Source organism: Brucella haematophila, from assembly GCF_005938105.1.
In the GTDB taxonomy this organism is placed as follows: domain Bacteria; phylum Pseudomonadota; class Alphaproteobacteria; order Rhizobiales; family Rhizobiaceae; genus Brucella; species Brucella haematophila.
Map to the genome: position 1 here is coordinate 1 of NZ_VCPE01000001.1, position 57,109 is coordinate 57,109.

Genomic DNA, 57,109 nt, shown 5'->3' on the forward strand with positions numbered 1-57,109 from the left:
CACAAAGTTTATCGCGGGGTGGAGCAGCCCGGTAGCTCGTCAGGCTCATAACCTGAAGGCCGCAGGTTCAAATCCTGCCCCCGCAACCAAAACTTCCCAATCTCCACCATATCTGACTGGCAGAAAAGCTTCGCTTATCCACGCCAGACCGTCACTGCTCCCCACGGCTCATAACCTGAAGGGTGAGGAGGATAAGGAATTGATCCAGTCAACCAATTCCACGACGAACGGGACAAATCCTGCCCCCGCAACCAAAACCATCTGAATACAACAAAAAACCCCGCACAAAAATGCGGGGCTTTCGGCGTTCTAGGCGTAGAGTGAAAGAACGGAGGGGAGGGCGCTAGGTTGGGCGGAGATCCAGGCCCCAGCCTCGTGCCACACAGAATGTCCGTCGCCAAGTGCCGCATGTTCGAACGGTCGCAGTCTGGATCTGCAACAGGTACAGCCGACGTCAGATGACGCATATGAGTATGCTGCGGGTTCTGAAAGACCTACGCGCGCGTGCCGATCTCAACAAACGACCTGCATACATAACCGCAACACAGTGGCTCATATGCTCAACAACCACCATGTCATGGCTGATGAAAAGATAAGCTCAAAGACGTCGATGAACGAATTGCTGGTTGGGACTGATGGCGCGCAGCGCTGACAGAGAGCAGAAAGGCGAAGCTGGTGCTTCGCCTTTTTCTATTTGTGACCGTTGACACGATGGATCTTGTGATCGACCGCTCCCTTCGGATGGCACGAAGCCTCTGGTTCGGGCATCTGTCCGGGGAGACATCGCAGCCATCCTCCGGGGAGATTGCTAGGCCGTTGGGCTGTTAGTTTTCAAAGCTGGAAGGCGAAGCGTCGCCGAAGCGATGGGCTGAGCCATCCTGATAAACCGGGGTCGACTGGCGAATGGTCGCGGTCGCCGTGTAATCGACATTGCCTTTCGTGCTAAAGATCGGGCCGGAGTTTGGCTGCTGGAATGCCTTTTCCTGAGCAATCTGAGAATCTGGCATGCCGACGTAAGGATTTTCGGCATAAGCAGCACCGGCGCTAAGAGCGACAGCAAGGGCGGCAAGAGCGAGCTTTTTCATTTTTCCATCTCCATTGGCGCATTCCTGTTGGTGGGAATGCTATGGGTTTAAAGTGGAGCGGCGTATGATTTCGTCGTTCCGATACCAATAAAATGGGTGACAGTGGCAAAAAGTTCCAGTCACGAAAACGTGGAGAGGATCACAGCTTCGTGCTAGCTTGTTGATGAAAACGTTGTCAACGACACGAAAAAAGAAAATAAAAACATATATTAGATCATTCCATGATCGTTCACGAACATGTTGCAGGCTTTAATCTGTTCATTAATGGCGAACAGTCTGTTCGGGCTTATTGTGCACTAATCTTGAACAATGGGGCGATTGTTTGCGTTTCTGTATAAGCGGGATGCGAGATGGTCAAAACAGTCCTGGTTGCAAGAAAGCGGCAAAAACAAAAAGCCGCATCACAGATGCGGCTTTCGTTAAAGACAGGCACGGACTTAGTTTACCAAATCTCGGCCTTTGGTTTCCGGCGTGGTGATCATCACATAGATCGCGGGTATAGCCATCAACGTCGCGTAGATCGCAACGGCGAAGGGCGTACCGAAAATCTCGAGTAGCCACGTGCCAATGATCGGGGCAAGCGCTCCACCCAACACCGTGGCGACGGAATAGGATGTCGACATGGCCGTGTAGCGAACGCGCGCCGGGAAGAGTTCGGTGAAATAGGCCGACATGCCGCCCACGATAATGCCGTGGAAGGAGAGCGTCAGCACTGTTGCCCAGGTGAGCGTCGCGGTGTCTGCGCCCGGGGGCAGGCTGAAGAGCCAGAACCCTGCGCCGATACCACCCACGAGACCCACCAGCGTAACCGCCTTGCGTCCGATACGGTCTGCTGTGGCACCGGCCGCGAGTATGACCGCGACCTCGGCAATGGAGCCAATGAACAGGGCGCCGAGGGCAGCTTCACGCGGGACTTTCAGGAACACCGTCGCCAGTACGACGAAGAATGTGGAGAAGAGGTAGAAGAGCGCGCTTTCGCCAGCCTTCACGAACAGGACACGCAGCATGTTTGTGCCCTGGGTCGTAATCGCTTCGCGCAACGGGGCTTTGACTGCTTCAGTCTTCTGTTCCTGAAGATGGATGAAGGCAGGCGATTCCTCGACCTTGCGCCGGACCCAAAGACCGAGACCGATCAGCAGAATGGAGGCGATGAAGGGAATGCGCCAGGCCCATTCCACAAAAGCGTCCGATCCGAAATGCCCGATGACCGCACCGATAACGGCGGTGGCGATCACATTGCCTGCCGGTCCTCCGATCATGGGGAAGCCGGTCCAGAGACCGCGCTGCTTGGCGGGAAGGCTTTCGGCAATCAGCACCAAGGCGCCGGTGGATTCGCCACCGATGGCAAAACCTTGCAGCAGGCGCATCAGGAGAAGCAGAAGGGGAGCGAACACGCCAATCTGCTGATAGGTGGGGAGCAGCCCCATGGCGACAGTCGCGCCGCCCATCAGGAAAAGACTGATAACGAGTGCGCGCTTGCGCCCGATCCTGTCACCCAAAACACCGAAGAACCAGCCGCCAGCAGGACGGGCAATAAAGCCCACAGCCTGCGTGGATAGGGCCGCGATCAGGCCGGTGATCGGATCGACGACAGGGAAAAACGCAGTGTTGAAAACAAGTGCGGCGCAAAATGCGAAAACCGCAAAGTCATACCACTCGATAATCGTGCCCGTGCTGGCCGCGAAAAGAAGCCGTATCGATGATTTTTGCGTCTGCGCGGCATCCATTGTGCCCGCCGGTGCTGATGTGCTCATGGGTGCTCCTCCGCTGCACAGCATTTGAAATGCCGGTTCCTCACTACCGGCTCCTTATAATCGTATCATTTGCAACGATGTCAAGTTCATTGCAATAGCAACGTTACATATGCAATGAACTTGTAGCGATCAGCCTATGGGGATTACAATATGCATGAGGGGTGAGGATCAGTTCAAAAGGTTGTTCGAATGGACAGGATAGCAGCGGTGCACGGGTACTATTCACTGGAGCGCGGTCTTATCGGTCCGCGTTTCGCTCCGACCAGATATTGCTCTTGAAAAAGCCTTTGAAATTGTCCGTTCATTCCGGGAAAATGATTGAAATGCAAAGACTTTGTGAGGGGCATGCAATGGGCATGGAGACGTTCTTTCCCTATCGGCTCGCGATTGTCGCGGAAGCGTTCTCCCGGCAGCTGGTTGCTGTTTATGGCCACGAATATGGGCTGATGCGAGAAGAATGGCGTCTGTTGTTTCTGCTTGCGGAAGCAGGTTCCATCGATTCCGTGCGGCTTGCCCAGCGCACCTCTCTCGACAAGGTGCAGGTCAGCCGGGCGGCCAGCCGTCTGGAAGAGAAAGGCCTGATTATCCGGACCATATCCGAAGAAGACCGGCGTTTGCGGCATTATGCGGTCACGGATGCGGGGCAAGCCCTGTTTCAAAAGGTCTTTGGCGAAGTCGATGCAAAAGCCAACGCCATATTGGGCGCAATGTCCGAGCAGGACCGACAAGCTCTGGAAACCGGTATCGCCGCGCTGCACGAAGCCGTCAAGCAGGTGACTGAATCCGAGTAAGGCTGGCGATTATCGTGAAGGGTGCGCATTGGAAAGGCGCGTCAGCCCGTCGAGAAAATGTTTGGTGTCCGGGCCAAGCTCTTTGAGTATTTCCGCCTGAAACTCGTCAGCGATTTTGCCAAGGCGATGCATCAGCTCTTCCCCTTGGGGTGTGAGCGCGAGTACAATCAATCGACGGTCAACATTGTTGTCCGATTTATGCAGCAGTCCAGCACTTTCAAGGCGCGTTGCTGCCCGGCTGACAATCGACTTGTCCAGATTGACGCGGGTATTGATGTCCCGGATGCTGACTTCGCCACTTCGATAGAGATGCGCCAATACGCGCCATTCGGGGATGGTTAGTCCCGCTTCAGCGGCATAGCGTTTTGCAAATCGCTCGCTGATCCGCGCGGCCACCACACTCAGTCGATAGGGCAGGAAACTGTCGAGTTCGAATGCCATGCACGTCTCCTTTTTTCAGGAAAGGAGCAGAGTTTCATTGCAAATACAACGGAAAAACACGCTCCACGCAAGAAGCATTGACTTCGTTGCATTCGCAACGTTATTATCGTTGTCAGTGCAACGAATTTGCCGGGAGGATTAATCATGACCACTCACGCGATCCCGCAGGGCATGGTCCGCGCATCGGTAACGACTGGAACGGTTGAGGGCTACATGCCCGGTTTCGGCAACGACTTTGAAACCGAGGCGCTGCCGGGTGCATTGCCGCAAGGTCAGAATTCACCACAGAAATGCAATTACGGGCTTTATGCCGAGCAACTGTCCGGCACCGCTTTCACTGCGCCGCGCGGTCAGAACGAGCGGACCTGGTGTTATCGCATGCGCCCGTCGGTCCATCATACCGGCCGATTTCAGCTGATCGATGTGCCGTACTGGAAGACCGCGCCCAATCTGCCGGTCGGCGATCCGCAGCGGCGCAATATTACCAGTCTCGGCCAGTATCGCTGGGACCCGATCCCGCTGCCGGGGCCGGATGAGGATCTGACGTGGATCACCGGCATGCGCACCATGACCACGGCGGGCGATGTGAATATCCAGATCGGCATGGCAAGCCATGTCTATCTGATCACCCGTTCGATGCAGGACGAGTATTTTTACTCCGCCGATAGCGAATTGCTGGTCGTGCCGCAGGAAGGACGGCTGCGCTTTTGCACGGAGCTTGGCATCATCGATCTTGAGCCGAAGGAAATTGCCATTATTCCGCGCGGTCTCGTTTATCGCGTCGAGGTGCTTGAGGGACCGTGTCGCGGCTTCGTCTGCGAGAATTATGGTCAGAAATTCGATATGCCGGGCCGTGGTCCTATTGGCGCGAACTGCCTTGCCAATCCGCGCGATTTCAAATCCCCCGTTGCGGCCTATGAAGACAAACAGGCGCGCTCGCGTGTTGTCATCAAATGGTGCGGCCAGTTTCATGAGAGCTGGATTGACCATTCACCGCTCGATATCGTGGCGTGGCACGGCAATTACTGCGCCTATAAATATGACCTGCGCACCTATTCACCGGTTGGCGCCATTCTGTTCGACCATCCCGATCCGTCGATCTTCACGGTGCTGACGGCGCCGTCGGGTCAGGAAGGAACGGCCAATATCGACTTCGTGCTGTTCCGCGAACGCTGGCTGGTGGCGGAACATTCCTTCCGTCCGCCGTGGTATCACAAGAACATTATGTCCGAGCTGATGGGCAATATTTATGGCGTCTACGATGCCAAGCCGCAGGGTTTTGCGCCAGGTGGCATCAGCCTGCACAATTGCATGTTACCGCACGGTCCAGACCGCGATGCATTTGAAGGCGCTTCAAATGCGGAACTGCGTCCCGAAAAACTCGACAATACGATGAGCTTCATGTTCGAGACGCGCTTCCCGCAGCATCTGACGGAATTCGCCGCGCGCGAGGCTCCGATGCAGCAGGAATATATCGAAGTGTGGGACCACCTCGAAAAGAAGTTCGACGGCACGCCCGGCGTGAAGTGATGTCAATCAACCGGGTGTCATGGGCTTTATGCGCGGGCACTCCTAGAATTTGATCTGAAACGAGGAGACGGACATTGGCTTTGATCCGGTCCTGGGTAGAGAGCGCCAATCACGCGGATTGCCCCTTTCCCCTGAACAATCTGCCCTATGGTGTGTTTTCGGTAGGCGGAAACGCGCCGCGTTGCGGCGTCGCGATTGGCGATATGATACTCGATCTCGGTAAATGCGAAGCGGCTGGCGTCATTGATGCCGGCGGTACTTTTGCTCAACCGCAGCTCAATGGTTTCATGGCATTGGGCCGCGCCAAATGGGACGAAGTGCGGGCAACACTGATGGAGCTGTTGCGCGACGGCGGCGATACGAGCCTGCCGCTCGTGCCGATGGCTGATGCCCGGATGCATCTGCCGATCCGCGTAACGGAGTTTACTGATTTTTACGCTTCCAAAAACCATGCCTTCAATGTGGGGGTGTTGTTTCGCGGGCCGGAAAATGCGCTGCCTCCGCAATGGACCCATATGCCGATCGGCTATAATGGACGCGCCTCTTCCGTTGTGGTGAGCGGCACGCCGATCCGTCGTCCGATGGGCCAAACCAGAGGTGAACAGGGGCCGGTGTGGGACCGCTGCAAGAGGCTTGATCTGGAGCTGGAGCTTGGAGCCATTGTCGGCATCGACAGTGCGATGGGCGAACGCATCAGCGTCGAGCAGGCGGAGGATATGATCTTCGGCTATGTGCTGCTCAATGACTGGTCGGCACGCGATGTTCAGGCTTGGGAGTACCAGCCGCTGGGGCCTTTCCAGTCGAAGGCTCTGGGGACGACAATCGGCGCATGGGTCGTGACGCAGGCCGCACTGGAACCGTTCCGCAGTGCAGGCGCAGAGCGTGTCAATCCGCTTTTGCCTTATCTGCATGAAGACCGGCCCGGCTTCTACGATCTTGCTATCGGCTGGACCATGAACGGCCAGCAGATGGCTGAGACGAACTACAATGTCATGTATTATTCGAGCGCGCAGCAGCTCGCACATCATACCGAAACCGGTTGTCCGATGCGGGTTGGCGATCTGCTTGGTTCCGGCACGATTTCCGGGCCAAGCCTCGATCAGACCGGCGCTCTTCTGGAAATGACGCAGAACGGCAAGAACCCCGTTACGGTGAATGGCGAAAGCCGCACATTCATCGAGGATGGCGACGAGGTTGGCCTGTTTGCGGAAGCCAGAGGCGATGGCTACCGCATCGGTTTTGGACCCTGTATCGGCCAAATTCTTCCGGCGCAGCCATGACGGTGACTTTATATGATTACTGGCGCTCCTCCTCGGCCTATCGCGTGCGTCTTGCGCTGGCCTTGAAGGGGATTGCCTATGAGCGTGTGCCGGTGGACCTGACGGCAGGTGCGCAGTTGTCGCCCGAGCATCTGGCGCTGCATCCGCAGGGGCTTGTGCCCGTTCTGAAAATCGACGGGCTGGTGCTGGTCCAGTCGCTGGCGATTATCGAATATCTGGACGAAACGCGGCCTGATCCGGCCTTGCTGCCGCGCGATGCAGCGGGAAGGGCGCATGTCCGTGCATTGGCTGAAGCCATTGCCTGCGAAATCCATCCGGTTTCCAACTTGCGGGTTTTGGCACAGGTAGAAGCGTTGGCGGGCAAGGAAGCCCGCGCGGCATGGAACAGTGACAATATCCGCCGTGGTCTGGAAGCGTTTGAAAAGCTGCTGGACCATCCGGGTTTTGAAGGTCGCTTCTGCCATAGTGACACGCCCGGCATGGCCGATTGCGTGCTTGTTCCACAGCTTTACAATGCCAGCCGCTGGGGCGTCGAATGGCAGCATCTTCCGCGTATTGCGGCAGTGGCAAAGGCATGTGCGGCGCTACCAGCCTTTGCGGCTGCGGCTCCAGAACAGTTCCAGCCAGCATAGACAGCTTGAACAGACAGGCAGATAAATCCCGGCACATGTGCCGGGATTTTTGCTTTGGGCATCAGCTCCTTGCTGCCGTGACATTGATCGTGACGGCAATGGTCTTGGACACCCAATCCGCCGCCGGGTCGGAGAACATGCCGAGATTAAGCGCTGCCCGATCAAGCTCGATGCTGCCTTCCACTGCTGCAATGTCGCCTTCGGGCTTGTAGGTGAAAGGCAGGACGACCGGCACGGCCTTGTTCTTGATCGTCAGGATAGCGTCCGCTTCATAATGTTCGCCGCCAAGGGATCGGAAGCTCTTGGTCTCGAAATGCGCATCGGGGAAACGACGGGCATTGAACCATTCGCCGTTCTTGAGCGAACTTTCCTGCGTGGCGTCGCCGGTTGTCGCCGAGCCGGTATTGACTGTGATGACGGCTTTCGAACCGGCGAGATTGTCCGGATCGAAGCGAATATCGCCGCTCCACTGGCTGAACTGACCGGCAAAGTGCTTGCCTGCATGTGTGCCGGTAAAGCGGATGGCAGACGCAGCCGGATCAATGGCCCAGGCCGTGGCATTGGCTTCGGCGCTTGTTGTGGCGGCCGGTGCGGGAGATGCAGGCGCTTGCGGCGCTACGTTGACGGGTTCCGCTTCCGCGACGGTAAGCTGCGCAGGCGCTTCGGTGGTCGGCAGATGCATGGCATAACCGGCAAGCCCGATCATGACGACGAATGCGATTCCGAGACCACGCGGCAGCATGGCTCTGCCCGGGAGCACCGCGTCGCCATGGTCCTTGCTGCGCAGGAAGGGCAGCATCTGGGCCAGCACGCCGTCGCGGTCGATCAGCTGGTGCTTCAGCGCGGCGGCAACATGCAGGACAATGAGAGCGGCACCCCCATAGGCCATATAGGCATGGGCACCCATGGCACCAAAGGCAACATCGCGCATACCGTCCATGGCCGGAATAGCCGGAACGTCGAACAGGCCGAACCACGACGTCGCTACCATCAACGGTCGATCCGTACTGATAGCCCAGCCGGTTGAGACATAGGCCCAGCCGGTCAGCGGAATGGCCAGCAGCAGGGCATAAAAGGCAATGTGGGTCGCGCGCGCCAGCATGCGCTCCCAGCCCTTCATGTCGGAGGGCAGTGCCGGAACCGGATGGGTCAGACGCCAGATCACGCGGAACAGCGTCAGGGCCAAAATGGCAAAGCCGATGGACTTGTGAAGCTGGAACAACTGATAGGCTATCTGCTGCGTGTCGGGATTGTTGATAGCCCTCACCATCCACCAGCCCATCGGGATCATGGAGATGACGAGAATGGCTATGGCCCAATGCAGCAGGATAGCCACGGTGCTGTAGCGTTTGGCCGTGGCCTGTCTGCTGCTATTGGATGTTGAGGGCGATGATAGGTTGGGAGCTTGGGGATGAGTGTTCATTGTCATCCTGACGGGATCGAGGCCGAATGCCGCCAATGCGGTTTCGGACAAGGATTTCGTGATTGAAATGGCGGAACCCACCGGCACGGCTTGGGAGGAGACGCGACCGGTGGGGCATTCGATTTAATCAATCAGGCGCGGGCTTAGCTTGCTTCCTGAATGAACTCACCGTCGAAACGGATGGTGACGTCCGGACCCACGGGGCCGAGCGCCTGACCGAATTCGGTGCGGTTGAAGGTTCCTTCTGCGGCTAAGCCGAGTGCAGGAACGCCAGCATAGGGATGGCTGTCGATTGCGCCGATGAGCGTCGCCTTCAGCGTCACGGGCTTGGTCACGCCCAGAAATGTCAGGTCGCCGACAATGTCAGCCGTCGTGTCGCCAGTCGACGTGACCTTGGTCGACTTGAATGTGATTGTCGGATGAGCGTCACTGTTCAGGAAGTTCGGCGAGCGGCTGACATCTTCGTCCCATGTTGCAAAACCGGAATCGGCATGCGTGGCCTTGTAGTCCGCCGGATAGGCGGTGGCGACGGAGGTGGGATCGATGGTCACTTCGATCGAGGAATTTTCGATCTTGGCCGGGTCGAGCTTCAAGGTTGCTTCGAACTTGTCGAAGCGGGCCGTATAGTTGGAAATCTGGTTATGCTTCAAAGACCACAGCAGGGCCGCATGTGTCGGATCAAGCTTGTAGGTGCCAGCTGGCGCTGTTGCTTCGGTTGCCGCCGCCTCACTTGCCGTCGTTTGTGCGAAGGACACACCTGATGTTGCGCCGAGCATTCCCAGAGCGATGACTGCAGAGAAAATGCGCTGCCCGTTCATTTTCATAACCAAAATTCCTTTCTGTGTTGATTGGCTTTCGGATTATGGAAAAACGAGGCACACACGTTGAAATGAATTAATGTTGAGAAATATCCTCTTGAAATTACTAGCTATCGAAACGGTTCATTTGATGGGTATCTCGATGCGTCGATCACAGCATAATATTAGAAAATTATTTTATAGAACTCCGTCATATGGTATCGATTTCTAAATCACGCGGCGCCGTTTTTCGTGGTTAAAACGAAAAAGCACTTTTATCGAATTTTGTTTTGGAGCCGGTTCCCACTCTTTCGCCTGTGATGGCGAAGCAGTGCTTTTATCCAACCAGCGATGCGCTGAGCAAAAGCGCGCCGGTGAGTGCGATAAAGAGCGCGGCGCAGACTTCAATTGCTGCCTTCAACCGGCCTGACATGGCATTGCTGCCTGCAAAGCGCAGCGCGGCATTCTTGGCGGTGACGGCCAGTGTAGCAAGCACCGCCACGGTAATAAATGTCCCGAAGGCCATGGCGAAGACCGAAAGCAGCCCGCCCATCATCAAGCCGTTGAGCAGCGCAAAGGTCAGCACGATCAGCGCGCCGGAACATGGACGAAGGCCGACCGAGAAAATGGCCGACCAGGCGGTCGTCCAGTTGAAATCGTCGCCAAGCGTCGATGGATCGGCGATATGGGCATTGCCGCAGGCAGCGCAGACATCGCTTTCACCAATAAAGACATGGTCTGTTGCGACTGCTGCCGTAGCAGCGGGCTTGTAGTTGAGTTTGACCGCGCTGCCGCCAGCCGCAGCGCGTGTCGTCTGCGAGATGCTGCCTTGCCAGGCCGGGCCGCTTGCCATGGCCGGTTGTGGTGCGCCCGCAAAAAGGGCTGCAGCGGGGCTAGATTCCGGGGCGGCATCTTTGGACTTGCGGAACAGAAGCGGCAGCTTGCGAGCCAGGAGCCACAAGCCGAAGAACAGCACCAGCGCAAAGCTGGCGATCTCCATATAGCGGGCAGTCTGGTTCATCGAAATGCCGGTGCCGCGCAGCACCAGCCATGCAAGACCGACCACGACAATCGCCATAATGGCCTGTAGCAGCGATGAGATGAAGGACAGGAAAATGCCACGCCGCAGCGCCGTTTCGTTGGCGATCATATAGGAGGAGATCACCGCTTTACCGTGACCCGGGCCAGCTGCGTGGAAGATGCCGTAGATGAAGGAAAGACCGATCAGAATGGAAGCCTGCCACGGGTCTTCGCGCATGGCTTTCAGCGCGGTGGTCATGGCGAGATAGAACGAGCGCTGCTGCTCGTTCATCCAGAGGATGATATGCGCAAACGGTCCGGTTGGCGTCATGGCCACTTCATTCGCACCGATGCCGAGAGATGATTGTGCAAGCGCCTGCGCAGCCATGATCATCAGGCAAGAGGTGAGTATGAGCGTCGCCGTTCTCTTCATCTGCTCGTCTATCCTTTCGCTGCGCACTCGATTTCAAGACGTGTGGCAAAAATCTTCGACATATTGGTGCCTGCCGGATCGTTGAAGAAGGCCTCGGTCAGCGTCGCCTGATTTTGCGCGAGAGCCTGATCAGGATCGGGTCGCACCACGGTCGATTGACAGCCCTTGGGCATTCCCTTGACGACCAGATCCTTGTCGCTCACATAATCGATGGCGGTATAAAATGTCGGGTCATAGATGCCGAAACTGACCTTGTGGCCGGGTTGCACCTTGAGCGGCTTGGCAGGCTTGCTCGTGAAGACGATCAACAGGCGATTGTCGGTAAAATCGGCGGCAAGATCATTGGGCCTTGCCATTGCGACATCCTTGCCGTCCTCCAGAACGCTCTGGAAATATTTGAACTCCGCAATGGATTCATTGATGACATGGCCGAGATCGATCAGCTCTTTATGGTCGAGTTTGAGATCGCCATTCTTGTCGAATTCCATCAGCACGGTTGACGAAAAGACATCATCGAAGCGCCAGACATGGGCGAGCTGTTGAACCGTTCCGTCCGGCGCTATGGTGAGTTCCAGACGCGCTTCGGCAAAGACATGCGGGTGGGCAAGTGCCGCCGTCGGCACAAGGCCAGCCGCCATAACTGCAGCTGCGGTGGTCCGGGCGAACCGGCCTTTGAACCGTGATGACGAAACCTGCATGAAATCTTCCGTAAGTATTGCCTAATGCTCAAAGCCGAAGACGGCGAAAGTGGGACGCTTAGCCCAAAAACGACGATAGTTTTATGAAGTCTGGGGCTTCGTGGATGTGTTCTGCTCGCGGTCCTTGAACCACTGGGTCAGGAAATCCACAAGCGCACGGATTTTCGCCGGCAGATAGCGGCGATGCGGATAGACCGCATATATGCCGCCATCCTTGACGATGAACTCGTCCAGACAGGCGACCAGCCTGCCGCGCTCGATTTCCTCTTCGGCGATGAAGGCGGGCAGCATGCAGAAGCCGAGGCCTGCCAGCGCTGCATTCTTGGTGGCAACCGGGCTGTTGACCTCGATGGGGCCATTGACCGGCACAGTCATCATCGAGCCGTCCGTGTTGCGGAAGTGCCAATTGTTGCGCGAGCGGGCATTGGTATCAATGATGCAGGGCCTGTCGGTCAGGTCTTCCGGTCGTTCTGGTTTGCCGACGCGGCCGATGAGTTCCGGTGCGCCGCACAGAATGGAATGGAAGGGCGAAAGCCTCTTTGCAATAAGCGAAGAATCCTGCAAGCGCGTGATGCGGATGGCGAGGTCAAAGCCTTCTTCGACCAGATCGACGAAACGGTCGTCCAGCCGCACGTCGAGCACGATCTCAGGATGGGCAAGGCAGAAATCGATCAGCGACTGGCCAATCACCGCATCGGCAAAGGTGCGTGGGGCAGACAGTTTTATGCGCCCGCGCGCATCGGAGCTGGTTTCGCTGACAGCATCCTGAAGGGCATCAATCTCGCGGATGATTTCCACAGCGCGGTGATAATAGGTGTGGCCCGCCTCGGTCAGCGAGAACTGGCGCGTGGTGCGGTTGAGAAGGCGCGCGCCCAGCTCGTCCTCCAGTTCGCGCACATATTTGGACAGAAGGGCCTTGGAGCGCCCGATTTTTCGCGCTGCGGCGGAAAATCCTTCCGCCTCGACCACGTCGATAAAGGCGCGCATACGTGTCAGCGTGTCCATCTGTTCTAGCCCCGCGTTTCAAGAATGGTTTTGCCAAGCGCGATCAGCGCCCGATCGCTGGCACGTGGTCCGATGAGAGAAATGCCGAAGGGCGCGCCGTCAACGTGACCCAGCGGTAATGTGATCTGTGGCAGGCCTGAGAGCACCGAAAGACAGAGCAGACGCAAGGCCTGTTCCCGATAGGCCTGCAAATCTTCAAATGGCAGGTTGGCCAGCGGTGCAGCGCCCGGAACGGTGGGGAGTGCGAGCACGGCATGATCGCCGATGATCGCCTCAAGCTCCTGCGTGAAACGCGCCCGCCGTGTCCGCTGTTGCGCCAGTGTGTCAGGCGTGATCTGCGATCCGAAAACGAAGCGGTCGGCAACGCCCGGTCCGAGCTGACGCTCGCCGGACGATATCCATGCGCCGTGGGTCGCCCATGCTTCGGCCCCCTGTATCTGCCGGAAGGCGAGATAAAGCTCGTCGATCGACAAGGTCGGCTGGCTTGCCGCCTTCAGGCCGGAGAAATGCGGGCGGATCGCCCCGAACATGGCGCGATAGGCGTCGGTCTCGTCCTGTCCGAGCAGCAGTTGCTCAAGAACCGGCATATAAAGCAATTGGGTCAGCTGAAACGACTGGCTGTCTTCACCCAGCAGGACCGCGCCCACCTTTTCATAAAGCGCGATGTCGCGTGCAAACCAGCCGATTGTATCAAGCGACGGCGCTAGCGGCATGATGCCTTCAAGCGGAATGCGGCCATGGGTGGTGCGCAGGCCGACAAGGCCGCAGAAGCTAGCAGGTGCGCGGATGGAGCCGCCCGTATCGGAGCCGAGCGCAATATCCGCGATCCCGGCGGCGACCGCTGCCGCCGAACCGGATGACGATCCGCCGGTCACGCGATCCGGCGCGGCTGGATTGATCGGGTGAGGGTAATGCGAGTTTTGCCCCATCAGCGAAAAGGCAAGTTCGTCCGTCTGTGCCTTGCCGATGACTTCGGCGCCAGCCGCCAGAAGCTTTTCAACCACGGGCGCGGATTTTTCAGCGGGTACTGATTCGGCCAGAATCTGCGGATTGCCGCATCCGGTGACCATTCCGGTCAGATCATAAATGTCCTTGACCGCCAGCCGCTCACCGACAAGCGGGCCATTTTCCGCGTGGGGAAGGGGATTTTCGGGCTTCGCGATGATCGCATTGAAGGGATCGAAGGTGGTCATTGTTCACCGCTTGAGGCAGAAATCTGCCATTATGCTGAATAGAAAGTGAAAATTTCCGGTGGAATGTTTCACTATTGCTGAACAATGGCAAGCAGGCAGAACCGCTGAAACAGCGGAAAAATAAATTCGTTTCGACAAACATTTGTCATTGAATGGTCACGGCTTTGCGCTTATATCGCCCTTGCCCAAAGTCGCACGTGCCTGTGGGTGTCCGCCGATCCTCGAATGGTGAGGAATTCGGTACGGTACCTGGACCTAACCGCTCCAGTCGATCTGTTGGCCAACCGCCAGATCGAGGACATCTTGAAGCAACGACGGTGCGGGCCTTTCTAGTGTCTTTCGGCTGTCCAAAAGCCGAAATTACTGAAGAGGCACACCTTCATTGCCGGTAGTGCGGATGCGGTTCTCCAATTCCAATCCAAGGCAGACAAAGCGGAGTAACGCGGGTTTAGCGTTGTTCCATCGCCGCATGTTCTTTCGTGTGATATCAGCGCCTCCAAAGGCTGACTTCGCGGCGAGGGTCTCATGCACCTTTGTCTCTTAGAGAAATTCCATTCCCTCAAGACAGGGGTGGTCCTCTAAGTATTTGTTTTTATGTGCAGTTTGCAGAAAAGGCAGCAACTTTTCGCGATTGTGCACCAAAAACGGCCCGGTTAGGGTCGCCGCAGGAGAACGACCATGGCTACACAGCGCATCATTGATTTCCTCAATACCCGTCGTCCGGACGGTCCCTGCCTCGTCGTCGATACCGATGTCGTTCGCGAGAACTATCACAGCTTTGAAAAGGCATTGCCCTATTCCCGCATTTTCTATGCGGTGAAGGCCAATCCTGCGCCGGAAATCCTGCGCCTGCTCGCTTCGCTCGGTTCCTGCTTCGATACGGCCTCGGTTGCCGAAATCGAAATGGCGCTGGAAGCCGGTGCAACGCCGAGCCGTATTTCCTACGGCAACACCATCAAGAAGGAGCGCGATATTGCGCGCGCTTTCGAGCTGGGCATCCGTCTTTATGCAGTCGACTCCGTGGAAGAAGTCGAGAAGGTCGCGCGCGCCGCTCCTGGCAGCCGCGTCTTCTGCCGCGTTCTGACCGACGGTGAAGGCGCCGAATGGCCGCTGTCGCGCAAGTTCGGCTGCGTGCCTGCAATGGCCGTCGACGTGCTGCGCCATGCCAAGGTGTTCGGCCTCGACTCTTATGGCGTATCGTTCCATGTCGGCTCGCAGCAGACGGACCTTTCCGCCTGGGACCGCGCGCTTGGCGATGCGGCATCGGTGTTCCGCACCCTTGCCGATGAAGGCATCGTGCTGCGCATGGTCAATATGGGCGGCGGTTTCCCGACCCGTTACCTCAAGGACGTGCCGACCGCTCAGGCCTACGGCATGGCGATCTTCGACGCGCTGTCCAAGCATTTCGGCAACCGTATCCCGGAAACCATCATTGAACCGGGCCGCGGCATGGTCGGCAATGCAGGCGTGATCAAGACCGAAGTGGTTCTGGTCTCCCGCAAGGCGGACAACGACAATGTGCGCTGGGTCTATCTCGACATTGGCAAGTTCGGCGGTCTCGCCGAAACCATGGACGAGGCGATCCGCTATCAGATCGTGACCCCGCATGACGGTAGCGAAACCGAGCCTTGCGTGCTGGCTGGCCCGACCTGCGACAGTGCGGATGTTCTTTACGAAAAGACGCCGTATCCGCTGCCGGTCTCGCTGACCATCGGTGACGAAATCCTCATCGAAGGCACGGGCGCCTACACCACCACCTATTCGGCGGTGGCGTTCAACGGCTTCGAACCGCTCCGATCCTACGTCATCTGATCTTTCAGGTTCGGTATGATCCCGAAAAGTGGGAACCGGTTTTCGGATAAGATCATACCGTCAGAGACCTGAATGATCCTCTCAATCTGTCCGGTGCTGCAAGGCACTGGACGGGGTGTGCTGCTGCCGCTTTGCGGGGATAGATGTGATGAATGCAATTCTCGATTTTCAGGACAATGACGCCGCTGGCTTCGTGCAGGGCTTTGCCCCCGTTGCTGCGCCTGCTTTTGCAATAGCAGGCGAGACGGTGGAGCATGTGCTGGCGCGTGAAGCGCTGCTCGACCGCGCCATGGGCGAAGGCCGTCGCAGAAAGTCTTCGGAAAAGCTGCGTCGCGGTCGTTTGCCCGCCGCAGGGCTGGCCTTTGCTGCCGAGAGCGCTGACGGCGTTCTCTCCGGCACCGTTCGCCTGTGGAATGTTCAGGCCGGTATTGATGCCTTCGGCTTTCCGGTTGCCGCGCTATTGCTTGGGCCCCTGGCGGTCGATCCGTCGGCTGCCGGTACCGGTATCGGTTCGGCCCTGATGCGTCATGCGATTGCTGAGGCAGCCATGCTTGGTCATGGCGCGATCCTGCTGGTCGGCGATCCGGAATATTACGAGCGTTTCGGCTTCACGGCAGAAAAGACCGGCGAACTGGCCATGCCCGGCCCTTATGAAAAGCGGCGTTTTCTGGCGCTCGAACTGAAGCCGGGTCACCTCGACGGCGCCCACGGCGTTCTGCGCGCGAGCGGTCGCAAGGTGCCGCGCGCCGAGATTGCGCGCACTGCCTAAGATTATCTTGCCCGAACTATCTTGAAAGGCGCAGCAGCCGTCCGAAGTTGCGGACGGCTGTAATGGCCAGCCCCGCCAGCAAACCGGCGATCAACCCTGCAATCACGATCAGCTTGCGCGATGTGCCCGAAGGATCGAGCGGTGGACGGGCTTCCGAAAGCACACGGATATTGACCGTGTTGAGGCCTTCCTGTTCGCCGGTTTCACGCGAGCGCAGGAGGAATGCTTCATAGACGGAGCGGCGGGCCGCCGCTTCGCGTTCCAGTTCGCGCAGCTTGACCAGATCGCCATTATTGTTGGCCTGTTGCGCTTTTAGCTGCGCCAGACGAGCCGACAATTCCTTTTCCTGCTGAACCGAACGCTGAACCTCGACCTGAAGCGAGGAACGCACGCGGCGCAGCTCGGCGTCGATATCGCCGAGGATCGCGCCTGCCTGCGATTGCGCCTGGATCAATTGCGGATGGCGCGGCCCAAGCTGCGAGGACATGCCGTTCGCGGCCTGCCTTGCCTGCGCATATTGCGCCCGCAAGGCGGTCAGTGTGTTGGACCTGAACTCTTCCGGCAATGTACCGGCAACCACATTGTCCGACGTGGCGCTGTTCATCACCGCGATACGCGCCTGCAACCGCATCGTCTCGGCGCGCTGGTTGGATAGCTGCTCGTTAAGGCGGCCAAGGTCACTGTCGCTGATAAGTTTTCCGTCGACATCCACGAGGTCATGCGCGGCGCGGAAATCCGCCGCTGCTGTTTCCGCCTGCTCGACGCTTGCGCGCAGGCTGGCAAGCCGGGTCGACAGTTCTTCCGATGTGCGACGGGTCGCATCGGATTGCATCGAGACAAGCTCGTTTTGAAACACTGTGCTGATCGTATTGGCCAGGGAAGCCGATTTTTGTGGATCGCGGGTCTTGACCGAAATCGAATAGATGAAGGTCTTGGCATCGCGGTCGATCTTCATCGCCTTGTAGAGATTGTAGAGCACCCGCGTTTCCAGCGCCTGACTGTCGCTCGTCTTCTTGGCTGACAGCATGTCGCGGATCTGCGCGAAGAAACCGGCCACGCCGGTTGGGACCAGCGTTCCGTTGAATTCCGGATCTTGCGTGAGCTTGGTCTGGTCGATCACCTTCAAAAGCACACTGCTGGAACCCACGATGCGCGCCTGACTTTCCGCCACAGCCAGCGAAGCGTCAGTCGGCAACTGGCCGGGCGTCAGTTCTGTGCCAACGGTTTTGATGTTGCGCGGGTCGACCAGAACATCGGTCGTCGCCACATACATGGTCGGCACGGAAAGCGCGATCAGCACACCGGCGATGCCGCCGAGAACGGTCGTGACAAGCAGAAGCTTGCGCGATCCCTTGATCACGTCGATTGCCGCATAAGGGTCGATCAGCGGACGCCAGCTATTGTCATCGGCGCGATCCACATCCGGCGTTTTAGCCGTGCGATCTGTGGAGGCAGGCGCTTCCGCCAATGGCTGCGTGCTTTCAGAGATCGGTTGGGGCGAGGGCTGGTCCTCAACCAGTTCCTGCCTGCGCCGCTCGCGCGCGACAAGCTTGCGGTCGAGCTCGGTTTCGATGGCCGCAAGACGCTCCTGCAAGGCGGTGAGTTCTTCCTCGGTCAGCCGCTCGGGGCTCAGATCGTGGGTGCGGCCGAATTCCTCGCGCTCCTCTTTCGAAGCGGGTGGAGTCCATGGGGGTGTTTGGGGCGGCGTTTGGGCCGATGCCGGGGAGGTCGGTGTCCGGCTCAAGCCAGCGGGCGCGTCGGAGAATGAGAGAAGGGGTTTCCCGCTCTCCTCTTTATGACGCTTATCATCGCTACTCATTGCCTGAAATATCCGAACTCTGAAAACCCGTTTGGGTTGTGACTGTAAGTCCCTACGGGAAAAAAATGGTTAATGGTATAGAAATTGTCCCCGTGCAAAATGCAACCGGTTAACCATTCCAGATTTGCGCCGGGTTTTGCGCTGGCTTTTCGCTTCGGCCCGTGAAACATGCCAGATTGTGAGCGATGCGACGAAGACAAAGGCTCGTTGGTGATAGCGAAAGCATTTCAGAAATTTGACCGCCTGAAATCTGGCCTCAAGTCCGGCATGCTCAGGGATTATCTCTCACTCGTCTCCGGTTCGGTCGGGCGGCTTGTGGTGTCGCTGGTCTATTTCATCGCGCTCGCCAACACGCTGCCGACTGGCGATTTCGGTATTTTCGCGACGGCATCGGGCACCGGCGTCATGCTGTCCCGTATCGTGTCGTTGGGCTTTACCTCTCCGCTTTATCGCATCTCCACCGTCAAGCCGCACCTGCTCGGAACCTATAGCGCCGGATATCTCATGGCGGTGGTGGCATCGCTGCCGCTGTTCGCCGTCTGCTCGTGGCTGGTCTATCTGGTGTTCTTCAGCCGGGATATCACGCTTCTGCCCTTCGCAATCATCATCGTGGCGGAAGCCCTGTTCTGGCGCTCGGCGGAAGTCATCATCATCGTCAATAACGGTCTCAACCGGTTTGGCATTTCGGCGGGTCTCGTCATTTTCGGCACGGTCACGCGGGCGGTCGCAGCGGTGCTGTTCACCTGGATGGCGACGGTGCACGATGTTGCCCATTGGGCATGGTGGTATCTCGCGGCCAATGCCGTGGCGCTTGCTGTGTCGGTCTATTTCTATCCGCGCAGGAAAATCCGTTTTCGGCCTAAACTCTATATCCGCCGTTTGGCGGATTCGATTGCGGTCGCCGGGGCGGAGCTGCTCTTCTATGTGCAAAGCGAGCTGGACAAATTGCTGGTGCTCAGTGTCGGCGGGCCGGAAATTGCCGGGCTTTATGCCATCGTCATGCGGCTGGTCGATTTGACCGCGCTGCCGGTGCGCTCCTTCAACATGATGCTGGTGCAAAAACTGATGCGCAAGCCCGACATGCTGTCGAGCCTGCGTCTGCGTGCAGGGCTGGAAGCGGCGGTGTTCGCCGTTTCGGTGGGCGGCCTTGCAGCGCTTGCGATTTTCCTCTGGGTGTTCCCCAATGCGCTTGGCGCCAATGTGGCAGCGATTGTCAGCCTGCTGCCGCTGGTGTTGCTGGTGCCGGGGTTCCGCAATCTCATCGAGTATCAGACCGAGCTTCTCTATGCGCGCGGCCAGTCGGGCCTGCGCACGCTCAGCCTCGTCATCATGACGGCAGCCAAGGCCTTGTTTGTCTGGTTGCTGTTGAGGCATTCCGGTGGTGGCAATGACTGGATCGCGGGCCTCAATCTCGTATTCGGCGCGCTCTATATTCTGTCGCTGGTTTTCACCTATACGAGCCTGCGGCTACCCGCCAAACGCATCTGAGAGCCTAAACTCAAGCGCCGATGATGCGGCGAATATCATTGACCGAAAGACCGAGGAAAGACTGCATGCCGATGGCAACCTGATAGGGCTCCATCTCGGCAATGAATGTGCGGAACTCGTCTTCGGTTGGTGGCGGTGCAAACCATTGCATGCGGCACAGATCATGGGTGTCGCTAAAGTGGCCTGCGCCATGGAGTATGTCATCGACATAACGGCCATAGAGGAAGCATTCCGAAAAACTGCGGATTGTCCCTAAAGCTGCCACCCAGTTGCGACCGGTATGGCTTTCGATGCGCTCGCACATGGACAGCATCGTGTCGCGCCGCCAGGAAACGAGCTGGCCGATATAATCGTTGAGTGCGTTCTTACGGTCCTTGATGCCAAGCAGCTTTTCTGCATTGGCCGACCAGACCGGATGTAGGGGCCATTCAGGCTTGGCCAGCGCATCGGGACGCACGAAGAGGCGCATTTTTCCGCCCTGCCAGAGATTGCGGCAGTCGAAAGTGCGCAGGAAGGCGGTGTCGGAATCGGTATAGAGAAAGCCGTCTTCCCCCGTCACATTCGCCAGAGCAATGCGGCGCAATTGCTGTACATGCCAGCCGCGCAACGGCTTGGCTTTCAGCGACAGCCAGATGCGGCGCTTGCCGAAGGAGGTTGGATCGGGAAAGACATGCAGCCAGGATGGCAGCAATTCCCGCTCGTCAATGATGATGCGGTGCGGCCCAGCCAGTTGCTGGAACAGTGCGACATCGCGCGGTTCGACGAGGATGTAATGCGTGGTGAAGCCGCAGACATGTTCATCCACGGTCTCGCACAGCAATTTGCAGCGCTCGAAATCCTTGTCGTAGCTTGCCGTGACAATTGCCGTCTTCATCGACCATCCCGCATCAAATATCCCGAAAGTCCGCTCAGCATGACCCGCCACAGGAAAAGCGGGTTGCCGACCAGATAGCGTCCTGCCAGTCGTGCTGGCTCGCGCATCAGCCGATAGGCCCATTCAAGCCGCATCCGGCGAAGCCATTCCGGCGCGCGTTCGGTCGCGCCCGCCTGAAAATCGAACAAGGCACCCACCGCGCAGGCCACGGTGCAATGCGCCGTGGTGATATGCGTCCGGACGAACAGTTCCTGCAACGGCACGCCCATGGCGACCAGCAGGATATCCGGCCTGTCGCCCGTAAGCCGGTCGAGGATTGCGGCCATCTGGTCGGGTGCGAAAAACCCATCCGCATAGACCCGGTAGTCATGCTGCGGCGCAAGCGCATGAAACGCTTCTGCGGCCTTTTCGGGAATGCCGGGCCGTCCACCGATCAGTCCGATACGCAGCGGGCGCTTGATATGGCCGAGCAGGCGCGGCACGAAATCCGTTCCGTTGAGATTGGCGGGGAATTTCTGCCCATAGGCAATCTTGCTGGCAATATCGACGCCGACGCCGTCGGGCAGCACGAGAAAACTCTGCAAAGCCTGCTTATAGGTCGCATCGGCATGCGCAACATTGGCGCAATGGGCGTTGAGCCATGCCACGCGCTGGAACCGCCCGTCTTCAAGCGTCTTGTCGAAAAAGTCGAGCGCTTCGTTCCAGTCGAAACAGGTGACGTCGATGCCAAGAATATTGCGGGACGGACGGGGGCTTTGTTCCAGCATCATTGCGCTCCCGCCGCGCGCTTCGTGGCCTGACGAAGCGCATCCAGTCCGCGTGTCAGCGCCTGATCCATGCCGTCGATTTGCGAGCGGGTAAAGGCCTTGCCGTCGAGCATCTGGCGGTCGCCCGCGCGGGCCTGCGCGATGCGCATTTTGAGCGCTGCTGCAAATTCCGCTGGCGCGTCAGCAATGGTGCAGTTTTCGGGAATGCGCGCGATGCCGCGCACGGAATGCGGCGTGGCGACGCTTGGCATACCAAGCTCAAAGGTTTCGATGGTCTTGAGCTGAACGCCGGTGCCTGCGCGGCTGATCAGTGGCACGACGGCGCAACTTTCCACAAAGGCGGTGGCGTCCGGTACTTTGCCGACGAAATTTACGCCCGGCCAGGCGGCAATCAGGTCGGCTGGCGTGCTGCCGGCAATCGCGATGGATATATCCGATGGCAGCAGCGGCTTGACCTCTCTGAGGAACCATTCAAGGCCAATCCGGTTCGGATGCCATGTCCAGGTGCCGATCAAGGCGAGGTCATATTCAATATCGCGTTTGGCTGATTTGCGCCCGGACGGCATGACCAGCGGGAAGGTCGCGGCTTTTTCCGGGGAGAGGCCAAGCGCTGGCGCATCGTCCTCGGCAAAGGTGAAGACGAAGGCTGCATTGTCACAAAGCCGCTTTTCAAGCCGCTTGAGAATGCGGGCTTCGCGAGAGAAGAGAAGCTTCTGGATAATGCCCTTGGCGTCTTCGGCGTTTTCGCGTGCCGAGCGGTGTTCCACATTATGCGCAACAAAAAGCGACGGCTTGTCGTGGAACACGGCTTCGAACGCGCCGGGAAGCGCCACGCCGTTCAGCACATAGGCGTCAAAATCGCCGCAAGCCGCAATGGCTTCATGCAGTTTCATCGGCGGAATGACCCGCAGCTTGGCGGATGAAACCGTCAGTCCGGTGAGGAAGGATTTGATGACCCAGCCGATTTTCTGCGTGGCGCTTGCACCTTCGGTGCGCACTTCCACTTCGCCCAGCACCACGACATCCGCGTCAGCGGCAGCCTTGCGTCCCGGCCATGTGAAGCCGATGACGGTGACATGTGCGCCAGCCCGGCGCAGCCCGTTGATGACAGCGGCATTGGCGACTTCATATCCAGTCGAAGCATCTTCGTGGGGCACGAGGGATGTCACGAAAACGAGACGCAACGGTTGCAATTCGACTCCTGCGGATATGCCGTATTTCTATGCCTTGATTCATAGCGGCGCGGTGTAAATGATCCTTAAACGCTCGCCTGATAAATAGGGCTTGAAATCAATTTATTGAATCGTGTTGGGTGCTGTTTTTCAGTACAACCGCACCAATTGAAGAATTGATGTGGCATAGAGAAGTTTACGTGTCAAAATTAGGGCATTTCCGACAAAAGGACCAATTGGTTTTGCATCGGATGATAGGGCGGCGGTTGAAAATATAATGGACAACAGGACGCCGAAGCTTCCCGGTCATATTCAAGTCATTACTCAAACACCCCATTTGAATTTTACGAATGTCGAGGTGGTGGTGACGCTGCCGACATTTCGCCGTCCCGAGCATCTTTTGCGAACGCTGGAGAGCCTGAAGGCGCAGGTGACCGAGCGGCAATTCGCGATCATCGTTGTTGAAAACGAGGCGGAGGAACAAGCGGGCGCCAAGGTTGCGGCACCACTGTTTACGGCTGGAACCTATCGCGGTCTGGTGATCGTGGAAACGCAGCGTGGCAATTGCAACGCTTATAATGCCGCCTGGCTGACCGCGCTCGGTTATTTCCCGAACATGAAACATGTTCTGGTGATCGACGATGACGAACTGGCCGATCCGTCATGGCTGGAAAACATGATGGCGGCAGCAGAACGCTATTCCGTCGATCTGGTGGGCGGTCCGCAAGTGCCGGTCTTCGACCGCCCGGGGTCTGAGGCATGGGCGCGTCATCCGGTATTTCTGCCGACCTATCAGCGCAGCGGCCCGGTGCCCACGCTTTATTCGTCGGGCAATCTCGCCGTCGCACGACCAGTGCTGGAAGCGGCGGGCTTTCCGTTTCTCGATCCGATGTTCAATTTCACGGGCGGCGGCGACTCCGATTTTATCAGTCGTTCCGTCGCCAGGGGGTTCAGGACAGGCTGGTGCGCGGAAGCGCCGGTGCATGAAACCGTCCCGGCGCGGCGGCTGGAAGGCGACTGGATCCGGGCGCGCGGTTTGCGCAACGGCATGATTTCAACCATGATGGAGCGGCGCAAGCGCAAGGACCAACCATTGGGTGCAGCGCGGGTGTTTGTCAAAAGTGCGCTTCTGCTTGGCTTCTCGCCGGTCAAGGCCTTGTACAAGGCAGTTCAGGCGCGGTCGGCTTCCGTGGGCGCCTATTATATCCATGTCGGATTGGGCCGGGTCATGGCGCATTTTGGGTATGAGAATGAGCAGTATCGCAACCCGGACAAAAACTGACAGCCGCGCCCCCGGCGCTGCTGCGGCTGGAGTTGCGGAAGCACACCGGGCGCAGCTGCGTAAGATCGCGCTGGTTGTCGCCGTGGTTGTCATGTGCATTTTGATGATTTCGTTTCGTCCTTTCATGGCCGAGCCGGAAACTGACGGCGGCGGCAGCGGCGATATCATCAATCAGCTTGGTTTCAGTCTTTTGGGGGTTGGGGTCATCGCGGCCCTTGCTACATTGACCGACCCGCGAAAGGTGGCGCGGATTGTCGGCCTCGGCTGGTCGCTGATGTTCCTTTTGTTGTTCGCGTCGTTGATGCAGAGCGTCTATCCCGGCGTGGTGATGCGCGGCGCGGTTTTCACGATGATCGGCGTTTGCTGCGTTGTCGCGGTGCTGGCCTTGCCGCAGGATGGTGATGGCTATGCGCGGCTGTTGATGACAGTGGCCTCCGTTGTGCTGGTCATTTCCTATGCCGGTGTGGTGCTGCTGCCGTCGCTTGGCACGCATGGGGCAGACCCGATCGAGCCACAGAATTCCTATCTCTGGCGCGGGGTCTTCAGCCATAAAAATGTCGCCGGCCCGGTCATGGCGGCTTTCGCTTTTTCGGGGCTCTATCTCTGGCGGCGGGGCTGGCGCGTCAGCGGCGCGCTGATCGGCCTATCGGCGCTGTTCTTCGTCTCGCAGACCGGGTCGAAAACCACCATGGCGCTGGTGCCGCTGGCCATGCTGCTGGTGATGGTGCCGGGTGCGCTCGGCCTGCGGTTTCTGACCGTCGCTGCCATCTTTTCCATTCAGTTTACGTTTGCCGTACTGACTTTCGGCTCGGTGCTGTTCGAGCCGATCCGCTCCTTTGTCGAAAGCCTGGGCGTTGACGCCACTTTCACCGGGCGCGTGTCGATCTGGCAATTCGCCATCGAAAATCTGCCGGGCCGATTATGGACTGGTTACGGCTATGAAAGTTTCTGGAAATCGCCAACGGCGCTGGAGGCGGCCAGACCTTATTATCTCGGCTGGGACGTGCGCAACATGGTCCATGCCCATAATGGTTATCTCGATCTGGTGGTGGCCATGGGGCTTCCCGGACTGATATGTGGCGTGACGGTGATCATCGTAATGCCGCTGGTCAATTACATGCGGTGCAGGCCGCAACGCGAGAACCTGCTTCTTGCCGATTATTTCCTGATGATCGTGTTCTTCTGCACGTTGAACGCGATGATGGAAAGCTTCTTCTTCCGGCGTGTTGATCCGGTCTGGCTGACCACCCTGTTCGGGATTTTCGGGCTGCGTCTGACATCCAGAATCAGCATACCGAAAAGGCTGGATTGATAATGCGCGCCGTCCCTATCGGAGATCATTCATGAATATTGCGATTGTCGGCACAGGTTTCGTTGCCGATTATTACATGACCACCTTGCGCAATTACCCCGAGCTTGTGCTGCGCGGTGTCTATGATCGGTCCCCGGAGCGGCTCAAGGCGTTTGCAGCGCATTATGGCGCACAGGTCTATGACAGTTTCGACGCCATGCTGGCCGATCCGGATGTGCAGATCGTGGTCAATCTGACGACGCCGGAAAGCCATTACGATATTTCGCGGGCGGCATTGGCGGCGGGCAAGCATGTCTATTCCGAAAAGCCGCTTGCCATGAGTTTCGATGAGGCCAAGGCGCTGGTTGAATTTGCCGCCAGTCGCGGCCTGACATTGGCTGCCGCACCTGCCAATGGTCTCAGCGATGCGCAGAAGCTGGTCTCGTCCACAATCGACGCTGTTGGCACGCCGCGCCTCGTCTATGCGCAGATGGAAGACGGTCCTGTCTTTCGCGACAAATGGTCGACATGGCGGTCGCAGTCCGGCGCGGTCTGGCCCGGCCTGCACGAATTTGAAATCGGCTGCACTCTCGAACATGCAGGCTATGCGCTGTCATGGCTGGTTTCGCTGTTTGGTCCGGTGGAAAGCGTCACAGCTTTCTCCGCGATCACCTTTCCCGACAAGGGGCCGGGCACCGAGCATCTTCAGATGGCTCCCGATTTTTCGGTCGGTTGCCTGCGTTTCAAGTCGGGCCTCGTGGCGCGACTGACATCGGGTCTTGCGATGCCGCGTGATCGCAGCCTGACGGTGGTGGGCGACAAGGGCTCGATCAGTGTCGATGATCTTTGGGACAACCGCTCCGCCGTGCGGCTTGAAAAGGCGGATGAAAAGACCCGGTTCTGGGCGCGGCTGTTCATCATCCTCGAAGTACGGATCGGCAAATTCCAATCGTGGAAGCCCGTCGCGGGCAAGAAGCTGCCCTATCCGAAGGGCAGCAAATCCGCTTTGCCCTCCTATCCGTCGCAGATCGATTTTGCGCGTGGTATCGCCGATCAGGCACGCGCCATCGAAAAGGGCGAGACGGCGTTCTTCTCCGGCGATGTGGCACTGCACATCACCGAAATCGCGCTGGCGCTCAACAATGCTGGTGACAGTGCAGCCCCATACAGGATGAAGAGCAGTTTCTAATCCCTGGACACAATGCGATGCAGGATGTCAGCCACGGCTGTACTGTCCGCCAGCGGCATGACCGGACTTGAAATCGCACCGTTCACAACGGCATCGCGTACGGCAAGCGCTTGAAACTGAAGGCCGTTGCCGGAAAAGGCGTGGCTTTCGATTTTACGGCCCGGCAGGGGCAGACGGTTGATGATCTTGCCGATCAGGCCGGAGCCTTTGCCCGGACCGAAGGGCGACTTCAGTGCACCAGCGGAATAGATCGTCAGACGCTGGGCTTTCAGGAAAGGTCCGTGCAGCAGGAGCGCGCCCTTGGTTCCCGTGATCAGCATGCGATTGTCGCCATCCCGGTCGAAGCCGCAGGAAAGCCGGGCTTCTGCATCGGGCCAGAACAGTTCAATCTCCGTGCGCAGGTCGACGCCATTGTCCGCGCGTTTGCAGCGACCTTGCGAGCGCTCCGGCGGTCCCATGAAGAACAGCGCCAGCGAGACCGGATAGACGCCGAGGTCAAATGCCGCCCCACCGCCAAGTTCGGGATCGAAGAAGCGGCTCTGTCGATCATAGGCGCGAAGATAGGAGAGGTCTGCTTCGATGCGCGTGACCTTGCCGATAGTGCCGGTCTCGATATGCCGCTTCGCCGCCTGTATGGCAGGCAGAAACCGCGACCACATCGCTTCCATGACGAAAGTCCGGCTGATTTCGCTGGCTGCGGCAAGGCGGGCTGCCCCGGCTGCATCGAGCGCCAGCGGCTTTTCGGTCAGGCAGGGCTTGCCTGCGGCGATTACCTGCAAGGTCTGGGCGACATGCATGGCGCTGGGCGTCGCAACATAGACCGCATCGATATCCAGATCGGCAAGAAATGTACCCACTGCGTTGAAGGTCTTGTCGGCGCCGACACGGTTGCCGAAGGCTTCCGCAGCTTCCAGCGTGCGCGAGCACACGGCGGAAACGCGCATGCCGTCAATGGCCGCAATATCGGCGGCAAAGGCGCTGGCAATGGCGCCCGTTCCCCATATTCCCCAGCGGAACTCGTCTCGCGCGTTTTTCTGTTGCAATCTGCGCCTCGTCCTGCCTGCATTCACATAAATGTCTTATAACCTATGATAGCAGGCCAGAAGAGTTTTTTCCCTTCGAGAAATGCTCTCCAGAACAATAAGTGGCCCCTCATCAAAGGGTGGCCGATGCGATAGATGGGATGAGGATCATGGGTGTTGGATTTGTCGTGGCCGTTGCACGCGATGGCGAACATCGCTTTTCCAAGCAGCCCGTGCCGGAAATCCATATCCTGACCGGGCTAGGCGTCGAGGGCGATGCGCATCAGGGCACAACGGTGAAGCACCGCTCACGCGTGAAGGTGGACCCGACCCAGCCCAATTTGCGACAGGTTCATCTCATTCAGGCCGAACTTTTCGACGAACTGGCGGATAAAGGGTTTCACATTGCGCCTGCCGATCTTGGCGAGAATGTCACCACGCGCGGCGTTGATCTGCTGGGCCTGCCGAGGGACGCATTGCTGAAAATCGGCAAGGATGTGGTGTTGCAGGTGACAGGCCTGCGCAATCCGTGCCCACAGATCGAAAACTTCCAGAAGGGTCTTCTTTCGGCAGTGCTCGACAAGACGCCCGATGGGGAAGTGATCCGCAAGACGGGCGTTATGACCATCGTTCTGTCCGGTGGGCATGTGCGGGCCGACGATCCGATTGAGGTCGAGCTGCCGCCTCTGCCGCATATCAAACTGGAACGGGTTTAAAATCCCAGTCCTGTTGTTGCAGCCATTTGCAGAAAGCCGCGATGGCAGCGACCCGCAGATGCGCTTTTGGGAAGACAAGATAAAAGCCCGGCACTTTTGCTTCCGGCATGGTGGTCATGATCTCACGCCCGAAAGGCGCGACGAGACGCCCAAGCTTGAGGTCTTCCTCCGCATCGGCGATGGAGAGCAGCCCGACGCCCAGGCCCGCCACGGTTGCGCGGCGCATGGTGGCGGCATCCTGAAGGCGCATATTGCCCGCTGCCGGATCGAACGCGACGCCCATATGATCCAGAACATCGGCCCATAGGTCGCCCGAAAGCACGGGATGCAGCAGCGTCATAGGGAGAAGATCGGCGGGTGACGCGATCTGGCGCGCCAGATCGGGCGTGCAGCAGATCACCTTTACGTCGCGGGTCAGCAGCCGGGTCTCATAGCTTTTCCAGCTGCCCTGAACATCGCCTCCAAAACCCCATTGTATGGCGACATCCACATCGTCGCGGGCAAAATCCGGCAGCTCCACCATGGTCGTCAGGCGCAGATCGGCGCCCGGCACAATGTCGCGAAAACCGCCCAGCTTTTCGAGCAGATAGCGTGTCGCAAAATAGGGGCTGGCATTGATGTTGATCCGGTCGCGCTGGCCGGTCTTGCTGATACGGCGGATACCCTCGGCAAATTCGGCAAAGCCGGACTGGACATAGTGGCCGAGCAGAATGGCGTTCTCGGTCGGTTCGACCGTGCGCCCTTTCCGCTCAAAGAGCTGAACGCCGGTCGTTTCTTCAAGCTGCTTGATCTGCTGGCTGACGGCTTGCGGGCTCACCAGAAGATCGTCGGCGGCGCTGCGAAAACTGCGGTGGCGCATCACCGCGTGAAACACACGCAGCGCGTTGAGAGGGGGCAGTCTGACAGTCCGCTCGCTCATATCGCTCCATCAAGAATGCCGGCTGGTCATCTATTCGCTTTTCCTGCGCCGAACCGATTTACGGTTTTGTCGGAAACGCTATTTTCTAAGTCATCGGCCCGAAGATCGGAACTGATTTCGGGCCGATGCTTCATTTTATTTCACTTGGCCGAAACATAGCCCTTCGAAATATCTTCGGTGCGGGCTTGCGGGCCGCGGTTCTGCGGCTCGCCATAACCGCCGCCGCCCGGCAGTTGCAGCACCAGCCTGCGGCCTGACGGGACATGCTGCCAGCCTTTCGGCTTCAGCTTGGTGCCGTCATCCAGAGCCACCACGCCCGGCGCGCCTTCGCCACCGCCATTGCGGCCTTTGGCGCGATGGTGAACGCGGTCGAACATCGCCGAGAAATCGAACTCGTGGCCGGGAATGGCCTCGATTTCAATCGTCTGACCGAGGCCGCCGCGATATTCGCCGTCACCGCCAGAGTCAGGACGCAGTTCCTTGCGCCAGACGACAATCGGGCCGGTATGTTCGGTCGCCTCGATCGGCATGGTCATCACGCCGGAGGGGAAAGCGGTCGCCGACAGGCCGTCGAGTTCGGGACGTGCACCCATGCCGCCAGAGTTGAACATCAGGATTTCGGCCTTGCGTCCGGCTTGGCCCGCCACGGGACGCGCCGAAATGTGGATATTCCACAATGCGGCAGCGCCTTCGGCCAAAATCTGGCCGGGCAGGGCCTTGGCCAGCGCTCCGAGAACGAGGTCAGGAACCATATGGCCGATGACGTGGCGCAGCGAAACCGGGGCCGGGCGCTCGGCATTGAGGATGTTGACCGGCGAGGAAATCGTGAACAGTTCCAGCGAGGCCCAGTTGTTGGGAATATCCGGCGCGATCACGCATTTCAGGGCATAGCAGGCATAGGCCTTGGTATAGATGATCGGGACATTGATGCCCCAGGGGCTGACGGCGTCGCTGCCCGCAAAATCGACATTGACCGTATCGCCTGCAATCTCGACCTTCGCCGCGAGCCTGATCGGCTTGTCGTAACCATCGGTGACAAGTTCGTTCGACCATCGGCCCTTCGGCAATGCGCGGATGCGATCCAGCGTCGCGGAGCGGGTGCGCGCAAAGATGAATTCGCCCAGCGTGTCGAGCGATGTCAGGCCGATTTCCTGCATCATGTCGATGAGGCGGTTATGGCCGACATCGTTACAGGCGGCGAGCGAATAGAAATCGCCGACAACCTGATTGGGCTCGCGCACATTGGCGCGCAGCATGCGCACCAGATCCTTGTTCACCGCGCCACGCTCGGCAAACTTCATGATCGGTATCTGGATGCCTTCTTCATAGACCGACTTGCCATCGGCGCCGAAACCCCGCCCGCCAACATCGACCACATGCGCCGTACAGGCAAAGAAGCCGACCAGCGTGTCGCCGAGGAAGGATGGCGACACCATGGTGATGTCGTGCAGATGACCGGTGCCTTTCCATGGATCATTGGTGACATAGGTGTCGCCGGGATACATCTCCTCGCGCGGGATTTCGGCCATGAAATGCAGCACGGCCTCAGCCATGGTGTTCACATGTCCGGGCGTGCCGGTCACGGCCTGCGCCAGCATGCGGCCCTGCGGGTCGAACACACCGGCGGACAGGTCGCCCGCCTCGCGAACCGAGGTGGAGAAGGCCGTGCGCAGAAGGGTGAGCGCCTGTTCCTCGACAACCGAGATCAGACGGTTCCACATGACCTGCATGCGGATTTCCTGTGTCGCGTCGCTCATGCTGCTGTTTCCTTGCGCAGGAGAAGAAGGGCGCCGTCATCCTGCATGACCACATCGAAGGGCGAGGTGACAACGGTGGAGGTTTCCCGTTCGACGATCACGGCTGGACCGCTGACGCGCGCGCCGGGGGCAAGCGTGTGGCGTTCCACAATGGCGGTCGTCAGATTGGCGGCCTGTGCGGGATCAAAGACGGCGCGGGTAACCGGCGTTTCGACGGTCGAGCGACCGAAGGTCAGCGCATGGCGTTCGGGTGCGGGGCGCTCGTCCTGCGCCTTGACCGACCAGGTCACGATCTCGATTTCGAGACCATCCAGTCCGTCAATGGCGCGACCGAAGAAACGGGCATAGTTTTGCCGGAAGCTGTCGCGGATCAGTTCTGCGTCGGCTTCGGTAAAGCTGCGGTCGGGCAGCGTCACCGGGATTTCCCAACCCTGGCCGACATAGCGCATGAAGGCGGTGATTTCACGCAGCACCTTACCGTTCGTGCCTGCGCGGACAAAGCCTTCCGCCGTCGTTTTCAGTTCGTCCAGCAGCGTGTTGACGCTGGCAGCCTTGAAGTCCGACATGCGAACGATCTTCGAGGCCAGCGCCTCGTAGCCGAATGGCGCCTTGAGAAAGCCGATGGCCGAGCCGACGCCTGCACCAGCAGGGATCAGGCACTGGTCGATGCCGAGCTTTTCGCACAGGCGCGCGGCATGCAGCGGAGCCGCACCGCCAAAGGCGATCATGATATTGTCGGAAATATTCTTGCCGTTTTCCACCGCGTGAACGCGGGCGGCATTGGCCATGTTCTCGTCCACCACTTCGCAGATGCCGAAGGCGGCAGGCTCGACGGCGATGTTGAGTTTGTCTCCCACATCGCGCGCCACGGCTTTGGCGGCGTTTTCTACCGATAGCCGGATTGCGCCACCGGCAAAATTATCCGGATCGAGCTTGCCGAGCAGCAGATCGGCATCGGTGATGGCCGGGCGTTCGCCGCCGCGCTGGTAGGAGGCCGGGCCGGGTTCGGAAGCGGCCGATTCCGGGCCGGTCTGGATGCGGCCCATAGCGTCGACCCACGCGATTGAGCCGCCGCCAGCGCCGATCTCGATCATCTCGATCACCGGAATGGAGATCGGCATGCCCGATCCCTTGCAGAAGCGATAGGTGCGGGCCACTTCGAACGTGCGGGCAGTCTTGGGAGCAAAATCTTCGATCAGGCAGATCTTGGCGGTCGTGCCGCCCATGTCATAGCTCACCACTCTGTCGAGGCCGAAGCGCTGCGCCACATCGGCTGCAAAGATTGCGCCGCCTGCCGGTCCTGATTCAACGAGACGCACCGGGAATTCGGATGCGGTCTCGACGGTGATCAGCCCGCCGCCGGAGTGGATGAGGAAGACCGGGCACTTCGCGCCCATCTCCGCCAGACGCACCTGCAAGCGGGAGAGATAATCGGCCATCTGCGGACGCACATAGGCATTGGCGCATACGGTGTTGAAGCGCTCGAACTCGCGCATCTGCGGCGAGACTTCGGAGGAAATGGAGACCGGAACCGAAACCTTGCGCGCAATGATATCGCGGGCGCGGCGTTCATGATCCGGGTTCATGTAGGAGTGGATGAAGCCAATGGCCACCGCGCCGAAACCGCCCGCGGCAATGGTGTCGGCAATAGCCTCCAGCGCCACCTCGTCGAGGGCCAGCAGTTCCTGCCCCTGCGCGCCGATGCGCCCTTTGACCGCAAAGCGATCCTCACGCGGGATCAGTGGCTTTGGCAGGCGCAGATTGAGATCATATTGCTCGAAGCGGCTTTCGGTACGCATTTCGATGACATCGCGAAAACCGTCTGTCGTCACAAAGGCCGTGCGCGCGCCGCGCCGTTCGATCAGCGCGTTGGTGGCCAGCGTGGTGCCATGAATGACAATGTCGAGATCGGCAGGGCTGATACCCGCATCGCGGGTCACAACGGCAATGCCGTCGAGGATCGCCTGTTCGGGCGCGCTGTAATTGGTCAGAACCTTCGTGGAATAGAGCGCACCTTTGCATTCGAGCGCGATGTCGGTGAAGGTGCCGCCGATATCAGCGCCAAGGCGGATGGTCTGGCTCATGCTGGTTCCTTTTTAGAGCGCATCCCGAAAAGTGTGAAACGGTTTTCGGAAACGATGCGCGTTAAAATAGAGAGCTAAACTGCTGATCTGATCCAATCAGACTGGCACTTTAGCGAGGGCTGCGGCGCGCATCTGGCTGAGCGTCTGGCGCGGTGTCAGCGCTTCGGGCGAAATGTCGAGATCGAGCACAGCGCCGCTGCGCGATGCGCGAGCGCGGGCAAAAGCGGCAGGGAAGTCTTCCGTCCGCTCCACACGCTCCGCGTGAAAGCCATAGGCTTTGGCAAGCGCCACGAAATCGGGGTTGTCCATGGTCGTTCCAGACACACGGCCCGGATAATTCCGCTCCTGATGGGCGCGGATCGTGCCATAGATACCGTTGTTGAGGATGAGCACGATGGGTTGCGCGCCAGCCTGTTTGGCGGTTGCCAGTTCCTGACAGTTCATCTGGAAATCGCCGTCACCGGCAAAGCAGACGACCGTGCGCTCCGGAAAGGCCACTTTCGCGGCAACAGCTGCGGGGAGGCCATAACCCATCGCGCCCGATTGCGGTGCGAGCAGGCGGCTCTTCTTGCCGAATTTGAAAAACTTGTTGGGCCAGACGGTGAAATTGCCTGCGCCATTGGTGAGAATGGCGTCGTCGGGCAGCACATCGCGGACATGCTCCATCGCCACCACCATATCGACCGGCGAAGGCTGCGAAGGCGCCGAAAAACTGGCCTCGAAAGCGGCGCGGGCATCGGCCCGCCATTTGTTCCAGTCGCCTTTGATTGGCTTCAAGGCCGTAGCGAAAGCATTGGCGCCAGCCTGAATGCCGAGTGTGGGTTGGTAGATCTTGCCGATCTCCCGGTCCGAACCGTGGACATGGATGAGCTTTTGCGCCGGAACCGGCACGGAAAGCAGCGTATATCCATCCGTTGTCATTTCGCCGAAGCGGACATTGATCGCGAGGATAAGGTCGGCATCGCGGATCAGCGCCTTGACATGCGGCAGCATGCCGACGCCTGCCTCGCCGACGAAGGCGGGCGAGAAATTGTCGAACTGGTCCTGATAGCGGAAGGCAGCGACAACCGGAATGTCGGAGGCTTCAGCGAAGCTTTGCAGGGCGTCGCGTCCGGCCTCAGTCCAGTTGATGCCGCCCATCAGGATGACAGGCCGTCTGGCTGCGCCGAGCAAGGTCTGCACGTCGTCCAGAACGGCGGCGGAAGGTGCGGCTTCGCTGATCTTTGCGGGGCCGGAAAGGGGGGCTGCATCTGTTGCCGAGGTCAGCATATCTTCCGGCAAGGCGATGACCACCGGGCCGGGGCGTCCCGTGGTCGCCGTCGTCCAGGCGCGGGCCAGAATTTCGGGGATACGGTCGATATCATCGATTTCGGTCGCCCATTTGGCCATGGTGCCGAAGACGGCGCGGTAATCGATTTCCTGAAAGGCTTCACGGCCCTTCATGTCGGTTCCGACCTGTCCGACAAAGATCAGCATCGGCACGGAATCCTGCATGGCGGTGTGAATGCCGATGGAAGCGTTGGTGACGCCGGGGCCGCGTGTGACGAAGCAGAGGCCCGGTTCGCCGGTGAGCTTGCCCCAGGCTGCTGCCATAAAGGAAGCGCCGCCTTCGTTGCGGCAAAGCACAAAGTCGAGCGCGCCCTTGGTATCGTGCAATGCGTCGAGCACGGCGAGATAGCTTTCTCCCGGCACGCCGAAAGATTTTCTGGCTCCCAAAGCGACGAGGCTTTCGACGAGAAGCTGGCCTCCGTTACGCATCCCTGATTCCTTCCTGTGCGCCTTTTCGGCAATCACCTTGTGAATGATCATGCCAGCCGGAGCGTTTTCACGAAATCAAGATAATCCGGCAATTGGCAAGTTTTACTTGTCTATCGGTGGAGCTATTCGTGGGCTTTTCGCGCGCGCATAGCTGTTCGGTGCGCGGCTCTTGCGAGCCATGCCCGGTATGATGGTGATGAAAAGACAAAGGCGACGCAGAGCGTCGCCTTTGTCTTAGTTTTCCTGAAACTTGACCATGGAGCCGCCGCCGGTCGCCTGATCGGTCGGGAAGACTTCGACGCGGGAAACATCGACAAAGACCGGCAGTTCGATCACCTGACCGATGATCTGGGCGATGTTTTCCGGCTGGATCGGGCGATAGCCATCGTAAAGCACGGCTTGTGCCTGATTGTCGGGGATCGATGTCCGGTAGAGAGCAGTCTGCACACGCCCCGGCACGATTTCGCTGACGCGAACAGACGTGCCCAGAAGATCGCAACGCAGATTGTCGCAAAACAGGCTCAGGCCAGCCTTGGAGGGGCCGTAAGCGCCCATATTCGGATAAGGCGCCTGACCGCCGCTCGATCCGATATAGATGAGGTGGCCGCGCTTGCGTGCCACCATGCCGGGCAGAAAGGCGCGGGTCAGATGCATCGGCGCTTTGAGATTGATATCGACCATGGCGTCGATCTCGTCGGGGTCAATCTCGTGAAACAAAGCGCGGGTGGAAAGAATGCCCGCATTGTTGATCAGGATGTCGACCTCGACGCCAGAAAGTGCAGCCTCGATTGCCTTCGTGTCGCGCACATCGGCCTCAACCGTGAGCGCACCAGTTTCTGCGGCAAGTGCTGCCAGCGCCTGACTGTTGCGACCGACGGCATAGACGGTCAGCCCGCGCTCGCGCAGCCGCGCGACGGTGGCCTTGCCGATGCCGCTCGTGGCGCCGGTGACAAGCGCAACGCGGTAGGGATCAGACATAGATATAGCCTCCGCTGACCACCACATTCTCGCCAGTGGCATAGGTATTGCGACCGGAGGCCATCATGACGATCCATTGCGCCATTTCCACCGGCTCGGCGGCGCGTCCAAGCGCGCTTGCCTTGGCGAGTTCCGGCAGGAAACCAAGTTCCTTGGCGCGGTCGGTGGCAAAGCCTGCCGGTGCAACGGAATTGACCAGAATCTGGTCCTTGGCACATTCCTGCGCGAAGGATTTGGTCAGGCTGACGACGGCTGCCTTTGTGGCTGCATAATGCGCGTTTTGCGGATGCGCCTTGAAGGCGTCGACCGAGGTGACATTGACGATGCGGCCTGTGACGTGCGGCACATCGACGAACTGCCTCATATGCAGAACGGCGGCCACCATCATGTGATAGGTGCCCTTGACGTTGATGGCGTTTTCCAGATCCCAGTCTTCATCTGTGATTTCAAGGATTGGCTTGCGCGGATAGATGGCTGCGCTGTTGACGAGCGCATGCACGCGGCCTAGCTTGCCCGCGACGTCGTTGAAGCCCTTATGGGCAGATTCGGCTCGCGAAATATCTGCGACCGAAGTCGCGACTTCAACGCCCAGTCCGCGCAAGGTTTCTGCGGAGCTGGCGAGTAGTTCCGCATTGCGGTCTATGAGGCCGATTTTGGCCGCTCCGTTTTCCACCATCAGCTTTGCTGTCGTCAAACCCAGTCCCGAAGCGCCGCCGACAATGATAATGGTCTGATCTTTCACGTTCCGCCTCTTATTGGTCTTGCGTGGGAAGAATTGTATGTTATCACTTATATGCCAAGTTGAAGGCGATGCAAGAGGTTTTTTGAGTCCCACATGATTCCGTCCCTGATCAGGAAACAGCCCTTCAATGGCCTGACACTCGAACTCTCGCAACACCTGGCCCAGGGGGGCTTTCAAGGTGAAGTGGAGGTCGGTGACAGCTCGCGTACCGTCTATTCCACCGACAATTCCATCTATCAGGTGGAGCCGACCGGCATCGTGTTTCCCAAGGGAACCGACGACCTGAAAATCCTTGCCACGGTTCTGGAACAGCCTGCATTTCGTGACGTGGTGATTTCGCCGCGTGGCGGCGGCACCGGCACCAATGGCCAGTCCCTGACGTCCGGCATCGTGGTTGACTGCTCGCGCCATATGAACCGCATTCTGGAGATCGATACGGAACGGCGTGTGGCCCGCGTTCAATCCGGTGTGGTGAAGGATCAGCTCAACAAGGCATTGAAGCCTTATGGCCTGTTTTTCGCGCCGGAGCTTTCCACTTCCAACCGCGCCACCATTGGCGGCATGGTCAGCACGGATGCATGCGGGCAGGGGTCCTGCCTTTATGGCAAGACCAGCAATCACATTCTGGGGCTGCATGTCGTCCTGACCAACGGCGAGGAATTGTGGTCCCGCCCGCTCGACGGGTCAGCGCTGGCGCAAGCCCAGGCGAAGCCCGGCCGTGTCGGTGAAATCTATCGCGCCGTCGAACGCATCGCGACCGAGAAGCGGGCGCTGATCGACGAGATTTTCCCCAATCTCAATCGCTATATGACGGGCTATGATCTGAAGCATCTGTGGCGCGAGGATGGTCGTTTCGACCTCAACGCCATTCTGTGCGGATCGGAAGGTACGCTGGCCATGATCGCGGAGATCGAGGTCAATCTTCTGCCGATCCCGGCGCATGCGCTGCTGATCAATATCCGCTACGACAGTTTCAACACGGCGCTGGAACATGCCCGCGCGCTGGTCGCGCTGAAGGTCGCTTCGGTCGAAACCATCGACGAGAAGGTGCTGGGGCTCGCCAAGAAGGATATTGTCTGGCCGGGCATTGCGCGTTTCTTCCCGGATGATGCCAGCAGCCCGACCAATGGCATCAATATTGTCGAGCTGGTGGCCGATGACGCAGATGAGCTTGAAAGCAAGTTCCGGCATGTTGTCGCTGCGCTCGATGCCGATCAGTCCGGCGGTGGCAAGCCTTACACCATTGCGCGCGATCCGAAGGATATCGAGGCGATCTGGACGATGCGCAAGCGCTCGGTCGGTCTGCTTGGCAATGTCGACGGGCCGGTGCGTCCGGTGCCTTTCGTGGAAGACACGGCGGTTCCGCCGGAAAACCTTGCCGCCTATATTCGCGAATTCCGGGCGCTTCTGGACGGGGAAGGCCTCAGCTACGGCATGTTCGGCCATGTCGATGCCGGCGTGTTGCATGTGCGCCCGGCGCTTGATCTGACGCGGACCGATCACGAGCCGCTGGTACGCAAGATCAGCGACGGCGTGGTTGCGCTGACGCGCAAATATGGCGGCGTGCTGTGGGGCGAACATGGCAAGGGCGTGCGTTCGGAATATGTGCCCGAATTCTTCGGTGCGCTTTATCCGAGCTTGCAGGAAATCAAGGGTCTGTTCGACCCGCGCAACCGGCTCAATCCCGGCAAGATAGCGACGCCGTCTTCGCAGGCGTTGTTGAAGATTGATGAAGTGCCGCTGCGCGGTCAGTTTGACCGGATCATCGGTCTGGAAATCCGCGAGGCTTTCGACAACGCCGCCTATTGCAACGGCAATGGCGCCTGTTTCGATTTCGATGATGCCAGCCTGATGTGCCCGTCCTACAAGGCAACACGGGACCGTCGTTATTCGCCGAAAGGCCGCGCTTCGCTGATGCGCGAATGGCTGCGTCTGATGGCGGAGAGCGGAAAAGACCCGCGCAAGGAAGCCGGACAGGCCCGCAACGCCGGTGCCATTCGCACGCTGCCTGCGCGTCTGTGGAACTCGATCAACCCAGCCAATCGCAACGATTTCTCGCATGAAGTGCGCGAGGCGATGGATAGCTGCCTCGCCTGCAAGGCCTGCGCCGGGCAATGTCCGGTCAAGGTCAGCGTTCCGGCGTTCCGGGCCAAGTTCCTCGAAATCTACTATGGACGCTATGCCCGCCCGATCAAGGACATGATGGTGGCGAGTATCGAGAACACGCTGCCTTTGTTCGCGCGGCTGAAGCCTGCTTACAATGCATGGGTGCGCTCCGGTCTGGGTCGGGCTGCCATGCGCCGGGCCGGGCTGACGGCCTTGCCGGAGATGCCCGCTCTGTCGCTGACACGTGAAGCGCAGCGCATGGGTGTGGCTGTGGCAACGCCTGAACGCATGCGCAAACTTTCGGATGCGCAGCGGCAAGAGGCGGTTGTGTTCGTTCTGGATGCCTTCACAGCCCATTTCGATCCGGCTGTCGGGCTGTCGGCTTTGCAACTCGCCCGCAAGATGGGCTTCACGCCTTATCTCGCTGCGCCCAACCAGAACGGCAAGGCGCTGCACGTCCACGGCTATCTGGGCGCCTTCGAGAAAACCGCGTCGAAGTCCATCCGCTATCTCAACGAACTGGCGGAAATGGGCATTGCGCTGGTCGGTCTCGACCCGTCGATGACGCTGACCTATCGCAGCGAATATAAGGGTGTCGAGGCGGCGCGGATCAAGGCGCAGGTCAATCTGATGCAGGAATGGCTGGAGGCCAATCGCGACCGTCTGCGCGGGCTCGACAATGCGGCGGATGAAAAGCGTCTGCGTCTGCTGGGGCACTGCACGGAGCGCAGCAATGTTCCATCATCGATGAAGCAATGGAAATCCGTGTTCCAGCAGATCGGCGTGGAACTGGATGTGCCGGAAACGGGCTGTTGCGGCATGGCGGGCACTTTCGGCCACGAGGTCCGCAATCGCCCGATTTCGGAAAAGCTGTTCGCTGCGAGCTGGAATGGTATTCTCGCATCGTCCGGCGAGAAGGATATAGTCATGGCCACCGGCTATTCTTGCCGTTCTCAGGTCAAGGCGATTGAACGCCGGTCCATCCGGCATCCTGTTCAGATACTCAATGAAATGGTACTGCCCTTATAGTTAGACATATCGTGATTTATAAAATCAAATAACCAGCGCTGGAGTTAAATGTCGTGTCAATCATTACCCAACGCGGAAATCTGGCGGAAATTGTCGTCGCGGAACTGACGACCCGGATAGACTCGGGTCTCTATGGTCCGGGCGACAAGCTGCCGTCCAGCGCCCAGCTATGTGAAGAGTTTGGCGTCAGCAGAACCGTCATCCGCGAGGCGCTGACCTCGCTCAAGGTCGCCGGTCGTGTTACTACGCGGCAGGGTGCGGGCGTGTATGTCACCGACAAGGACGTGAAGGCGCTCAATTACGAGATCAGCCGGATCGACGATATTCGCTCCGCAATGCAGATTCTCGAATTACGGCTTGGTGTGGAAATGCAGTCGGTGGCGCTTGCCGCCACCCGCCGCACGCCGGAGGCGCTGGCGGAAATCGCCCGCGCTTACGATCATCTGGAAAATCTCGAAACCGACGATCCGGAAGTCGAGGCACGCGCCGATTTCGATTTCCACCTTGCAATTGCGCGGGCAACCCGCAATCCGCATTTCCCGAGCTTTCTGGAAGCGGTGATCGGCGAGATCAACTTCGATCTGCTCCTGAAGCATCGCCAGCCCGTGCGGGCTTCGCGGTCCTATCTCAAGAAGATCAACAAGGAACATGCGATGATCCTTGCCGCGATCACGCAGGGCGATGCAAAGGCGGCGCGCAATGCGCTGGTCGCGCATCTGGAGGAAAGCCTCAATCGTTATCGTTCCTTGCTGGAAGAACCGGCCAGCGATGCGCTGACGGACTGAGCAGCGAAAACAAAAAGAAAAGCCCGGAACCGGTGACGGTTTCGGGCTTTTTGATTTTGTCCGCAAGGCCGGTCAGATCACGGCATCTTCCAGGAATGGACGATTGGCCGTCACGCGCTCATAGCCGAAGGGCGAGAGGTCGAGCGTTTTGAACGCGCCATAGATGATCAACTCGCTCAAGCCGCGCCCCATGGCTGGCGACTGCTGCAATCCGTGACCGGAAAACCCGTTGGCGAACAGGAAGTTCTTCACCTCGGTATGAGGTCCCAGAACGACATTGTGATCGAGCGTGCAATAGTCGTAATGGCCAGCCCATGAGTTGACGACCTTGATCGCCTCAAAGGCCGGAACGCGATTGGCCAAGGTCGGCCAGATTTCCTCGTCGAATTCGTCGTGCATGACATCGAAATCGTTCGGGTCGACTTCCGGGTCGTGCTTGGGATAGGTGCCCATCAGGTAGAACTTGCCTTCAGGCCGGAAGAACACGCCGCTTGGGTCGATGGTCAGGCCCACCTTGCCGTCCAGTGGTGTGCGGCAATCGACGACGAACAGCGAACGGCGGCGCGGTTCGACCGGAATGTCCAGCCCGGCCATGCGGGCGACTTTCTTGCCGTTGGTGCCGGACGTGTTGACCATCGTGCCGCAGGCAATCGTCTGCCCACTTTTGGTGGTCACGGAGACAATGCGGTCGCCCTCACGGTTGACGGCCACCACCTCGTCCTCGATATATTCGACGCCAAGCGAGCGCGCCTTCTTGCGAAAACCCTGCATGAGCGCGGAACTGTCGAACCAGCCTTCGCCGCGTTCGCCGGTGCTGCCAAGCGTCAACCCCTCAAGATTGAGCCAGGGAAAGCGCTGGCCAAGCCCATCAACGTCGAGCAGCGAAACTTCCGCGCCGCAGGAAACCTGCGTTTCATGATTGCGTCGCAGAACCTGATCGCCGCGGTCATCGGCGGCGAGGAACAGATAGCCCGCTTCGTGGAAGCCGATTTCCGGCGTGTCGTCATCGACGGCCACGTTTTCGCGGAAATTGCGGATGAATTCCGTGCCGAAGCGCGAAACCTGCACATTGATGGCGTTGGAAAACTGATGACGGATGGAGCTGGACGACAGCGCCGTTGCCGAGCGCTGATAGGTCCAGTCCTTTTCGATCACCAGTATGGTGCCGTTGAAATCGGGGTTGGTCGCCAGAAAATAGGCGGTCGCGCTGCCCACAACCGCGCCGCCGACAATGACGACATCATAGGAAGTCCTGGAAGCCTGCATTGTAAGCCTACTTGTTTTCGTCTTCGAAATGACCAGCGGCGCAGAAGCTGCCACCCTGAAACCGGACTGCCGGATCGTTGGGATCGCCCTGCGGCGTCTTGGCGAAAACCGCATCGCGATAATCGTCGGCGCTGTCCTTGGCCTTGTAGCCAAGCACGGCGGCGGTACGGTTGTCCCAGAAGGATTCGCTGTTGTTCGACATGCCATAGGCGACCATGAAGCCGACACGCGGTGCCGACAGGCACTTTTCAACGAGCTGGCGGCAGTCTTCGAAGGACAGCCAGGTGATCAGATGGCGACGGTCGGTCGGTTCCGGAAAGGAGGAGCCAATGCGGACGCAGACGGTTTCGATGCCGAACTTGTCGAAATAATACCGGGCCAGATTTTCCACGAAGGTTTTGGAGACGCCATAAAGGCTGTCCGGGCGCGTCTGAACAGTGCCGTCAATGGTATCCGTCCGCTCGTAATAGCCGATGGCATGGACGGAACTTGCAAAGACGATGCGCTTCACGCCGTGGCGGCGGGCTGCCTCGTAAATATTGTAGCCGCCGGAAATGTTGGAATCGAGGATGGTCTTCCATGGCGCTTCGACCGACTGTCCGCCCATATGTATGATGGCGTCGCAGCCTTCGACAGCGCGCGAAACCGCGTCAAAGTCCGCGAGATCGGCGGGGAAGTCCTCTTCATGCGGCGCAAGATCCTGACACGGTTCCAGCGCCGACAAGCGCACGATCTGGCCCAGCCGCGTTCCCGATTTGCGCAGCTCCGATCCGAGGCGACCGGCAGCACCGGTCAACAGCGTTCTTTGAAAGTGGGTCATGAAGAGGTCCTAATTAGCGAAGTTTTGCGAGGGCATCGGATGTGCGCTCGATGGCTGCGGTCAGGTTTTCCCGGGAGGTCGCGAAAGAGAGGCGGATGTAAGGCTCAACGCCGAAGGCTGCGCCGGGAACGGTGGCGACCTTGCCTTCGGTCAGAAGATAGGAAGCGAGCATCGTATCATTCGCAATCAGAGTGCCGTCCGGCGTCACTTTACCGATATAGGCGGCGCATTTCGGGAAGAGATAGAATGCACCTTCCGGCGCGCGCACTTCAAGCCCCGCAATGGCGCCAAAGCCCTTTGTCACCAGTTCGCCACGCGCCTTGTATTCCGCAACCGCCGTCCGCACGAAATCCTGCGGGCCGTTGAGGGCGGCCGCTGCCGCAATCTGCGTGATTGAGGAGGGGCAGGTGGTGCTCTGCGACTGGAGCTTGTTGAGCACCTTGGTCAGTTCTTTCGGACCCGCCGCATAACCGAGACGCCAGCCGGTCATGGCATAGGCCTTGGAAACGCCGTTGATGATCAATGTGCGGTCGCGCAGATCGGGGCAGGCAATGGCGAATGACGTGAAGGGCGTGTCGCCGCAGACGATGTGTTCGTAGATTTCATCCGACATGATCGCGACGCGCGGATGGCGCGCCAGCACTTCGCCCAGCGCCTTCAATTCATCCGCCGTATAGATCGCGCCGGTTGGATTGGATGGCGAGTTGAACAGAAACCAGCGGGTTTTCGGGGTGATTGCCGCTTCCAGTCGCTCCGGCGTGATCTTGAAATCGTCTTCCACACCGCAGGCGATCACTTTCGGCAGGCCGCCATGCAGGATCACCAGATCGGTATAGGACACCCAGTAAGGAGCAGGAACGATCACTTCATCGCCCGGCTCCAAAGTGCCGAGAAAGGCGTTGAACAGGATCTGTTTTGCGCCATTGCCGATCGAGATTTCGTCCAGCGCATAGTCGAGACCGTTCTCGCGCCTGAACTTATCGACAATGGCCTGGCGCAACTCCGGCAGGCCGTCAGGTGCCGTATAGCGCGTGATGCCGCTGCGCATCGCGCCGATTGCCGCCTCGACAATATGCGACGGCGTATCAAAATCCGGCTCGCCGAGCGACAGGTCGAGGACGTTTTCGCCTCTGGCCCGCATGGCCTTGGCCGCCATCGAAACGGCCATCGACGGTGAGGATTTGATGGTCGCCGCGCGCCGGCTTTCGAACGCGATCATGTTCATGTCTGGGCTCCCTGGCCTGTGGTTCCTGGCGTGTCGCCGATCACGGCGTTTCTTTGTGCTGGGTCGTATGGAGGCGGGTGGAAGATCGGGCCGTCGATGTCTGGAATTGATGCGTCTTGATGGTGTCGGGCCACGCTCATTCGTATTTCCACTTGACGATCTTTAAATACGTCACTTATCATATATGTGTCAACATGAAAACAAGCCGCAAAAACGGCGGTTCAGCTGGCCGGTTTTTGTTTGGTGGAGGTAATAGGCAAGCAAAATCAGACGATTGGCGCGATGCGACCAGTCGCGTGGAAATGGCGAAGGCCGGGAGTGGCCATAACGTTTCCAGTGAGAATATAGAGCGATTTTGCCCCGAAAATGCATGCAAGCAAAGAATTGGAGCGGTTCGAACACTTCCATCGGAACAGAAATCGCTTCGATAAGAACAACGGTTAAAACCAGAGGGAAACTCCATGAAATCCATCGCAAGACTTCTCGCCGGATCGGCCATCGCGTCCGGTCTCCTGCTGTCGCAGGCCTTTGCAGCCGACACGATCAAGATCGGTGTTGCAGGCCCGATGACAGGCCCCAACGCTACATTCGGTGAACAGGTTTACAGCGGCGTTTCCGCTTATGTGAACGATGTGAACGCCAGCGGCGGCATCAATGGCAAGCAGATCGAACTGGTGAAGGGCGACGATGCCTGTGAACCGAAGCAGGCGATTGCCGTTGCCAACCGTTTTGTCGATCAGGACAAGGTTCAGGCGGTGATCGGCCATTTCTGCTCGTCGAGCACCATCCCCGCTTCTGAAATCTACAATGATGCAGGCATTCTGGAGATGGCTCCTGCATCCACCAATCCAACCGTGACCGAGCGTGGTCTGGAAACCGTGTTTCGCGGTTGCGGACGCGACGATCAGCAGGCAGTCGTCGCCGGTGCGTTCATTCTCGATACGTTGAAGCGGGACAAGATCGCGCTGATCCATGACAAGGACACCTATGGTCAGGGCCTCGTCGATGCAGTCAAGAAGACCATCGAAGCACGTGGCATCAAGCCGGTTCTTTATGAAGGCCTGACGCGCGGCGAGCGCGACTTCAATGCACTGGTGACCAAGATCAAGAGCTCCGGCGCAACGGCCGTTTATTTTGGCGGTCTTATTCCGGAAGGCGGCCCGCTGATCCGCCAGATCAAGGAACAGGGTCTGGATGTGGTTGTGGTGAGCGGCGATTCCTTCGCGCAGGCCGAGCTGATTGCGGCGGCTGGCGGCGCGGGCAATCTGAAGAACGTCTATTATTCAGCAACGCCGGACCCGCTGGCCGACCCGTCGACCAAGGGCGTTCAGGATGCGCTGAAGAAGGCGAATATCACGCCAGCCAACTACACGCTCTATGGCTACGCCAATGCGCAGGCCATTGTGGCTGCGTTGAAGGCGGGTGACGACATCAAGGCCCAGACCAACTGGCTGCGCAACAACACGGTTGATTCCGCCATTGGCAAGATCACCTGGGACGAGAAGGGCGACATCAAGGACTTCAAGTTCGTCTTCTATAATTTCGACGATAAGGGAACCCCAGTTCTCGTCAATTAAGGCTCTACCAGCTCCAGCCAGACCCTGCGGTCTGGCTGGTTCCTCCTTGCCTGAACCGCATCCGCAGCACGTCACGCTGTTCTGCTGGATGCGTCGGACCAAGAGTTCAGATCGCATGTCGCTCTGAATGCAAAAGGGGTTGCCATGGACTTCTATATTCTGGCCCAGCAGCTGATCAATGGGATCACGCTGGGCGCTATCTACGGACTGATCGCTGTCGGCTACACGATGGTCTACGGGGTCATCCGCATGATCAATTTCGCTCATGGCGACGTCTATATGGTGTCGGCCTATATTGCCGCGATCACGCTTGCAGTGCTGGGCTTCTTCGGCGTTCAGTCGGTTCCATTCGCGCTGATCTCGATCCTGATCATCACCTGCGCCATCACGGCGGTCTACGGGTGGGTGATCGAGCGCGTGGCCTACAGGCCGTTGCGCGGCTCCACCAAGCTGGCACCGCTGATTTCGGCGATCGGCATATCGCTGATGTTGCAAAGCTATGTCCAGATTTCACAAGGCGCGCGCGATCAGGGTGTGCCGACGCTGATCCAGGGCGCTTTCCGGTTCGGCAGCGAACAGCACTTCGCCCAGATCACCTATATGCAGACCGTGATCCTGTTGGCCTCATTGGTCGCCATGGGCATTCTGACCTATGTGATCGGCTATACGCGCATTGGCCGTGAGTGCCGCGCGACCCAGCAGAATATCCGCATCTCCGCGATCCTCGGCGTCAATACCGACCGCACCATCTCCACCGTCTTCGTGATCGGTGCAGCAACGGCTGCCGTCGGCGGCGTGCTGGTGACCTTCAACTATGGTTCGTTCAACTTCTTCATCGGCTTCGTGATGGGCATCAAGGCCTTCACGGCGGCAGTGCTTGGCGGCATCGGCTCTCTGCCGGGCGCAGTGCTCGGCGGCATATTGCTCGGCCTCACCGAAGCGCTGTTCGCCGGCTATGTCAGCACGGACTACAAGGACGTCTTCGCCTTTGCTTTGCTGATTGTTCTTCTGTTCTTCCGTCCCTACGGCCTGCTCGGTCGTCCGGAAATCCAGAAAGTCTGAGGGGGCCGGAAACCATGCTGAACGACCGTTTTCTCGCGCTTTTCAAGGAAGCGCTACTGACTTTCACCATTTCGCTGATCCTGCTTGGGCCGATTTCCGGTCTCGTGCTGGACGGCTTCTCTTTCCGCAATGAGCTTATGCGAGCTGTCACGCTTGCCGCCATCGTCACAGCCGGACGGCTGATATTTTCGCTGATCGGCATGAGCCCGCTTGGCGCAAGGCTGAAAGCCCTTTTGTCCAGCAATAGTGGCGGCGTCACCGTCAGGACTGGCAAGGAAAAATCCGCAGCCCCGCTGTTGGTGGTGATTTTTCTGGCAGGGTTGATGCTGCCATTCGTGGCCGACAAATATTTCCTCGGCATCGCCATTCTGGCGCTGATCTACTGCCTCCTGGGTCTGGGGCTGAACATCGTCGTCGGGCTGGCTGGCCTGCTCGATCTGGGCTTCGTGGCCTTCTATGCGGTGGGTGCCTATCTTCTGGCGCTCGGCTCGCAATATCTGGGGCTGGGCTTCTGGAGCGCGCTGGTCATCGCGCCGTTTCTCGCAGGCCTTTGCGGCATGATCCTCGGCTTTCCGGTGCTCAAGATGCATGGCGATTACCTCGCTATCGTGACGCTGGGTTTCGGCGAGATCATCCGTCTTGTGCTCAACAACTGGCTGGACTTCACCGGAGGACCGAACGGCGCCCCCGCGCCTGCCCCCACGCTCTTCGGGTTGGAGTTCAGCCGGACCGCAAAGCAGGGCGGCACGCCGTTCCACGACTTCTTCGGCATCGCCTATAATTCCGATTACAAGTTCTGGTTCCTGTATTTCGTGCTGTTCCTCGTCGTCTGTGGGGTGATCTACACGGTGGAGCGCCTGCGCGTCATGCCGCTGGGGCGCATGTGGGAAGCGCTGCGCGAGGATGAGATTGCCTGCCGGTCGCTTGGCGTCAATCACGTTTTCATCAAGCTTTCCGCCTTCATGCTTGGCGCATCGACGGGCGGGATTGCAGGCGTGTTCTTTGCTGCGCATCAGGGCTTCGTGAACCCGACATCCTTCACCTTCTTCGAATCCGCGCTCATCCTCGCCATCGTGGTGCTGGGTGGTCTCGGCTCGACGGTGGGTGTCATTCTGGCCGCGCTGGTCCTGACCATCCTGCCGGAATTGCTGCGCGACTTCGCGGAATATCGCGTCTTCATTTTCGGCGTGCTGATGGTCGTCATGATGATCTGGAAGCCGCGCGGTCTGGTGCGGGTCACGCGCCCGGCGTTCTTCCCGTCGTCGGAGGCGGTGGTATCGGCGGGGCTTTACTCCAAGCCGGATCAATTGACCATGGAGGCCAGCCGATGAATGCGCCAATTCTCGAGGTTCAAAATGTCACCATGCGCTTTGGCGGCATCGTCGCCAATCGCGGGGTCAATTTCTCGGTGGCGAAAGGCGGTATCACAGCGCTGATCGGTCCCAACGGCGCTGGCAAGACGACGATGTTCAACTGCATCACCGGCTTTTATCGCGCGAGCGAAGGCCGCATTGTGCTCAACGGTCCGGAAGGCCCGCGTGACATCGGCGCTTATATGGACAAGCCGATCACCGGCGGCTCCCATCAGGTGACGCGGGCGGGCATCGCCCGCACATTCCAGAACATCCGGCTGTTCAAGGAAATGTCGGTGGTGGAGAACCTGCTGGTTGCCCAACATCTTGCCACCCGCAACGGTCTTTTGAGCGGTATCTTCAAGACCTCGGCCTTCCGCAAGGCGGAGACCGAGGCGGTGGATCGCGCCTATTACTGGCTCGGCCAGATGAACCTGCTTGAAGACGCCAACCGGCTGGCTGGCGAACTTCCCTATGGTCGGCAGCGACGGCTGGAGATAGCCCGCGCCATGTGTACCGGGCCGCAGCTTATCTGTCTGGATGAACCGGCGGCGGGGCTGAATCCATCCGAAACACATGAGCTTTCCCAGATCATCCAGCGGCTTTGCGCCGAGCAGGAACTGACTGTGCTGGTGATCGAGCACGATATGGGGCTGGTGATGCGCATATCGAACCACATTGTCGTGCTGGATCATGGCGAGGTCATTGCCGATGGAACGCCTGAACAGGTGGCCAACGATCCGGCAGTGATAGCGGCCTATCTCGGCGTCAGCGAAGAAGAGGTGCAATCGTGAGCCAGATGGCAGAACCAAACGGGCAGGGCGCAACCGACAAGCTTCTGGAGCTGGTGGATGTGCATGCGCATTATGGTGCGGTGGAAGCGCTGCGCTCGGTCAATGTGCATATTTCCAAGGGCGAGATTGTCAGCCTGATTGGCGCGAATGGCGCAGGCAAGACCACGCTGCTTTCGACGATCTTCGGCTCGCCGCGCGCGTCGAAAGGCAGGATCGTTCATCGTGGTGAGGATATTTCGCGGCTGGCGACAAACCGCATTTCCAGACGCGGCGTGGCGCTGGTGCCGGAAGGACGGCAGATCTATCAGGAAATGTCGGTCGAGGAGAACATGATGATGGGCACCACGCCCGTTGGCATGGAGCATTTCGATGCCGACCGCGCGACCATGTTCGAATTGTTTCCCCGCCTCAAGGAGCGTCGCAATCAGGTTGCAGGCACCATGTCCGGCGGTGAGCAGCAGATGCTGGCCATTGCGCGCGCCATGATGGCGCGGCCCGAGCTGATCCTGTTCGATGAGCCTTCTCTGGGGCTGGCACCGCTGGTCGTGAAGCGCGTCTTCGAGGTGCTGGGAGAAATTGCCGCGATGGGCAAGACCATTTTTCTGGTCGAGCAGAATGCCAATCACGCACTGAAACTGTCACAGCGCGCCTATGTCATGGTCAATGGCCGCATTCATCTGTCAGGCGACAGCGCTTCGCTTCTGGACAATGCCGAGGTGCGCAAGGCCTATCTTGGCCTGCACTGAATCCGCTTGTCATCCGGCTTCCTTGATTGCAATCAAGGAAAACCTGAAATGAAGGGACTAGATTTCCGATTGCGGGCTGCTTTGCCCGCAATGTTTGGGCGCTTTCGGCCTGTCCGCCTGGGCAGCCGCGGCGCTCGTGATGGAGATCGAGATGAAAATGCGTATGATCGCGTTGGGACTTGCCGCCGGTGTCTTGGGCCTGCTTGCTGCCCCCGCTTTCGCCGAGAATATTGAAGTTCACATGCTGAACAAGGGCGCTGAGGGCGTCATGGTGTTCGAACCGGCCTATATCAAGGCAAAGCCGGGCGACACGGTAACCTTCATCTCGGTGGACAAGGGGCATTATGTCGAGTCGGTCAAGGACATGCTCCCGGCAGGCGTGGCCCCGTTCAAAAGCAAGATGAACGAGAACTATGTGCTGACCGTCACGGAGCCGGGCGCCTATCTCGTCAAATGCACACCGCACTTCGCCATGGGCATGGTTGCGGTGATTGCAGTTGGCGACAATCCGGCCAATCTCGATCAGATCGTTGCCGCCAAGAAGCCGAAGATCGTCCAGACGCGGCTGGAGAAAGTTATCGCCAGCGCAAAATGATGGGCAAGAGCCCTTCGTAAAACCTCGCCGAATCTGACCGAAAACTGCGCGATGTCCTCACGCAGTTTTCGACTTCTTGACATTTAATCAATCGATTGATTAAATCATATTATGAAAAAACCGCGCAATACTGACACCGTCACCAACCCCGCCCAAAGCGAACCGTCACTATCCAGTGACCAGACGCGCATGGCGCTGATCCATGCGGCTTTGCAGCTGTTCGGGTCGAAAGGCTTCGACGCCACCTCGACGCGCGAGATCGCGGCTTATGCCAAGGCGAATATCGGCTCCATCGCCTATCATTTCGGCGGCAAGGAAGGACTGCGGCTTGCCGCTGCCGACTATATCGTCGAGACGATACAGGGCGTTGCCGGTCAGGCACTTGGCCATTACGGGGCAATCGGTGCTCCTGCGACGACGAAGGAAGCTGCGCGTCAGCAGCTGGGTTTCGCGCTGGAGCGGATGGTGCAGTTTATCGTGGCGCAACCGGCATCCGGCGAAATCGTTCAGTTTCTGTTGCGCGAGCTGGCGCATCCGACAGCGGCGCTAGACCGCATCTATTCCGGCGTTTTCGAGCCGACCCACAAACGGCTTTGCGCCGTCTGGGAAGCGGCGACTGGCGAACCAGCAGAAAGCGAGCAAACGCGTCTTACCGTTTTCACGCTGCTCGGGCAGGTCGTCTATTTCCGGATCGGGCAAGAGGCGGTGAAGCGGCGCATGGGCTGGGCGGCTTTCGGTCCCGATGAAGCCAAGGCGGTTGCAGCCATCGCGCGGCAAAATCTGTTTGCCATTCTCGCCGCCCGCGATGAACAGCACAATAAGGACGCAGTGCAATGAGCCTTCTTTGTATCGTTCCTTTCGCATCCTATCTGTTCGCGGCATGCAGCAGCCAGCCGCTGGCCGTCGGCTATGTTGAAGGCGAGTTCGTACAGCTTGCCCCGCTGGAAGTTGCGCAGGTGCAATCCGTCATGGTGAAACGCGGCGACCGTGTGGAACCGGACAAGCCGATTGCGCTCACCGAAGAGACGGATGCGAAAATCGCGGTTGCGCAGGCAGAAGCCGCTTTGGCGCAGGCCGAGGCGCAGCTTGCCGATTTGCAGGTTGGCAAGCGCCCGGATGAAATTGCGGTTCTGGAGGCATCGGTGCGCACCGCCAATGCACAGGCCGACGATGCGCGGCGCACGCTGTTGCGCACGCAGGACCTGACAAAGCGCGGGGTCATGACGCAGGCCCAGCTGGACGATGCCAAAACCAGTGTGGAAGTGGCCGAAGCGTCCATCAATCAGAGCATGGCCAATCTGGCCGTGGGGCGTTTGCCCGCCCGCCCGGAAGAAATCAAGGCAGCTGAAAACGCGGTCAAGAGCGCTGCCGCACAGCTCGATTCCGCACGCTGGCATCTGACCAAGCGCACCATCGTTGCGCCCGCTGCCGGGCGGATCACCGATGTCATTCGCAATCCGGGCGATACTGCCGGGCCGACGGCTCCGGTGCTGACCATGCTGCCGGACGGTGCGGTGAAACTGAAAGTCTATATTCCGGAAGCCAAGTTCTCCTCAGTCCGGGTTGGAGACTTGCTTTCGGTCCGTTGCGACGGCTGCGCGGCAGACCTCAAGGCGAAGGTCAGCTATGTCTCGCCCGACCCGGAATTCACCCCGCCGGTGATCTATTCGCTCGAAACACGCCAGAAGCTTGTCTATCTGGTCGAGGCGCATCCGGTCGATCCGGCTTCGCCGCTCCAGCCGGGCCAGATCGTCGATGTCGATCTGGCTGCCCGGTAGACGGAGGCAGCCATGTCCAACGCTATCGATGTCAAAGGTCTGGTGAAGCGGTTTGGCGACGCAACTGTCGTCGATCATGTGAGCATGTCGGTGGCGGAGGGCGAGATTGTCGGCTTTCTGGGGCCGAACGGTTCCGGCAAGACCACGACCATCCGCATGATGTGTGGCCTGCTGACGCCCGACGAAGGCGAGGGGCAGGTGCTGGGTTTCGACCTGCGCACGGAAGGGCTGAAGATCAAGCGCGAGGTCGGTTACATGACGCAGCGCTTCTCCTTCTACGAAGACCTGACCATCGCCGAAAATCTTGAATTTGTGGCCCGGCTTTATCGTCTGAAGCCGGTGCGGGACCATGTGGCGCGCACGCTGGAAGAGCTTGGTCTGACATCGCGCGGCAACCAGCTTGCTGGCACGCTTTCCGGCGGCTGGAAACAACGGCTCGCACTTGCCGCCTGTATCATGCACAAGCCTAAGCTGCTGCTGCTGGATGAGCCGACCGCCGGTGTTGACCCCAAGGCGCGCCGTGATTTCTGGGACGAGATTCACCGCCTTGCCGATGGCGGCCTGACGGTGCTGGTTTCAACCCACTATATGGACGAAGCCGAGCGCTGCCACCGCATCAGCTATATTTCCTACGGCAAGCTTCTGGCGACGGGAACGGTCAGGGATGTGATCGCCGAGGCGGGTCTTACGACTTTCATCGTCAGCGGCCAGCGGCTGGGCGATGTTGCGCGCGAACTGGAGAACGAGCCGGGCGTTCTGCAAGTGGCGCCATTCGGGGCGACGCTGCATGTTGTCGGCTCAGACCGGGCCAAGCTGGAAACGGCGCTCGACAAGATCAGGCATCGGGACGGGATTACCGTCGAGGCGGGCGAAACCAGCCTTGAGGATGTTTTCATCCAGTTCATGGCCAATGCGCAGGACAATATGTCGAAAGCGGCCAGCACCGGGTGTAACAAGGCCGGGAGTAGCAAAGGATGACCGGCAGCTGGTTTTCATTCGAGCGTCTTGGCGCGATGCTGATGAAGGAATTCATCCAGATGCGGCGCGACCGCATTACCTTCGCCATGATGCTGGTTGTGCCGCTGATGCAGCTTCTGCTGTTCGGCTTTGCCATCAACAATGACCCAAAAAGCTTGCCAAGCGCCGTGGTCGTCACCAGTCAGGATCATTACACACGGGCGATGATTTCGGCGCTGGAAACCACCGGCTATTACCGCTTTGATCATGTGGTTCAAAGCGCCGCCGAAGCCGAAGCGCTGATTGCCAACGGCACGGTCTCCTTTGTCGTCACCATCCCGTCCGATTTTGCGCGGCGGGTGGATGCGGGCGATGCACCGCAAATTCTCATAGAGGCCGATGCGACCGACCCTTCCGTGGCAAGCGGCGCGATTTCGACGCTGAGCACTGTGGCCGGTCAAGCGCTGTTGCGCGAGCAGGGCAAGCAGGCCGAAGCGACGGAGGCCGCGCGCAGCCAGCTACAGGTGATCGTGCATCGTCGGTACAATCCGGAAGGCGTGTCGCAATATAATATCGTGCCCGGCTTGCTCGGTGTCATCCTGCAAATGACGATGGTGATGATGACGGCCATGGCGCTGACCCGTGAAACCGAGCGCGGCACCATGGAAAACCTGCTGGCCATGCCTGCCACGCCTGCCGAGATCATGCTGGGCAAGGTGCTGCCGTTTCTCGCCGTGGGGGCGGTGCAGGTGGTGGTCGTGCTGGTTGCGGCAAAGCTTTTGTTTGGCGTGCCGTTTGTCGGATCGCTGGCGTTGCTTCTGGCTTGCGTGCTGATCTTCGTTTTGTCGCTGGTGCTGCTCGGCTATACGATTTCGACCGCATCGCGCACGCAGATGCAGGCCATGCAGCTGACCTTCTTCTTTTTCCTGCCGTCGCTGATGCTGTCGGGTTTCATGTTTCCGTTCAGGGGCATGCCCGATTGGGCGCAGACCTTGGGCGAGATTTTCCCGCTCACGCATTTCCTGCGTATTGTGCGCGCCGTTATGCTGAAAGGCGCAACCCTTGCCGATATTGCAGGCGAAGTGAATGCGCTGATCCTGTTCGTTGTTCTGTTTGCCACGATGGCTTTGTTGCGCTTCCGGCGCACGCTCGATTGATCAGGCGCGCGCCGGGGGCAAATCTGTCAGCAAGCCGTGGGGGCAAGCTCCACCTTCGGGCGGCGTGACAGCGTGAACAGCAGACCCGCCGCTGCCAGAAGGCCACCGGCCACCGGGATGGCCGCATAGCCGTAGCCCGCGCTCAACACCGCACCACCCAGAGCGGCACCCACTGCATTGCCGAGGTTGAATGCGCCGATATTGATCGACGAAGCCAGCCCCGGCGCTTCAGATGCAGCCTGCATCACGCGCATCTGAACCGGCGGCACGATGGCGAATGCAGCAGCCCCCCAGGCCAGCAGGCTGATGAGCGCGCCGACATGGCTGTTGAGGGCGAGCGGCAGTACAAAGCTGACAATGGCGAGCATTGCGAGGAAGATTCGCGTTGCGCCATTCAGCGACCAGTCGGCGAGGCGGCCACCCAGCGCATTGCCGATTGTGAAACCTACGCCGATGATGACGAGCGCCAGCGTTACGAAACCTTCCGAAGCGCCGGTGCGATCAGCCAGAACGGCGGCAACATAGGTGTAGAGCGTGAACATCGCACCTGCGCCCATCACGGTTGTCGCCAGCGACTTCAACACGGTTGGACGCAACAGAACACCCACTTCCTTACGGATATCGGGCATCTTGCCCGCTTCACCGCGCGGCAGTGAAAGCCACAGGGCGGCAATGGCGACGAGGCCGAGGACCGCAGTTCCCGCAAATGACATGCGCCAGCCGATCTGCTGGCCGATCCAGGTTGCTGCCGGGACGCCGCCAATATTGGCGATGGTGAGACCCATGAACATGGTCGCAACGGCGCTGGCCCGTTTTTCTGGCGGCACGACGCTGGCTGCAACGATGGAGCCGAGACCGAAGAACGCGCCGTGGTTGAGGCTCGTCACGAGACGTGCAGCCAGAAGCGTCCAGTAATCCGGTGCAAAGGCCGACAGGATGTTGCCGATGGTGAAGATCGCCATCAGCAGCATCAGCGCGGTGCGCTTGCCGAAACGCCCGAACGCCAGAGTCATGATCGGCGCGCCGATCATGACGCCAATCGCATAGGCGCTGACCAGCAGGCCAGCGGTCGGGATTGATACATTCACACCATCGGCGATGACGGGCAGCAGGCCCATTGGGGCAAATTCGGTGGTGCCGATGCCGAAGGCACCGATTGCAAGCGCAAGAAGCGGCCAGTTGAAACCGGCCGCCTGGGTTGCGCTTGTCTGAGCGTTTGAAGCACTCATAGCGAAATCTCCGTGTTACTTGTCCCAGACAGGCGCCAGCTCGGGAGGGCTGACCAGACGTCCGTCAGGACGGGCGAGCTTTGCAATCGCCGCCATGTCTTCAGAATTGAGTTCAAAGTCGAACAGATCGAAGTTTTCCGCGACACGTTCCGGCTTGGCGGTCTTCGAAAGCGCGATGAAACCGCGTTCGATGAGCCAGCGCAGCGCAACCTGTGCGGCGGTCTTGCCGTATTTCGCGCCAATGGCCTGCAAAGCCGGATCACGCGGAACCGCGCCATCGGCCATGCCAAAATAGGCGGTGATGGCAACGCCTGCTTCCTTGGCGGCGGCAGCAATTGCGTTCTGGTCGAGATAAGGGTGAACCTCGATCTGGTTGGTCACGATTGGCGCTTGGCTGCGTTCAATCGATTCTTTCATCTGCGCGATATTCTGGTTGCTGACGCCGATAAAGCGCGTCTTGCCTGAAGCCTGAACCGCATTCAGCAAGTCGACCTGTTCAGCAATCGATACTTTGTGGGCTGGCCAGTGCAGCAGCAAGAGGTCGACCTGATCGACTTGCAGCTTGTCGAGGCTTTCCGCCACGGAAGAGGCGAACTTCTCTTCGCTATAATTATCGACCCACACCTTGGTGGTCAGGAACAGATCATCGCGACGCGCGCCAGCCTTCTGCAAGGCTTGGCCAAGGGCTGCTTCGTTCTGATAGATCTGAGCGGTATCGAAATGGCGGAAACCCGCTTCCAGTGCGGCTGGAACGATGGCTTCCACTTCGGCGTCCGACATACGGAAAACGCCGAAACCGAGCGCGGGAATAGCCGCGCCGTGTGCGTTGACGATCTTCATTGTAACTCCTGTTGACTGACTGGACGCGTTTCGCGCGGAGGCGCACGAAGCTTGGGAGGCAAACGCTTCCAGTCAGGAATCCATTAGAATCCTGTGATGCACAAAGAGATAGGCCCAACATTCCCACTTGAAAATCCGCTGCTGTTCCACATTATCTATGAAACAATTTCACAGATGGGGTCATGGATGGACAATCGCGCCGGTGAGATGCAGGTGTTCCTGCGGGTCGTGGACGCGGGCAGCTTCTCGGAGGCTGCGCGCCTTTTGCGCATGAATCCATCGACGATCAGCAAGCTGATTTCCCGCATCGAGACGCGGCTTGGCGTGCGGCTTTTGGAGCGGTCGTCCCGCCGCCTGTCGCTCACCGCCGAAGGGCGCATCTATTATGAGCGCAGTCAGGGGCTGCTGCACGACTTTGACGAGATCGAGCGTGAACTGTCGCAAGGTTCGGCCAGCACCGGCGGCACGGTGCGCATCACCACGTCCGTTGCACTGGGCACACTGGGACTGGAGCCGGTGCTGCCGGAGTTTCTTAGCGCCTATCCGAATATCGTGGTGGACCTGTCGCTCAACGACGAGATTGTCGACCTCTATCGCGACCGGACCGATGTGGCGTTTCGCACCGGCAAGCTTGCAAATTCCAGCATGATGATGCGCAAGATCGGTCTGGCGCGGCGCAAGATCGTGGCGGCCCCCGCCTATCTGGAGCGCTGCGGCACGCCGCGCTCGGTTGACGATCTGGCCGAGCATAATTGCATTGGCTTCAATTTCCGCCGTGTTGCGCCGGTCTGGCCGCTCAAGGAGAGCGGTCGCATTGTCGACCGCGCCGTCTATGGATCATTGCTCGCCAATAATGGTGAAACGGTGCGCCGCATGGCCATAGCCGGGGTGGGATTGGCCCGCATCGCGCATTATCATGCGCGCGACGACATAGCAGCCGGACGGCTGGTCGAGGTGCTGGCGGATGTCATCGAAAGCGATGAGGAAGAGGTGAATGCCGTGTTCCTCGGTGGGGCCAGACTGCCCCAGCGGGTGAAGGTCTTCCTCGATTTCGCTGTGCCGCGATTGCAGGCATTTCTGGCCCTGTAACGCGGCAATCACGCCGAATCATGTTGCATATTTGCTTCTAAGCGTCCGTTTTCCGCATAAAACGGCGCTTTCCCATAAAATTTAGCACATCCAATAGCTGAACGATTTCAGGTTCTTGAAAGGGCGTATTCCGCTTTTCAAGATTCTGTGCTCGCGTTTTGTATTGACTGTTAACATTGCG

50 protein-coding genes and 1 tRNA gene are annotated in these 57,109 nt (G+C 59.0%); 26 read left to right on the forward strand and 25 right to left on the reverse strand.

The features are described 5' to 3' along the window. Positions 1-12 precede the first annotated feature (12 nt). Positions 13-89, forward strand: a tRNA-Met gene (locus FGI60_RS00005). Positions 90-824: 735 nt separating this feature from the next. Here FGI60_RS00005 and FGI60_RS00010 read toward each other — a convergent pair. Further along, a complete protein-coding gene (locus FGI60_RS00010; protein ID WP_138783391.1) occupies positions 825-1,085 on the reverse strand; it encodes a hypothetical protein in 261 nt (86 codons plus the stop codon). Positions 1,086-1,522: 437 nt separating this feature from the next. After that, on the reverse strand, positions 1,523-2,839 hold the full coding sequence (locus tag FGI60_RS00015; RefSeq protein WP_235889699.1) for an MFS transporter: 1,317 nt from the start codon (positions 2,837-2,839) through the stop codon (positions 1,523-1,525). A 350-nt stretch (positions 2,840-3,189) separates the two neighbouring features. On the opposite strand from FGI60_RS00015, the gene FGI60_RS00020 reads away from it, so the two are divergent. Then, positions 3,190-3,630: a MarR family winged helix-turn-helix transcriptional regulator gene (locus FGI60_RS00020; RefSeq protein WP_138783392.1), complete on the forward strand. Its 441-nt coding sequence runs from the start codon at positions 3,190-3,192 to the stop codon at positions 3,628-3,630. A gap of 9 nt (positions 3,631-3,639) precedes the next feature. Here the strand turns inward: FGI60_RS00020 and FGI60_RS00025 are convergent, their stop codons facing one another. Continuing rightward, a complete protein-coding gene (locus tag FGI60_RS00025) occupies positions 3,640-4,071 on the reverse strand; it encodes a MarR family winged helix-turn-helix transcriptional regulator (protein WP_138783393.1) in 432 nt (143 codons plus the stop codon). 144 nt (positions 4,072-4,215) lie between these two features. Here FGI60_RS00025 and hmgA point away from each other — a divergent pair, with 144 nt between their 5' ends. From hmgA to maiA, 3 genes are all read left to right on the forward strand, one after another. Further along, on the forward strand, positions 4,216-5,601 hold the full coding sequence (gene hmgA, locus FGI60_RS00030) for a homogentisate 1,2-dioxygenase (protein ID WP_138783394.1): 1,386 nt from the start codon (positions 4,216-4,218) through the stop codon (positions 5,599-5,601). A 74-nt stretch (positions 5,602-5,675) separates the two neighbouring features. Next, on the forward strand, positions 5,676-6,881 hold the full coding sequence (gene fahA / locus FGI60_RS00035; protein WP_171058654.1) for a fumarylacetoacetase: 1,206 nt from the start codon (positions 5,676-5,678) through the stop codon (positions 6,879-6,881). Beyond that, complete coding sequence (maiA, locus tag FGI60_RS00040) at positions 6,878-7,513, forward strand: maleylacetoacetate isomerase (RefSeq protein ID WP_138783395.1); 636 nt, start codon at positions 6,878-6,880, stop codon at positions 7,511-7,513. The genes fahA and maiA overlap by 4 nt, the downstream gene beginning before the upstream one ends. A 61-nt stretch (positions 7,514-7,574) precedes the next feature. Here the strand turns inward: maiA and FGI60_RS00045 are convergent, their stop codons facing one another. After that, positions 7,575-8,936: a cytochrome b/b6 domain-containing protein gene (locus tag FGI60_RS00045; RefSeq protein WP_138783396.1), complete on the reverse strand. Its 1,362-nt coding sequence runs from the start codon at positions 8,934-8,936 to the stop codon at positions 7,575-7,577. On the opposite strand from FGI60_RS00045, the gene FGI60_RS26635 reads away from it, so the two are divergent. Then, positions 8,929-9,063 (forward strand): hypothetical protein, encoded by a 135-nt coding sequence (locus FGI60_RS26635; RefSeq protein WP_268898776.1) that lies wholly within the window; start codon positions 8,929-8,931, stop codon positions 9,061-9,063. The two genes, FGI60_RS00045 and FGI60_RS26635, sit on opposite strands and share 8 nt — an antisense overlap. Before the next feature lie 16 nt (positions 9,064-9,079). Here FGI60_RS26635 and FGI60_RS00050 read toward each other — a convergent pair whose 3' ends face one another. The 5 genes from FGI60_RS00050 to FGI60_RS00070 all read right to left on the reverse strand — a co-directional run bounded on the left by FGI60_RS00050 (position 9,080) and on the right by FGI60_RS00070 (position 14,082). Then, positions 9,080-9,760: a YceI family protein gene (locus FGI60_RS00050; RefSeq protein WP_138783397.1), complete on the reverse strand. Its 681-nt coding sequence runs from the start codon at positions 9,758-9,760 to the stop codon at positions 9,080-9,082. Between the two features lie 310 nt (positions 9,761-10,070). Continuing rightward, positions 10,071-11,186 (reverse strand): nickel/cobalt transporter, encoded by a 1,116-nt coding sequence (locus FGI60_RS00055; RefSeq protein ID WP_138783398.1) that lies wholly within the window; start codon positions 11,184-11,186, stop codon positions 10,071-10,073. 8 nt (positions 11,187-11,194) lie between these two features. After that, entirely contained in the window at positions 11,195-11,824 is a 630-nt protein-coding gene (locus tag FGI60_RS00060) for a DUF1007 family protein (protein WP_374843501.1), read from the reverse strand. Between the two features lie 141 nt (positions 11,825-11,965). Beyond that, positions 11,966-12,889, reverse strand: a complete 924-nt coding sequence (locus FGI60_RS00065; RefSeq protein WP_138783400.1) for a LysR family transcriptional regulator — start codon at positions 12,887-12,889, stop codon at positions 11,966-11,968. Between the two features lie 5 nt (positions 12,890-12,894). Further along, positions 12,895-14,082, reverse strand: a complete 1,188-nt coding sequence (locus FGI60_RS00070; RefSeq protein ID WP_138783401.1) for an amidase — start codon at positions 14,080-14,082, stop codon at positions 12,895-12,897. A gap of 678 nt (positions 14,083-14,760) precedes the next feature. Here FGI60_RS00070 and odc2 point away from each other — a divergent pair. Then, on the forward strand, positions 14,761-15,894 hold the full coding sequence (gene odc2 / locus FGI60_RS00075) for an ornithine/lysine decarboxylase (protein ID WP_078339051.1): 1,134 nt from the start codon (positions 14,761-14,763) through the stop codon (positions 15,892-15,894). 148 nt (positions 15,895-16,042) lie between these two features. Beyond that, positions 16,043-16,663, forward strand: a complete 621-nt coding sequence (locus FGI60_RS00080) for a GNAT family N-acetyltransferase (RefSeq protein WP_138783402.1) — start codon at positions 16,043-16,045, stop codon at positions 16,661-16,663. 16 nt (positions 16,664-16,679) lie between these two features. On the opposite strand, the gene FGI60_RS00085 is transcribed toward FGI60_RS00080, so the two are convergent. Beyond that, on the reverse strand, positions 16,680-18,482 hold the full coding sequence (locus FGI60_RS00085; protein WP_138783403.1) for a GumC family protein: 1,803 nt from the start codon (positions 18,480-18,482) through the stop codon (positions 16,680-16,682). A 210-nt stretch (positions 18,483-18,692) separates the two neighbouring features. Between FGI60_RS00085 and FGI60_RS00090 the strand changes: the two genes are divergently transcribed. Then, on the forward strand, positions 18,693-19,970 hold the full coding sequence (locus FGI60_RS00090) for a lipopolysaccharide biosynthesis protein (protein ID WP_138783404.1): 1,278 nt from the start codon (positions 18,693-18,695) through the stop codon (positions 19,968-19,970). Between the two features lie 10 nt (positions 19,971-19,980). Here FGI60_RS00090 and FGI60_RS00095 read toward each other — a convergent pair whose 3' ends face one another. The 3 genes from FGI60_RS00095 to FGI60_RS00105 are packed head-to-tail and all read right to left on the reverse strand — an operon-like array spanning position 19,981 to position 22,804. Continuing rightward, positions 19,981-20,844, reverse strand: a complete 864-nt coding sequence (locus FGI60_RS00095) for a DUF6492 family protein (RefSeq protein WP_138783405.1) — start codon at positions 20,842-20,844, stop codon at positions 19,981-19,983. Next, complete coding sequence (locus FGI60_RS00100; RefSeq protein WP_138783823.1) at positions 20,841-21,611, reverse strand: WecB/TagA/CpsF family glycosyltransferase; 771 nt, start codon at positions 21,609-21,611, stop codon at positions 20,841-20,843. Before FGI60_RS00100 ends, FGI60_RS00095 begins: the two co-directional genes overlap by 4 nt. Further along, on the reverse strand, positions 21,611-22,804 hold the full coding sequence (locus FGI60_RS00105; protein WP_138783406.1) for a glycosyltransferase family 4 protein: 1,194 nt from the start codon (positions 22,802-22,804) through the stop codon (positions 21,611-21,613). Before FGI60_RS00105 ends, FGI60_RS00100 begins: the two co-directional genes overlap by 1 nt. 256 nt (positions 22,805-23,060) lie before the next feature. Between FGI60_RS00105 and FGI60_RS00110 the strand changes: the two genes are divergently transcribed. The 3 genes from FGI60_RS00110 to FGI60_RS00120 are packed head-to-tail and all read left to right on the forward strand — an operon-like array spanning position 23,061 to position 26,545. Further along, positions 23,061-24,065 carry a glycosyltransferase family 2 protein gene (locus FGI60_RS00110; RefSeq protein ID WP_138783407.1) on the forward strand — a complete coding sequence of 335 codons (1,005 nt, stop codon included), beginning with the start codon at positions 23,061-23,063 and terminating at the stop codon, positions 24,063-24,065. Then, positions 24,034-25,377: an O-antigen ligase family protein gene (locus FGI60_RS00115; protein ID WP_138783408.1), complete on the forward strand. Its 1,344-nt coding sequence runs from the start codon at positions 24,034-24,036 to the stop codon at positions 25,375-25,377. Before FGI60_RS00110 ends, FGI60_RS00115 begins: the two co-directional genes overlap by 32 nt. 31 nt (positions 25,378-25,408) lie before the next feature. Next, positions 25,409-26,545 (forward strand): Gfo/Idh/MocA family protein, encoded by a 1,137-nt coding sequence (locus tag FGI60_RS00120; protein ID WP_138783409.1) that lies wholly within the window; start codon positions 25,409-25,411, stop codon positions 26,543-26,545. On the opposite strand, the gene FGI60_RS00125 is transcribed toward FGI60_RS00120, so the two are convergent. Continuing rightward, positions 26,542-27,588 carry a Gfo/Idh/MocA family protein gene (locus FGI60_RS00125; protein WP_138783410.1) on the reverse strand — a complete coding sequence of 349 codons (1,047 nt, stop codon included), beginning with the start codon at positions 27,586-27,588 and terminating at the stop codon, positions 26,542-26,544. The genes FGI60_RS00120 and FGI60_RS00125 overlap by 4 nt on opposite strands. A gap of 149 nt (positions 27,589-27,737) precedes the next feature. Between FGI60_RS00125 and FGI60_RS00130 the strand changes: the two genes are divergently transcribed. Continuing rightward, positions 27,738-28,283: an MOSC domain-containing protein gene (locus FGI60_RS00130; RefSeq protein WP_171058655.1), complete on the forward strand. Its 546-nt coding sequence runs from the start codon at positions 27,738-27,740 to the stop codon at positions 28,281-28,283. On the opposite strand, the gene FGI60_RS00135 is transcribed toward FGI60_RS00130, so the two are convergent. From FGI60_RS00135 to FGI60_RS00160, 6 genes are all read right to left on the reverse strand, one after another. After that, positions 28,264-29,202 (reverse strand): LysR family transcriptional regulator, encoded by a 939-nt coding sequence (locus FGI60_RS00135; RefSeq protein ID WP_138783412.1) that lies wholly within the window; start codon positions 29,200-29,202, stop codon positions 28,264-28,266. The genes FGI60_RS00130 and FGI60_RS00135 overlap by 20 nt on opposite strands. A 140-nt stretch (positions 29,203-29,342) precedes the next feature. Further along, on the reverse strand, positions 29,343-30,959 hold the full coding sequence (locus tag FGI60_RS00140) for a hydantoinase B/oxoprolinase family protein (RefSeq protein WP_138783413.1): 1,617 nt from the start codon (positions 30,957-30,959) through the stop codon (positions 29,343-29,345). Continuing rightward, positions 30,956-33,043 (reverse strand): hydantoinase/oxoprolinase family protein, encoded by a 2,088-nt coding sequence (locus tag FGI60_RS00145; RefSeq protein WP_138783414.1) that lies wholly within the window; start codon positions 33,041-33,043, stop codon positions 30,956-30,958. The genes FGI60_RS00140 and FGI60_RS00145 overlap by 4 nt, the downstream gene beginning before the upstream one ends. A gap of 96 nt (positions 33,044-33,139) precedes the next feature. After that, on the reverse strand, positions 33,140-34,801 hold the full coding sequence (locus tag FGI60_RS00150) for a thiamine pyrophosphate-binding protein (RefSeq protein ID WP_138783415.1): 1,662 nt from the start codon (positions 34,799-34,801) through the stop codon (positions 33,140-33,142). 234 nt (positions 34,802-35,035) lie between these two features. Further along, the gene (locus tag FGI60_RS00155) at positions 35,036-35,779 is read right to left on the reverse strand and encodes an SDR family oxidoreductase (RefSeq protein ID WP_138783416.1); all 744 of its coding nucleotides are present in this window, start codon (positions 35,777-35,779) and stop codon (positions 35,036-35,038) included. Further along, on the reverse strand, positions 35,772-36,521 hold the full coding sequence (locus FGI60_RS00160; RefSeq protein ID WP_078339036.1) for an SDR family NAD(P)-dependent oxidoreductase: 750 nt from the start codon (positions 36,519-36,521) through the stop codon (positions 35,772-35,774). The genes FGI60_RS00155 and FGI60_RS00160 overlap by 8 nt, the downstream gene beginning before the upstream one ends. 93 nt (positions 36,522-36,614) lie before the next feature. Between FGI60_RS00160 and ydiJ the strand changes: the two genes are divergently transcribed. Both ydiJ and FGI60_RS00170 read left to right on the forward strand, forming a co-directional pair. After that, positions 36,615-39,656 carry a D-2-hydroxyglutarate dehydrogenase YdiJ gene (gene ydiJ / locus FGI60_RS00165; RefSeq protein ID WP_138783417.1) on the forward strand — a complete coding sequence of 1,014 codons (3,042 nt, stop codon included), beginning with the start codon at positions 36,615-36,617 and terminating at the stop codon, positions 39,654-39,656. 53 nt (positions 39,657-39,709) lie between these two features. Beyond that, on the forward strand, positions 39,710-40,441 hold the full coding sequence (locus FGI60_RS00170) for a FadR/GntR family transcriptional regulator (RefSeq protein WP_078339034.1): 732 nt from the start codon (positions 39,710-39,712) through the stop codon (positions 40,439-40,441). A gap of 72 nt (positions 40,442-40,513) precedes the next feature. Here the strand turns inward: FGI60_RS00170 and FGI60_RS00175 are convergent, their stop codons facing one another. From FGI60_RS00175 to FGI60_RS00185, 3 genes are read right to left on the reverse strand one after another with little or no spacing between them, the layout of a single operon-like run. Next, on the reverse strand, positions 40,514-41,707 hold the full coding sequence (locus FGI60_RS00175; RefSeq protein ID WP_138783418.1) for an NAD(P)/FAD-dependent oxidoreductase: 1,194 nt from the start codon (positions 41,705-41,707) through the stop codon (positions 40,514-40,516). Between the two features lie 7 nt (positions 41,708-41,714). Then, positions 41,715-42,527 (reverse strand): NAD-dependent epimerase/dehydratase family protein, encoded by an 813-nt coding sequence (locus tag FGI60_RS00180; RefSeq protein ID WP_138783419.1) that lies wholly within the window; start codon positions 42,525-42,527, stop codon positions 41,715-41,717. A 13-nt stretch (positions 42,528-42,540) separates the two neighbouring features. Continuing rightward, a complete protein-coding gene (locus FGI60_RS00185) occupies positions 42,541-43,752 on the reverse strand; it encodes a pyridoxal phosphate-dependent aminotransferase (protein ID WP_171058656.1) in 1,212 nt (403 codons plus the stop codon). Positions 43,753-44,213: 461 nt separating this feature from the next. On the opposite strand from FGI60_RS00185, the gene FGI60_RS00190 reads away from it, so the two are divergent. The 10 genes from FGI60_RS00190 (at position 44,214) to FGI60_RS00235 (ending at position 53,770) form a co-directional block, all read left to right on the forward strand. Further along, positions 44,214-45,329, forward strand: a complete 1,116-nt coding sequence (locus FGI60_RS00190; protein WP_078339030.1) for a branched-chain amino acid ABC transporter substrate-binding protein — start codon at positions 44,214-44,216, stop codon at positions 45,327-45,329. A 144-nt stretch (positions 45,330-45,473) separates the two neighbouring features. Further along, positions 45,474-46,391 (forward strand): ABC transporter permease subunit, encoded by a 918-nt coding sequence (locus tag FGI60_RS00195; protein ID WP_138783420.1) that lies wholly within the window; start codon positions 45,474-45,476, stop codon positions 46,389-46,391. A gap of 14 nt (positions 46,392-46,405) precedes the next feature. After that, positions 46,406-47,722, forward strand: coding sequence for a high-affinity branched-chain amino acid ABC transporter permease LivM (gene livM, locus FGI60_RS00200; protein ID WP_138783421.1), 1,317 nt, complete (start codon positions 46,406-46,408; stop codon positions 47,720-47,722). Then, positions 47,719-48,537 (forward strand): ABC transporter ATP-binding protein, encoded by an 819-nt coding sequence (locus tag FGI60_RS00205; protein WP_138783422.1) that lies wholly within the window; start codon positions 47,719-47,721, stop codon positions 48,535-48,537. Before livM ends, FGI60_RS00205 begins: the two co-directional genes overlap by 4 nt. Before the next feature lie 5 nt (positions 48,538-48,542). Continuing rightward, on the forward strand, positions 48,543-49,283 hold the full coding sequence (locus tag FGI60_RS00210; protein ID WP_138783825.1) for an ABC transporter ATP-binding protein: 741 nt from the start codon (positions 48,543-48,545) through the stop codon (positions 49,281-49,283). A 157-nt stretch (positions 49,284-49,440) separates the two neighbouring features. Continuing rightward, positions 49,441-49,878 (forward strand): pseudoazurin, encoded by a 438-nt coding sequence (locus tag FGI60_RS00215; RefSeq protein ID WP_138783826.1) that lies wholly within the window; start codon positions 49,441-49,443, stop codon positions 49,876-49,878. A gap of 111 nt (positions 49,879-49,989) precedes the next feature. Continuing rightward, a complete protein-coding gene (locus FGI60_RS00220; protein WP_138783423.1) occupies positions 49,990-50,715 on the forward strand; it encodes a DUF1956 domain-containing protein in 726 nt (241 codons plus the stop codon). Further along, the gene (locus FGI60_RS00225) at positions 50,712-51,656 is read left to right on the forward strand and encodes an HlyD family secretion protein (protein WP_138783424.1); all 945 of its coding nucleotides are present in this window, start codon (positions 50,712-50,714) and stop codon (positions 51,654-51,656) included. Before FGI60_RS00220 ends, FGI60_RS00225 begins: the two co-directional genes overlap by 4 nt. 12 nt (positions 51,657-51,668) lie before the next feature. Then, a complete protein-coding gene (locus FGI60_RS00230) occupies positions 51,669-52,634 on the forward strand; it encodes an ABC transporter ATP-binding protein (RefSeq protein WP_138783425.1) in 966 nt (321 codons plus the stop codon). Next, positions 52,631-53,770: an ABC transporter permease gene (locus tag FGI60_RS00235; protein ID WP_138783426.1), complete on the forward strand. Its 1,140-nt coding sequence runs from the start codon at positions 52,631-52,633 to the stop codon at positions 53,768-53,770. Before FGI60_RS00230 ends, FGI60_RS00235 begins: the two co-directional genes overlap by 4 nt. Positions 53,771-53,796: 26 nt before the next feature. On the opposite strand, the gene FGI60_RS00240 is transcribed toward FGI60_RS00235, so the two are convergent. Then, a complete protein-coding gene (locus FGI60_RS00240; protein WP_138783427.1) occupies positions 53,797-54,999 on the reverse strand; it encodes an MFS transporter in 1,203 nt (400 codons plus the stop codon). 15 nt (positions 55,000-55,014) lie between these two features. Next, complete coding sequence (locus FGI60_RS00245) at positions 55,015-55,839, reverse strand: aldo/keto reductase (protein WP_138783428.1); 825 nt, start codon at positions 55,837-55,839, stop codon at positions 55,015-55,017. Positions 55,840-56,025: 186 nt separating this feature from the next. Between FGI60_RS00245 and FGI60_RS00250 the strand changes: the two genes are divergently transcribed. After that, the gene (locus FGI60_RS00250; RefSeq protein ID WP_113533927.1) at positions 56,026-56,928 is read left to right on the forward strand and encodes a LysR family transcriptional regulator; all 903 of its coding nucleotides are present in this window, start codon (positions 56,026-56,028) and stop codon (positions 56,926-56,928) included. Positions 56,929-57,109 lie beyond the last annotated feature (181 nt).

Excerpts from the sequence above, each read along its gene's own strand:
- FGI60_RS00010 (WP_138783391.1), bottom strand. The coding sequence starts at position 1,085 with ATGAAAAAGCTCGCTCTTGCCGCCCTTGCTGTCGCTCTTAGCGCCGGT.
- FGI60_RS00015 (WP_235889699.1), bottom strand. The coding sequence starts at position 2,839 with ATGAGCACATCAGCACCGGCGGGCACAATGGATGCCGCGCAGACGCAA.
- FGI60_RS00020 (WP_138783392.1), top strand. The coding sequence starts at position 3,190 with ATGGGCATGGAGACGTTCTTTCCCTATCGGCTCGCGATTGTCGCGGAA.
- FGI60_RS00025 (WP_138783393.1), bottom strand. The coding sequence starts at position 4,071 with ATGGCATTCGAACTCGACAGTTTCCTGCCCTATCGACTGAGTGTGGTG.
- hmgA (WP_138783394.1), top strand. The coding sequence starts at position 4,216 with ATGACCACTCACGCGATCCCGCAGGGCATGGTCCGCGCATCGGTAACG.
- maiA (WP_138783395.1), top strand. The coding sequence starts at position 6,878 with ATGACGGTGACTTTATATGATTACTGGCGCTCCTCCTCGGCCTATCGC.
- FGI60_RS00045 (WP_138783396.1), bottom strand. The coding sequence starts at position 8,936 with ATGAACACTCATCCCCAAGCTCCCAACCTATCATCGCCCTCAACATCC.
- FGI60_RS00050 (WP_138783397.1), bottom strand. The coding sequence starts at position 9,760 with ATGAAAATGAACGGGCAGCGCATTTTCTCTGCAGTCATCGCTCTGGGA.
- FGI60_RS00055 (WP_138783398.1), bottom strand. The coding sequence starts at position 11,186 with ATGAAGAGAACGGCGACGCTCATACTCACCTCTTGCCTGATGATCATG.
- FGI60_RS00060 (WP_374843501.1), bottom strand. The coding sequence starts at position 11,824 with ATGGCGGCTGGCCTTGTGCCGACGGCGGCACTTGCCCACCCGCATGTC.
- FGI60_RS00065 (WP_138783400.1), bottom strand. The coding sequence starts at position 12,889 with ATGGACACGCTGACACGTATGCGCGCCTTTATCGACGTGGTCGAGGCG.
- FGI60_RS00070 (WP_138783401.1), bottom strand. The coding sequence starts at position 14,082 with ATGACCACCTTCGATCCCTTCAATGCGATCATCGCGAAGCCCGAAAAT.
- odc2 (WP_078339051.1), top strand. The coding sequence starts at position 14,761 with ATGGCTACACAGCGCATCATTGATTTCCTCAATACCCGTCGTCCGGAC.
- FGI60_RS00080 (WP_138783402.1), top strand. The coding sequence starts at position 16,043 with ATGAATGCAATTCTCGATTTTCAGGACAATGACGCCGCTGGCTTCGTG.
- FGI60_RS00085 (WP_138783403.1), bottom strand. The coding sequence starts at position 18,482 with ATGAGTAGCGATGATAAGCGTCATAAAGAGGAGAGCGGGAAACCCCTT.
- FGI60_RS00095 (WP_138783405.1), bottom strand. The coding sequence starts at position 20,844 with ATGAAGACGGCAATTGTCACGGCAAGCTACGACAAGGATTTCGAGCGC.
- FGI60_RS00100 (WP_138783823.1), bottom strand. The coding sequence starts at position 21,611 with ATGCTGGAACAAAGCCCCCGTCCGTCCCGCAATATTCTTGGCATCGAC.
- FGI60_RS00110 (WP_138783407.1), top strand. The coding sequence starts at position 23,061 with ATGGACAACAGGACGCCGAAGCTTCCCGGTCATATTCAAGTCATTACT.
- FGI60_RS00115 (WP_138783408.1), top strand. The coding sequence starts at position 24,034 with ATGAGCAGTATCGCAACCCGGACAAAAACTGACAGCCGCGCCCCCGGC.
- FGI60_RS00120 (WP_138783409.1), top strand. The coding sequence starts at position 25,409 with ATGAATATTGCGATTGTCGGCACAGGTTTCGTTGCCGATTATTACATG.
- FGI60_RS00130 (WP_171058655.1), top strand. The coding sequence starts at position 27,738 with ATGGGTGTTGGATTTGTCGTGGCCGTTGCACGCGATGGCGAACATCGC.
- FGI60_RS00135 (WP_138783412.1), bottom strand. The coding sequence starts at position 29,202 with ATGAGCGAGCGGACTGTCAGACTGCCCCCTCTCAACGCGCTGCGTGTG.
- FGI60_RS00140 (WP_138783413.1), bottom strand. The coding sequence starts at position 30,959 with ATGAGCGACGCGACACAGGAAATCCGCATGCAGGTCATGTGGAACCGT.
- FGI60_RS00145 (WP_138783414.1), bottom strand. The coding sequence starts at position 33,043 with ATGAGCCAGACCATCCGCCTTGGCGCTGATATCGGCGGCACCTTCACC.
- FGI60_RS00150 (WP_138783415.1), bottom strand. The coding sequence starts at position 34,801 with ATGCGTAACGGAGGCCAGCTTCTCGTCGAAAGCCTCGTCGCTTTGGGA.
- FGI60_RS00155 (WP_138783416.1), bottom strand. The coding sequence starts at position 35,779 with ATGTCTGATCCCTACCGCGTTGCGCTTGTCACCGGCGCCACGAGCGGC.
- ydiJ (WP_138783417.1), top strand. The coding sequence starts at position 36,615 with ATGATTCCGTCCCTGATCAGGAAACAGCCCTTCAATGGCCTGACACTC.
- FGI60_RS00175 (WP_138783418.1), bottom strand. The coding sequence starts at position 41,707 with ATGCAGGCTTCCAGGACTTCCTATGATGTCGTCATTGTCGGCGGCGCG.
- FGI60_RS00180 (WP_138783419.1), bottom strand. The coding sequence starts at position 42,527 with ATGACCCACTTTCAAAGAACGCTGTTGACCGGTGCTGCCGGTCGCCTC.
- FGI60_RS00185 (WP_171058656.1), bottom strand. The coding sequence starts at position 43,752 with ATGAACATGATCGCGTTCGAAAGCCGGCGCGCGGCGACCATCAAATCC.
- FGI60_RS00190 (WP_078339030.1), top strand. The coding sequence starts at position 44,214 with ATGAAATCCATCGCAAGACTTCTCGCCGGATCGGCCATCGCGTCCGGT.
- FGI60_RS00195 (WP_138783420.1), top strand. The coding sequence starts at position 45,474 with ATGGACTTCTATATTCTGGCCCAGCAGCTGATCAATGGGATCACGCTG.
- livM (WP_138783421.1), top strand. The coding sequence starts at position 46,406 with ATGCTGAACGACCGTTTTCTCGCGCTTTTCAAGGAAGCGCTACTGACT.
- FGI60_RS00205 (WP_138783422.1), top strand. The coding sequence starts at position 47,719 with ATGAATGCGCCAATTCTCGAGGTTCAAAATGTCACCATGCGCTTTGGC.
- FGI60_RS00210 (WP_138783825.1), top strand. The coding sequence starts at position 48,543 with ATGGCAGAACCAAACGGGCAGGGCGCAACCGACAAGCTTCTGGAGCTG.
- FGI60_RS00215 (WP_138783826.1), top strand. The coding sequence starts at position 49,441 with ATGCGTATGATCGCGTTGGGACTTGCCGCCGGTGTCTTGGGCCTGCTT.
- FGI60_RS00220 (WP_138783423.1), top strand. The coding sequence starts at position 49,990 with ATGAAAAAACCGCGCAATACTGACACCGTCACCAACCCCGCCCAAAGC.
- FGI60_RS00225 (WP_138783424.1), top strand. The coding sequence starts at position 50,712 with ATGAGCCTTCTTTGTATCGTTCCTTTCGCATCCTATCTGTTCGCGGCA.
- FGI60_RS00230 (WP_138783425.1), top strand. The coding sequence starts at position 51,669 with ATGTCCAACGCTATCGATGTCAAAGGTCTGGTGAAGCGGTTTGGCGAC.
- FGI60_RS00235 (WP_138783426.1), top strand. The coding sequence starts at position 52,631 with ATGACCGGCAGCTGGTTTTCATTCGAGCGTCTTGGCGCGATGCTGATG.
- FGI60_RS00240 (WP_138783427.1), bottom strand. The coding sequence starts at position 54,999 with ATGAGTGCTTCAAACGCTCAGACAAGCGCAACCCAGGCGGCCGGTTTC.
- FGI60_RS00245 (WP_138783428.1), bottom strand. The coding sequence starts at position 55,839 with ATGAAGATCGTCAACGCACACGGCGCGGCTATTCCCGCGCTCGGTTTC.
- FGI60_RS00250 (WP_113533927.1), top strand. The coding sequence starts at position 56,026 with ATGGACAATCGCGCCGGTGAGATGCAGGTGTTCCTGCGGGTCGTGGAC.